The following is a 55294-nucleotide window of genomic DNA, read 5'->3' as shown; positions in this document are numbered from 1 at the left end:
GCTGGGCGACACGTATTCAGGGCACCGCTGGTACTACCTGCCGGCCGCGCTGCTGATCAAGACGCCACTGGGCATGCTGGCTCTGTGGCTGACCGGCATCGTGACGATGCTGACGGTGCGCCGATTGCGGCCGGCGGCGCTCTACGTTCTACTGCCGACGGTGGTGCTGCTGGTCGCGGCCATGCAGGGCAGCCGGGACTGGGGCGTGCGCTACGCGATCTTCGTACCGGTGCTGCTGGCCGTGGCGGCCGCTGCTGTCACCGCCGTCCGGTGGCGGTGGGTGCAGGCGGTCGCGGTCCTGCTGGTGGCCTTCGTCGCCGTCAGTTCGGTACGCGCCTTCCCCTACTACCTGCCGTACTCGAACGAGGCCTTCGGCGGTCCTGCCAAGACCTACCTGCGCCTGGGGTCGTCCAACGTGGACTGGTATCAGGACCTGTACCGGCTCGCCCGGCGCCTCCAGGAGCGGTATCCGGGCGAACGGGTGTGGCTGGTGCACCGCAACCGGGCGATGGCCGGCTACTACGGGATCGACGCCGGGGATCCGTTGAAGGTGCCGCCGTCCGAGGTCAGCGGCCTGCTCGCGATCTCGGTGACCCAGCTCAGCAATCCGAAGCCCGAGATCCGCGAGCTGATCGCCCGCGGCGTCCGGATCGACCAGGTCGGCCACTCGATCTTCATCTATCGGGTGTCCCCGGCCCGCTGAACGACCCGATCCGGCACTTCCACGGCTCGACACTCTGAAGGGCGGCACGACGATGAGGTTCAGTTTCTGTCCGGACGTGACTCCGGCGGGCTGGCTCGTCCGGTCCGGGGCGCCGGACCGGCAACTGATCACGTTCGGGCCGGCGGGCTTCGAGGCGTACGCCCGCCTTCGCTACATTCCCGACCCGGCGCGGCCCGGTCAGCAGGAGGCCGACGTCGATGTCCCTGACGATCATCCGTCGGACCTCACGCAGGCACGCCGGGCGTTGCGCCGGCTCGCGCCGTTCACGGCCACTCCCGACGAGTGCTACTTCTGCGTCTGGGAGGGCTACTCCGACATCCCGCTCCCATCGGAGGCGCGCGAAGGATCGCTGGTCGACCTGCCCCATCGGCGCTACGCCCTGTTCCGGGGGCGGCTGCGAAACATCGATCACTGGGAGACGGCCTTCGGCGGCGGACAGCCCATCGCGCCGCCCGCGTTTGTCTGGCCGGCTGATCGGGGCTGGTGCTTCACGAGTGACGTCGACCCGCACTGGGCCGGGATCGGTGCCGAGCGGGTGGCCGTCGACGCTCTCGTTGCCGACCCGCGGCTCGACGTCGTCGCGGCCGACCCGGCGAACAGTCAACCCCGGTACTGCTAGGAGCTGACGCTGCGGGCGATGACCAGCGGTGCATGGCGGCCGTACCGGACTATCAGCGTGGCATCGCCCGGGCGGATCGCTCAACCGGAGCAGCCGCTACCAGAAGTATCGGCTCACCAGTCGCGCCAGGCGTCGGTCAGCTCGGACCGGTGCGGGCTTCGCCCGGCCGTCAGCGCCGTGACGTCGACACCCGCCTCGGTCAGGACGGCGTCGAGGTACTCGCCCAGTTCCTCGCGTTCGCCGGTCTCGATCACCGCCTGCCGCTCGTCGATGGCGTTGAGCGCGAGCACCACACGTCAGCGTAGGACCTGGCGCAACGGTCCCCGCAGCCACCGTTCGGTCTCGTCCCGGCTGCGCAGGCGGACCACGTCGAGGCCCGGCCGTTCGCGCATCAGGGCCAGCACCTGGGCCTTCGACTTGCCGTGGGTCTGCCAGGCCCAGCGCACGATGTGGTCCTTCGTCGTCAGGATCGTCCACAGCGGCGCCTCGACGTTGCCGTTCCAGAGCTGTTCGCGGCTCAGGCGGCGGATCACCGTGCGGCGGATGATCTGGCGCATCACCACAGCCCGGGGCAGATCGAGCCACACCAGCAGGTCGGCGCGCTCCGCCAGATGGGCGCGCACCGAGCTGTACTGCCATTCGACGACCCAGGCCGGCTCGGCGATGACCCGGTGCACGTCCGCCTCGAACGTCGGCCGGGGCGTCCAGTCCGGGCCGTGGAACAGACTGTCGATCTCCGTGTGCGGGATCTTCAGCGTGGCGGCGATCCGGGCCGCCAGCGTGGTCTTGCCCGCGCCGGAGGTGCCCGCCACCAGGATCCGCTGCGGGCGGGCCGGCAGCGGATCCGATGCGGTGCGCAGGGTCAGCGGGGGCGCGGCTGGCGCATGCCCTTGCCGCCCGGGCGCATGTTCTTCGGGATCGCGCCCTTGGGCATCTGCGGGCGGGCCATCAGCGCGCCCAGCCGCTTGTCCAGGGCGTTGACGTCCTTGCCGGTCAGGTTGCGGGGCAGCTTCATCACCGTCGTGCGCAGCTTGCGGATCGACAGCTCGCCCTCGTTGGGGCCGATCATGTAGTCGTACATCGGGGCGCTGCCGATGACCTTGGACAGGCGGCGCTTCTCCTGGCCCATCAGGTTGCGGACGCGCTGCGGCTGGCCCTCGCCCAGCAGGATCACGCCGGGGCGGCCGATCACGATGTGCACCATGTCGAACTGGGTGGTGGAGCTGGCCGCCGGGCGGACCCGCCAGTCGCCGCGCATGTTCTCCATGATCGAGGCGGCCGCGCCGGGCTGGCCCTCGGCGGCGTTCATCATCGCCGTGTTCGACCGCAGGTTGAGGACGATCAGGGCGGCCAGCAGGGTGACCATGACGCCGATCGGGATCCAGATCCAGCCCAGGCCCAGGAGGACGAGCAGCACGGTCACGGCCAGCGGGATCAGCACCGCCGCGACGATCAGCGGGACGAACCACTTGTCCTGCCGCGCCGTGAACGCGAACACCTGGCCGATCTGCTTCAGGCGCTCGACGAACGACACCTTCTCCTGGGGTTTTGCCATAACCCGAAAGTGTAGTGGCCGACCTGGTGCCTTAGTCGCCCAGGACCCTCAGCTGAGGCACCCGGGCCACGAATATGAGGGACCTTCCCCATGCGGGGGCGGCACCTTCCCGCGAAGAGTCGAGGACAGCAAGGACGACCGATCGCGAGGAGTTGTGATGTTCCCGCTCAGTGACCCCGAATTCCAGCTCGACCTCCACCGTCAGCAGTCCCGGGAGTGGCGCCGCGCCGCCGCCGCCGACCACCTCGCCCACGAGGTCGCCGCGGGCCGGCACCGGCGCTCCCGGTGGCATTGGCCCACCCGCCGGCCGCCGCACGGGCGGGCGTCCGCGTAGCCATGACTGTGCTATTCGGGGCAGGCGCGCCGGGTCCGTGGCATGACATGCTCGACGGCGTGACGGCGCAAGCCAGCAGTGAGTTCCTGGTCGGCCGGGAGGCCGATCTCGCCGTGCTGCGCGACGCTCTGAAGCGCACCCGCAACGCCGAGCCGTCGACCGTGCTGGTCGGCGGCGAGGCGGGCGTCGGCAAGACCCGCCTGGTGGAGGAGTTCTGCCGGGTGGCCACCGCGGAGGGCGCCCGGGTGCTCACCGGTCAGTGCCTGGAGCTCGGCGAGGAGGGCCTGCCCTTCGCGCCGTTCGCGGCCGCGCTGCGCCGGCTGGTGCACACCGACGGCCCCGAGGTGCTCGACGGGCGCGAGCAGGACTTCGCGCGGCTGCTGCCCGAGCTGGGCCCGCCGCCACCGGACGCCGTCGGCGAGGCCCGCCGTGGCTACCTGTTCGAGCTGGTCGCAGCCCTGTTCGACCGGCTCGCCGAACGGCAGCCGCTGGTGCTGGTCATCGAGGACCTGCACTGGGCGGACCGCTCGACCCGGGACCTGATCGGCTTCCTGATCCGCTCGGCCCGGCTGCCGCACGTCCTGCTGCTGGCCACGTACCGTACTGATGAACTGCACCGCGGCCATCCGCTGCGGCCGTTCCTGGCCGAGCTGGACCGGGTCCGCGGCGTGCAACGCGCCGACCTGGACCGCCTCGACCGCGACGGCACCGCCGAGATGCTGGCCCACCTGCTCGGCGCCGAGCCGGAGCCGCGCACGGTCGACGCCGTCCACGAGCGCGCCCAGGGCAACCCGTTCTTCATCGAGCAGTTCGCCGCGTCCGCCGACCCGACCTGCTGCGACATCCCGCACAGCCTGCGCGACCTGCTGCTGGCCCGGGTCGACCAGCTCAGCGACGCCGCCCAGCGGGTGCTGCGGGTGGCCGCGGTCGGCGGCACCGAGTTCGGTCACGAGCTGCTCAGCCGGGTCGCCGGCATCGACGAGGCCGACCTGGAGTCGGCGCTGCGGGCCGTCGTGGCGGCCCAGCTGATCGTCTTCGACGCCGACGGCGGCTACGAGTTCCGGCACGCGCTGGTGCGCGAGGCCGTCCACGACGACCTGCTGCCGGGCGAGCACGCCCGGCTGCACGCCCGCTACGCCGAGGCGGTCGAGGCGGAGCCGCAGCTGGTCGCGATGGGCCGGGCCCCGGCGGAGATCGCCCACCACTGGTACGCGGCCCACGACCACCCCAAGGCCCTGACCGCGGCTCGGCGCGCGGCGCAGGCGGCCGGCCGGCGGTACGCGTACGCGGAGCAGGCCCGGCTGCTGGAGCGGGTTCTGGAGCTGTGGGAGCAGGTCCCCGAGGCGGCGCAGCTGCTCGGCGCCAGCCACCTCGACCTGCTCGAGGAGACGGGCCTGGTGGCCATCGACGCCGGCGACCACCAGCGCGCGCTCAAGCTGACCAAGGCGGCGCTGGCCGACCTGGACGTCGAGGCGGAGCCGCTGCGCGCGGCCCGGCTGCTCGTGCGCCGCAGCAAGCTGCTCTACAACGCGGGCACCAGCGACGGCGCGGCGGAGGCCCGGGAGGCGTACCGCCTGCTCCGCGCGGCGCCACCGTCGCAGGAACGGGTCACGTTGATCGCCGACGTCGCGTACGCGCTCGGCGGGGTCGACGACGAAGAGGCCGGCCGGGTCGCCGAAGAGGCCATGGCCGCCGCCCGCGAGGTCGGCGACGTGTCCGCGCAGGTGTCCGCGACCATCACGTACGGCCAGGTGTGCGGCGGCCGGTTGTCGGCCGTGGAGGCGCTGCCCGCGATGCAGGCCGCCGCGGTACGCGCCCGCGAGACCGGTGACCTGCCCAACCTGGCCCGCGCGCTGGTCAACGTCTCCGACACCCTGTTCGAGCTGGGCCGCTACGAGGAGTCCGCGGCCACGGCGGCCGAGGGCGTGCCGTACGCGGACCGGGTCGGGGTGCACCGCACCACCGGGGTGTTCCTGCTGGCCAACCACGCCGAGGCGCTGATGGCCCTGGGCCGCTGGGACGAGGCCGACGCCCGGTGCGCCGAGGCCGCGCGCCTCGATCCGCCCGGCACGCTGGCGCTGCCGTGGATGCGGCTGCGGACCGCGCTGCGGCTGGCCCGCGGGCACGAGGGCGCCGAGCCGCTGGCCCACCGGGCCATCGCGTTCCTCGGGCGCCAGTTCCTGCACCGGGAGAACAAGCTGTCCCTGCTGGAGCTGCGCATCTCGCTCGCCCGGCACACCGGCGACCCGGCGGCGGCGCTCACCGCGGCCCGGGCGGCGGTGGAGGAGCCGACGCTCGCCGACCGCCCCCGCTACGGCTGGCCCCTGCTCGCCGTCGCGGCCACGGCCGCCGGTGAGTCGGCCGACGACCAGCTGGCCGCCCGGATCAGGCAACTCGCCGGGGCGATGCCGCAGCGGTATCCGAGCGACCGCGCGTACGCGGCACAGCTCGCCGCCACGCTGACCGGCCGGCCGGAGCTGTGGCGCGAGGCGGTGGCCGCGTGGCGGGTCGACGGGCAGCGCTATCCGCTGGCGGTGGCGCTGCTGGGGCTGGCCACTGCCGCGGCCGGGGCCGGCGACCGTCCGGGCGCCGCGGAAGCGGTCGAGGAGGTGGCCGCGGTGGCGGGTGCGCTGGGCGCTGGGCCGTTGGCGGAGGCCGCGGACACCCTGGCCCGCCGGATCGGCCTGCGCTCGGCGGCCCATCCGGCCGTCACGGGTACGGAGACACTGACCGACCGGGAACGCGAGGTGCTGCGGCTGGTGGCCGAGGGGCTCAGCAACAGCGGCATCGCCAAGCAGCTCTACATCTCGCCGAAGACGGCCAGCGTGCACGTCTCCCGGATCATCGCGAAGCTGGCGGTGGCGAGCCGCGGCGAGGCCGCCGCGGTCGCGCACCGCCTGGGACTGCTCGACGACTGACGACTCAGCGCCGGGCCAGCCGAGCCGCGACGCCGGAGACCCACAGCAGCGCGGTGGTCGCACCGACCGCCAGGGTCAGGGAGCCCGCGACGCCGCTGTTCATCGCCCGCAGGTCGCCGGCGCCCCCGACACGTCGCGGGCGCCGGACCGGCTGTCGGCGCGCTGGCTGCTCGCCGTCGCGGCTGCCTTCGAGGCGGAGCCGGCGTCGGTCACGGGGGCTTGCCGCGGCGGAGTCGATGGGCCGCGCGGTCGGCGAAGCGGTGGCCGGGTTTCTGGCGCGCGATGATCGGGACGCGGCGACGGTGCGGTCCTACGGCCAGACGCTGAGCCGGCTCTGCCGAGCTGTGCGTGCCGGGTTGTCGCTGGCGTCGCTGACTGCGGAGCAGGTCAGCCAGGCGTGCACGGTCGCCTGGGGCGACGCGGCATCCCGGACCTGGAACCGGCACGTGGCGGCGATTCGCTCCTTCAGCAGGTGAGCACTCCGCGACAGCTCCCGTGTCGGTCCGGGCGCTGGGCAGGCGCCGGGCCATGCGGTCGGTGCCGTGGGTGGCCTTGCGCCGGCCGCGGAGGCCAGGCATTCCGCGGCCTTGGCCGATTCCGCAACCGACGATTCCGCGCTGTCCGCGTTGTCCGCGTTGTCCGCGTTGTCCGCGCTGTCCGCGCTGTCCGCGCTGTCCGCGCTGTCCGCGCTGTCCGCGCTGTCCGCGCTGTCCGCGCTGTCCGCGCTGTCCGCGCTGTCCGCGGATTTCGCGCGGTCCGAGGATTTCGCCCATTGTGCGCCCTTCGCGCGGTCCGTGGACTTGGCGGCTGGGCTCGAACGGCGGCCGGAGATCGGGGCCGGACGGAGGAGCTGAGTGGCCCGGGCCTGGACCGGCTGCGGGAGCGCGCCGACATAGCACTGCCGCTGTCCGATGAGCGCGCCGAATACCTCTTCAAGCAGGCGACCGGCGCCACCCTGCGCCGGCTCAGGAACCGCTGACCCGTCAGCGCGTCGCTTCTCGCCAGCTGTCCGCGGTGGCCGGGTCGTAGTAGCGGGTGAACTGGCAACCCCAGGCGATGGCGTCAGCCATGGTCTTGCCGCCCCAACGGTGTTCGCCGCTGACCAGCAGGCGGGTGCCGATCCCGTACGTCGGTGGCCCGTAGCCCATTGTGACCCGGCCACCGAAGGGTGGGGACATGTCGACGGTGACGGTCCGGCCGGAGCCGCCGGTGAACCATTCGTTCACGGTGAAGGTGACGCCCACGTGGGCGAGGACGCTGTCGGGGCGGTCGGAACGGCCCGGTCCGATGGCGGTCACGGTGCCGTCGAAGGTGAACGCGCGGCGGGCCACTTCGCGCGGTGAATAGGAGAAGGCGCAGGAGCCGTTCGCCTCGTCGGGGATTGCGCCGGTCCGCTGGGGAGCCGCCGAGGTGGCCGGCGGGAGTGCGGCGGTGCGTTCGGTCGGCGGCGGGTCGGTCAGGGCGCCCGCGCTGACGACGGCCGCCATGGAGGCGGCCACCAGTGCTCCGGCGCCCCAGGCGATCCGGGAGCGGCGGGCCTGCCGGACCCGTCGGCGTGCCCCGGTGGTGAGGGCGACGGGCTCGGGCGCCCGGTCGGCGTCCTCGGCGAACAGCAGCCGTAGCTCGCGTTCCAGCTGGTCGGTCATGACGTCTCCTTGAGGGCGGCTGCGACGTCACTGCCGCGCAGGGTCGCCAGGGCCCGGGAGGTGGTTGCCCGGACGGCGCTGACGGTCACCCCCATCGCCTCGGCGATGCCGGCGTCGTCCAGGTCGGCGTAGTAGCGCAGGACGAGTGCGGTCCGGGCGCGGGGAGCGAGGGTGGCGAGCACGTGGCGCAGCTGGTCGCGGGCCGCCACCTCGTCGGCGGGGTCGCCCGCGCTCGGTGGCTCCCAGCCGGCCAGGTCGGTCGGCCGCTCGGTCGAGGAACGCCGCCGGTGCCAGCTCAGGTGGGCGTTGACCAGCATCCGCCGCACGTACGCGTCGGGTTCGCGGGCGGCCGCCACCTTGCGCCAGTGCCGGTACGCGTCCGCGAGCGCGGTCTGGGTCAGGTCCTCGGCCCGGTGGGCGTCACCGGTCAGCACGTACGCCAGCCGGAGCAGGGACCGGCCCTGCTCGCTCACGTACTCCTCGAACCCCACCTGTGACCTCCTCGATGCGCCTCACCAGGAGAGACGCATCGAGGCTGCGCATCCGCTGCACGAGCGGCGGGGTGGCTCAGCCGCGGGCGGCGAGGGCCTGCTGGTAGAGCCGGCCGGCACGGTACGACGAGCGGACCAGGGGGCCGCTCATCACGCCCGCGAAGCCGATCTCCTCGGCCTCCGCGTTCAGCTCGACGAACTCCTCCGGCTTCACCCAGCGCTCCACCGGGTGGTGGCGGGGGGTGGGCCGCAGATACTGCGTGATGGTGATCAGCTCGCAGCCGGCCGCGTGCAGGTCGCGCAGGGCCTGGGAGACCTCGGCGCGCTCCTCGCCCATGCCCAGGATCAGGTTGCTCTTGGTGACCAGCCCGGCCGCGCGGGCCTGGGTGATCACGTCGAGGGAGCGCTCGTAGCGGAAGCCGGGGCGGATGCGCTTGAAGATGCGGGGGACCGTCTCGACGTTGTGCGCGAGGACCTCGGGAGCCGCGCCGAAGACCTCGGCGAGCTGGTCGGGCTCCGCGTTGAAGTCGGGGATCAGCAGCTCGACGCCGCAGCCGGGCTGGAGCTTGTGGATCTGGCGGACGGTCTCCGCGTAGAGCCAGGCGCCGCCGTCGGGGAGGTCGTCACGGGCCACACCGGTGACGGTCGCGTACTTCAGGCCCATGGTGGCGACGGACTCGCCCACCCGGCGCGGCTCGTCGGCGTCGAACTCGGCCGGCTTGCCGGTGTCGATCTGGCAGAAGTCGCAGCGGCGGGTGCACTGGTCACCGCCGATGAGGAAGGTCGCCTCGCGGTCCTCCCAACATTCGTAGATGTTGGGGCAGCCGGCCTCCTGGCAGACCGTGTGCAGGCCCTCTTTTTGCACCAGACCACGCATGTGCGTGTATTCCGGGCCCATCTTGGCTTTGACTTTGATCCACGGCGGCTTGCGCTCGATGGGAGTTTCGGCGTTGCGCGCCTCGATGCGCAGCATGCGGCGGCCCTCGGGAGCAATAGTCACAAGGCTGAGGTTACGCCGAAAGCAAGATCAACCGTTGCGGGGGCGGTGAGGCTCACACAGCAGTTTCTGTGAGTGCTCTCACGCCTGCCGGGGAAACCCGGTTTGCCGGTCGTCCGGGCGCTGTTAAGGTCCCGTCCACGGTGACGACGGAACCGAGTAGCGCCCCGATCCCACCGGCCGAGAGAGCCACCACCAGCTGTGAAGGTGGCCCGGTGCCGGGGCGTGAAGACACTCCCGAGCCGCGCACGACAAGAGGCGCCTGAGCAAGGCGTGAAGGTGTGGTGGCACCGCGAGGATCCCGCTCGCCCACACCTCCCTGGGGCCGCGTTGCAGTCACCGAGGAGGTAAAGCCGTGCAACGCATCCTCTCCACCGAACTGGCCCGGCACACCGGCGAGACCGTCACGGTCGCCGGCTGGGTCCACCGCCGCCGGCTGCTCAAGTCGGTGGCGTTCCTGATAATCCGGGACGCCGCCGGGCTCACCCAGGTCGTCGTCACCGAGCCCGGGGTCCGGGCCCTGATCGAGACGCTGGGCGAGGAGTCCGTGATCGAGCTGACCGGCACGGTCACCGCCAACCCGGCCGCGCCGGCGGGAGTCGAGCTCACCGCTCCCGCTCTGCCGCGGATCCTGAACGCTGTGTCCGTACCGTTGCCTTTTGATCTGCACCGGCCCGCACTGACCGCGACCCTGCCCACCCAGCTCGACCATGCCGCTCTGTCGCTGCGGCACCCGGGCCGGGCCGGCGCCCTGCGGATCGCGGCCGCGGCGACCGCGGGCTTCCGGGCCGCGCTGGAGCAGCGGCGCTTCGTCGAGGTCCACACACCCAAGATCGTCGCGTCGGCGACGGAATCCGGGGCGAACGTGTTCGCGCTCGACTATTTCGGCCGGCCCGCCTACCTGGCCCAGTCGCCGCAGTTCTACAAGCAGCTGATGGTCGGGGTGTTCGAGCGGGTCTACGAGGTCGGGCCGGTGTTCCGGGCCGAGCCGCACGACACGGCCCGGCACCTGGCGCAGTACACGTCGCTGGACGCCGAGCTGGGCTTCATCGCCGACCACCGCGACGTGATGGCCGTGCTCACCGAGGTGGTGGCGACGATGACCGCCACGGTGGCCGAGCGGACCGGGGCCGCCGTGCCGAAGGTGCCGGCGGAGATCCCGGCGCTGCACTTCGCGGAGGCATTGCGGATCGCGGGGGCGCCGGCCGACGAGCCGGACCTGGCCCCGGCGCACGAGCGGGCGCTGGGGGAGTGGGCGCTGCGTGAGCACGGGTCGGAGTTCGTCTTCGTGACCGGCTATCCGATGCGCAAGCGGCCGTTCTACACCCATCCGCAGCCGTCCGACCCGGTCTGGTCGAACAGCTTCGACCTGCTGTTCCGCGGGCTCGAGCTGGTCACCGGCGGCCAGCGGCTGCACCGCTGGGCCGACTACGAGGCCGCGCTGGCCGCGCGGGGGGAGCCGGTGGAGGCCTACCGGGGCTACCTCGACGCTTTCCGGTACGGGATGCCACCGCACGGCGGCTTCGCGATCGGCCTGGAACGTTTCGTGGCCCGGCTGACCGGCGCCGCGAACGTCCGCGAGGTCACGGCCTTTCCCCGCGACCTGCACCGGGTCACACCGTGACCAGGCCGGCCGAGCGATCCGGGCCCGGGAAGGGCCGGGGCGAGGTCAGACGAGGACGGCGATCGTCATGCCCGTCACGATGATCAGCGGGACGATCGTCATGCAGATCACGATCCACCAGGCGATCGGGTGGCTGAAGTTCAGCACCACCCCGCCGCCCGGTTTGGGCACGAAGACCCGCTTGTCACGCGGGTCGCGGTAGAGGCTCACAGCAGCGCCGGCAGGTGGCGTTCGACGACCGGCAGCAGGTCGTCGACCGTCACCGGCCGGCCCAGCTCCGCGCTCAGCGACGTCACGCCCGCGTCGCGGATGCCGCACGGCACGAAGCGGTCGAAGTTGCTCAGGTCGCAGTCGCCGTTGATGGCGAAGCCGTGCTGGGTGACCCCGCGGGCCACCCGGATGCCGATCGCGGCGATCTTGCGGTCGGGACCGCGGTCGTCGGCGCGGACCCAGGCGCCGCTGCGGCCCTCGACCCGGTCGGTGGTGACGCCGAACTCGGCGCACACGTCGATGAGCAGCTGCTCGACGCGGCGGACGTAGGCCACCACGTCGATCGGGTCGGCCAGCTTGACGATTGGGTAGCCGACGAGCTGGCCCGGGCCGTGCCAGGTGATCTTGCCGCCGCGGTCGACGTCGACCACCGGGGTGCCGTCCATCGGGCGGTCCATCGGCTCGGTGCGCTTGCCCGCGGTGAAGACGCTGGGGTGCTCGAGCAGCAGGATGGTGTCCGGCTGGGTGCCGGCCACCACGGCGTCGTGCAGCCGGCGCTGGGTCTCCCAGGCCTCGCGGTAGTCGACCAGCCCGGGACGCAGCACCCGCAACGTAGAAGTCGTCACGCGGTCAAGCCTAGTCCGTCAGTTTCCGCGGGCCACCGGGTCGATGCCCGGCCGGATGCGCCACAGCAGGACGCCGCCGACGCGTTCCGGCTCGCCGAACAGGTCGATGGCCGTCATCTCCAGCGCGGCCCGGAACACCGGGCCCTGTGAGCCGGTCACCTGCGGCGCCAGGAACACCGCCTCGACCTTCCAGTAGGCCAGGTCGTTACGGGTCTGCTCGCGGTCGTAGTCGCCGATCGGGACCATCTCGCCGTACAGGGCGGCGCGCAGGAACTTCCAGTCGGTCTGCCGGGGGCTGGCGCCGATCTGCCCGACGCCCTCCGGGCCGCCGGGGCCGAGGAAGTAACCGTCCGGCATCCGGAACTGCTTGCCGCCGCGGGCCATCGTGTACGCCTGCCAGCGCTGCCCGTCCGCGGTGTCGGTGGTCGCGAACGGCAGCGCGGTCAGCACCCCGCCGTCGCTCACGTACTGCTTCCAGAGGCCGTCGGCGATGAACGCGGGCTCGGGTGCGCGGTCGCCGGTCAGCACCGGCATCGGGAACAGCGGCACCAGCGCGATGGCGAAGGCGGCCGCCCACTGCGTGTGCTCGCGTACCGAGGGCATCGGCTCGGTCAGCAGGCGGTCGGCGGTCAGGGCCAGCAGGACGCCGATCACGCAGGCCACCACCAGGGCGAAGCGGCCGGGCAGGGCCGAGTCGAAGAGCGGCAGGTCGAGCAGGGCCGCGTACGGCAGCTTGATCTCGGTGGAGTCCCCGAAGAACTTGAGCTGTGGCCCCAGGGACAGCAGCAGGAAGACGGCACCCACCGCGTAGAGCCCGATGAGGGTCTCGAACCGGCCCGGGCGCGCGTGCCGGCGCAGCGTCACCAGGCACGCCACGGCCAGCACCATCAGCGGCAGGCCGAAGAACGACGTCTCCTCGGTCGGGTTCGGCGCCAGGTCACTGCCCAGCCCCAGCCAGCCGGCCAGCGACCGGGTCGGGTAGCCCAGGTACGCCCCGATGTCCTCGGCGTAGTGGGCCTGGTTGAAACCGGTGCCCTTGAAGGTCTGCGGCCCGGCGAAGTGCATGTACAGCGGGTACGCCAGCAGGATCCCGGCGACGACCGCCGTCACTCCCAGCCCGGCGAGCACGGTCGGCAGCGCGGCGCGGGCCGCGGCCCGGCAGTGCGGCATCAGCGACCGCGTCACCAGGAACACCCCGGTGGCGAGCGCGGTGAAGAACAAACCCTCGGCGGCGATGGAGAAGCCGATCGCCACCAGGACGCCGAGGATCAGGCCGTGGCGCAGCCAGCGGCGCGGCTCGGGCAGCTTGAGCACCCACCACAGCACCAGCGGCGGGATCCAGCCGGCGGTCCAGTTGAGGTGGCCGTTGGCGTGCGAGATGAAGCCGGGCGCGAAGCCGCAGAACAATCCGCCCAGAGCCGCGGCGGCCGCTCGCCGCACCAGATAGCGGCGCAGGAACAGGTACCAGGTGAACGCCGCGGCGGCGAGATTCAGGGTGAGGATCGTCGCGAAGCTGATCTCGGGACCGGCCAGAATGGTCAGCGGCGAGAACAGCACGATGTAGACGGTGATGGAGGTGTTGGCGGCCAGGTTCACGCCGACCGGGGTGTTCATCAGGTCGGTGAAGAACGGGTCCGCGCCGTGGCCCAGGAGGTAGACGCCGTAGCCCAGCAACCACTCGAAGAACGCCTGGTCACCGGCGTTCTTCGCGATGACGTGCCCGGCCGGGTCCCGCCACAGCCCGTTGGTCACCCAGACGGCGAGCGCCAGGGCGACCACGGCGACGATCAGATGCGGGCGCCAGGAACGGCCGCCTCGGCGGGTCGGGGACTCGACCGGCGGATCGGCGGGCTCGGACGGGGCTGCGGCGACGACGGACACCAGGCGCAGGTTAGCAAGATTCGGCGCTACGGCCGGCCCGCCGTACTCGATTCCTGATCCACTGCCGCCCGCAGCGCCGCCTCCAGGGTCGGCTGGGTGAAGGTGAAGCCGGCCTTCTTCAGCACCCCCGGCAGCACCCGCTGACTGCGCAGCGCCTCGTGGGCGAACTCGCCCAGGGCGACCTGGAGGGCGATCCCCGGCACCTGCAGCACCGCGGGCCGGTGCAGCACCTTGGCGAGGACCTGGGTAAATGTGGCGTTGGTGACCGGCTCGGGCCCGACCAGGTTGACCGGGCCGGCCAGCTCGTCGCGCTCGAGCAGGAAGTCGACGGCGCCGAGCCAGTCGGCCAGACCGATCCACGGGACCCACTGCTTGCCGCCGCCGAGCTTGGCGCCGGCGCCCATCCGGAACGGCAACATCTGAGGTTTCAGCAGTCCGCCGTTCTCATCCAGTGGGAGCCCGGTGCGCAGCAGGGCCACCCGGGTGCCGGCGTCCTCGGCGGGACGAGCCGCGGCCTCCCAGACCCGGCACACGTCGGCCAGGAAACCGGTGCCCGCCGGGGCCTCCTCGGTGACCGGGCGGTCGCCGGTGTCGCCGTACCAGCCGACGGCGGACGACTGGAGCAGCACGCGGGGACGGTCGGCGGCCGGCAGGTTCTTGATCGCGTGGGCGATCGTGCCGGCCGTGTCCACCCGGCTGCTGCGGATCAGGCTCTTGTACCGGGCGTTCCAGCGCTTGTCGCCGACGCCGGCGCCGGCCAGGTTGATCACCGCGTCGGCGCCCGCGACCACGGCCTGGTCGAGCTGGCCGGAGGACGGCTTCCAGGTGGCCTCGTCGGCGGCCTGGGCGGGGTGCCGGACGAGCCGGGTGATGTCGTGGCCGGCGGCGCGCAGCCGCTCGGCGAGCCGGGTGCCGAGGAAACCGGACGCGCCGGCCAGGAGAATCCGCATATCTCCATCATTCCCGAAGTTGAACCCGCTCAAAACAAAGAAGGGGCGCCGAAGCGCCCCTTCTTCACGTGCTGTCCCGCGTCAGGCGCTGAGGCCCAGGTCGCCCTCGAACTGACCGGCCTCGAGGCGCTCCTTCATCGTCACCAGGAAGCGGGCGGCGTCGGCGCCGTCCACGATCCGGTGGTCGTAGCTGAGCGCCAGGTAGATCATCGAGCGCGGCACGATCAGCTCACCGAGGTTCGGGTCGTCGACGACCACGGCGCGCTTGACGACCGCGCCGGTGCCGAGGATGCCGACCTGCGGCTGGTTGATGATCGGCGTGTCGAAGAGCGCACCGCGGCTGCCCGTGTTGGTCAGCGTGAAGGTGCCGCCGGAGATCTCATCCGGGCTGATCTTGTTGTTGCGGGTGCGCTCGGCCACGTCGGCGATCCGCTTGGCCAGGCCGGCCAGGTTGAGGTCGCCGGCGTCGCGGATCACCGGGACGATCAGGCCCTTCGGGGTGTCCACCGCGATGCCGAGGTGCTCGCCGTCGTGGTAGGTGACCGTGCCGGCCTCCTGGTCGATGGACGAGTTGACCACCGGGTGCTGGCGCAGCGCCTCGACCGCGGCCAGCGCCAGGAACGGCAGGAAGGTCAGCTTCGCGCCGTTCTTGGCCAGGAAGTCGGCCTTGGCCTTGTTCCGCAGGTTGGCGATCTTGGTGACGTCGACCTCGACGACCGTGGTCAGCTGGGCCGAGATCTGCAGCGACTCCACCATGCGGCGGGCGATCGTCGCGCGGGTGCGGGTCAGCTTCTCGGTGCGGCCCCGCAGCGGGCTCGGCGCGGGCTTCGCGGCGGCCGGAGCCGCGGCCGGTGCGGCCGCGGGCTTGGGCTTGGCGGCCTCGGCCTTCGCGGCAGCCGCCTTGTCGGCAGCCTCGATGACGTCCTGCTTGCGGATCCGGCCGCCGACGCCGGTGCCGGTGATCGACGACAGGTCGACCCCCTTCTCGGCGGCGAGCTTGCGGACCAGCGGGGTCACGTAACCGGCGTCGCCGGCGCCGTTGGCCTTGACCGTCTCGGCGGCCGGGGCGCTGGACTGCGCGGGCGCGGGCGGGGCGGGCTGTCCGGCCTCGACCTCGGGCGACGGGTCGGCGTAGGACTCGCCGGCCGGCTCCGGGGCGGGCTTCGACTCGACCAGCGGCGCGGACTGCTGCTGCGGCGCGGGCTTCGGGGTGTCGGCCTTGGGAGCCTCCGCCTTGGGAGCCTCCGCCTTGGGTGCTTCGGCCTGCTGCGGTGCCGGCGCGGACGGGGCCGGGGCCGCGGCGGGGGCATCGCCCGGGGTGCCGATGATGGCCAGCTCGGCGCCGACGTCGGCGGTCTCGTCCTCGGGGACCTTGATCTCCAGGACCGTGCCGGCCACCGGCGACGGGATCTCCGTGTCGACCTTGTCGGTGGAGACCTCGAGCAGCGGCTCGTCGACCTCGATGGTGTCGCCGACCTGCTTGAGCCAGCGGGTGACCGTGCCCTCGGTGACACTCTCGCCGAGGGCGGGCATCTTGACGGCCGTGCCCTCGGAGCCACCGGCGGGGGCGGCGGTCTGCGGCGCGGGGGCCTCCTCCTCGACCGGCTTCTCGGTCGAGGGGGTGTCGAGCGCGGCGGGCTCGGGCTCCGGCTCGGGCTCCGGCTCCGCCTCGGGCTCGGCCTGCTGGGCGTCCTCGGCCGGGGCCGGGGCGGACGAGCCCGCGTCCTCACCGTCGCCCGCGATGATCGCGAGCTCGCTGCCGACGTCGGCCGTCTCGTCCTCGCCGACGACGATGCGCGAGAGCACCCCGGCGGCCGGCGACGGGATCTCGGTGTCGACCTTGTCGGTGGAGACCTCGAGCAGCGGCTCGTCGGCCTCGACCCGCTCGCCCTCCTGCTTGAGCCAGCGCGTGACGGTGCCCTCGGTGACGCTCTCACCGAGCCGCGGCATGGTGACCGATACCGGCATCTCTCAGAACTCCTTAACCGCTTGGTACGGGAACGAATCAGGCGTGTGCGTGCAGGGGCTTGCCCGCGAGTGCGAGGAATGCCTCGCCGAGCGCCTCGTTCTGCGTCGGGTGGGCGTGCACGAGCTGGGCGACCTCTTCCGGGAAAGCTTCCCAGTTGTAGATCAGCTGCGCCTCCCCGACGAGCTCACCCATGCGCGCGCCGACCATGTGCACGCCGACGACCGGGCCGTCGTTGACCCGGACCAGCTTCACGAAGCCCTGCGTCTTGAGGATCTGGCTCTTGCCGTTGCCGCCGAGGTTGTAGTTGTACGTCGAGACCTGGTCAGCGCCGTACTGCTCCTTGGCGCGCGTCTCGGTCAGGCCGACCGAGGCGATCTCGGGGTCGGAGTAGGTGACCCGGGGGATGCCGTTCTCGTCGATGACCGCCGGGTTCTTGCCGGCGATCTCCTCGGCGACGAAGATGCCCTGCTGGAAGCCGCGGTGCGCGAGCTGCAGGCCGGGCACGATGTCGCCGACCGCGTAGATGTTGCCGACGCCGGTGTGCAGCCGCTCGTTGGTGATCACGAAACCCCGGTCGAGCGTGATGCCCTGCTGCTCGTACCCCAGGTCCTTGGTCGTCGGGCCGCGGCCGACCGCCACCAGCAGGATCTCGGCCTCGACCGTCTCGCCGCCGGCCAGGTACGCCTTGACGCCGTTCTCGGTGTGCTCGACCTTCTCGAACGGCTTGCCGACCTTGAAGTTGATCTTGCGCTTGCGGAACGCCCGCTCGACCGCCTTGGAGATCTCCTCGTCCTCGGCGGCGACCAGCCGGGGCAGTGCCTCCAGGATGGTCACGTCGGCGCCGAAGGACTTCCAGACGCTGGCGAACTCGACGCCGATGACGCCGCCGCCCAGCACGATCGCGGAACTCGGCACGCGGTCGAGCTTGAGGGCGTGCTCACTGGTCAGCACCCGCTTGCCGTCGACCTCGAGGCCGGGCAGCGAGCGCGAGTAGGAGCCGGTCGCCAGGATGACGTTGCGGCCGGTGTAGCGCTGCCCGTCCACCTCGACGGTGTCCTGCGAGACGAGCTTGCCGGCACCCTGGACGAGGGTGATGTTCGGCTGTTTCATCAGGCCCTGCAGGCCCTTGTAGAGCCGGCCGACGACCCCGTCCTTGTAGGCGTTCACGCCGGCCATGTCGATGCCGACCAGGTCGGCCTTGACGCCGAACTGCTCGCTCTCGCGGGTCTGGTCGGCCACCTCGGCCGCGTGCAGCAGCGCCTTGGTCGGGATGCAGCCGCGGTGCAGGCAGGTGCCGCCCAGCTCGGCCTTGTCGATCAGTGCCACCGACAGGTTCAGCTCGGCCGCGCGCAGAGCGGCGGCGTAACCGCCGCTGCCGGCACCGAGGATCACGATGTCGAAGGTTCCGCCAGGCTGGCTCACGTCTACTCCCAGATCGCGTTCGTCTCCCCATGGGTCACATGGTGGAAACGGTCACAGCTGTCCTGGCCATCTTGTCACTTCCCGCAACGATCGATGTAGTCAGGTGCCCAAGGACACCGGGTGAGGACGTACCCTGACCGCAGTCGAACGTGAGGAGCGTGGCGTGGCGTGGTTCCGGCGGCGGAAAGAGCCGTCCCGCGGGGTGGGCCGGACAGCCGATCGTGCCGATTTCGAGCACCTCGCGGAGTTCGTCCGGTCCCGGCGGGGTGTGGAGGGTTTCATCGAGCCGCGGACCACGGTGACCGAGACCACGCTGCTGCTGGTCGCGCACGACGGTGAGTGGACCCGCCGGCGCGTCGACTCCCCGGAGGGCGCCCGGCGCTTCGCCCACCAGCTGGCGATGCCGATCTACGACATCCGGCTGATGGGCTACCCGCAGCGGATGCGCGATTACAACGAGCGCCAGAAGCGCCGCCCGGCCTCTTAGGACCGGACGGCGCCCCGGACAGCTCAGCCGTTGGCCGCGACGTCGTCGACGAGCGCCAGCAGCGTGCGTACCGGCACGCCGGTGCCGCCCTTGGTCCAGTAACCGTTCGGCTCGCCCGTGTGGTACGACGGCCCGGCGATGTCGATGTGCGCCCACTCGACCCCGTCGGCGACGAACTCGCGCAGGAAGACGCCGCCCTGCAGCATGTGCCCGGCCCGGTCCATGCTCGCGTTGACCTGGCTGATGTCGGCGATCTCCGACTCCATGCCCTTGCGCACGTCGTCCGGCAACGGCATCGGCCAGGCCGGCTCGCCGACCGCGTCCCCGGCTGCCTTGACCCGCTCGCAGGTCTCCGGCGAGCCCATCACGCCGGCGATCCGCTTGCCCAGCGCGACCACCTGACCGCCGGTCAGCGTCGAGGTCTCGAAGACGTAGTCGGTGCCGTCGGCGCAGGCCCGGGCGATCGCGTCGGCCAGCACCATCCGGCCCTCGGCGTCGGTGTTGAGCACCTCGACCCGCTTGCCGCTGAACATGGTGATGACGTCGCCCGGCCGGTACGCCGTACCGGACGGCATGTTCTCGGCCATGGCCAGGTAGCCGGTGACCGCGACGGCCGGCTTGAGCGCGGCGACGGCCAGCAGGGCCGCGCCGACCGCGGCGGCGCCGGCCATGTCCGACTTCATCTCCCACATGCCGGCGGTCGGCTTGATGCTGATGCCGCCGGTGTCGAAGGTGATGCCCTTGCCGACCAGCGCGACCCGCTTCGGGTCGGTCACGCCCGCGGGCGTGTAGCTGAGCTTGACCAGGCGCGGCGGCGCCTCGGAACCCTGGCCGACGGCGACGATGCCGCCGTAGCCACCGGCCTTGAGGGCGTCGAAGTCGAGCACCTCCACCTCGAGGCCGGTGCCCTCGGCCGCGGCGACCACGGCGTCGGCGAACTGCGGCGGGCGCAGCTCGTTGGGCGCGGTGTTGACCCAGTCGCGGGTCAGCCGGACGACCTTGGCGACCACCTCGGCCCGGGTCACCTCGGCCGCGGCCGCCGCGTCGGCGGCGTCCGGCACGGTGACCTGCAGGGCCTTGACCGGGTCGCGGCGGGTCGGCTGCGGCTTGGTCTTGTAACCGGCGAACCGGTACGACCCGAGCAGCGCACCCTCGAGGATCGCCCGCAGCACCCCGGGCGCGTCGGTGTCGTCGGGCACCGGCAGCGCCAGCGCGACCGTCCCGCTGCCGGCGAGCGCGCGCACCGCGGCACCCGTGCCCCGGCGCAGCGTCTCGGTGGCGGGCGCGGAGCCGGACGGCTCGTCACCCAGGCCGACGGCGACCACCAGCGGCGCGGCGATGGTGCCCAGCGTGGCCAGCTTGGTCACCTCACCGGGGGCGCCGGTGGCCCCCAGCAGGGCCAGGGTCGAGGTCAGCTTGCCGTCGAACGCGGCGGCGATGCTCTCCGCGCCGGCCGCCGGCAGCAGCGCGCCACCCTCGTCGGGCTGACTGTGCAGCCCGATGACGATCGCATCGACGGCCAGTTCGGCGGGGTCGCTGTCGACCAGGGTGAGAGAGGGGGCGGGGTGGGTCACTCGGGCGCTCCGCGACGATGAGGGGCCGGAGCTCCCTCGTGGGCCGCCCCGGCGGTGTGGTCACCCCGGCGCGGGTCGCGCCGATCGGTGATGGTGTCCCGCCGATGCTAACCACATGCGAGGTCACCGGTAAGTTGCCACTCATGTCGACCGAGGCCGCAGCCCTGCTCCGTTCGCCTTTGCACGAGCGCCACGTCGCGCTCGGAGCCAAGTTCGCCGCCTTCGGCGGCTGGGAGATGCCGCTGGAGTACGCCGGTGGCGGCGTCCTGCGCGAGCACACGTCAGTCCGGGAAGCCGTCGGCGTGTTCGACGTGTCGCACCTGGGCAAGGCCCGGGTCACCGGCCCCGGTGCCGCGGACTTCGTCAACTCGTGCCTCAGCAACGACCTGGGCCGCATCGCGCCGGGCCAGGCGCAGTACACCCTGTGCTGCGACGATGCCACCGGTGGCGTGGTGGACGACCTGATCGCGTACCTGATCGGCCCGGACGAGGTCTTCCTGATCCCGAACGCCGCGAACACGGCCGAGGTGGTCCGCCGGCTCGCCGCCGCCGCACCGGAGGGCATCACGGTCACCGATGAGCACCGCGGCCACGCGGTCCTCGCTGTGCAGGGCCCGCACTCCGCCGAGACGGTCACCAAGCTGGGCCTGCCGACCGGCCACGACTACATGTCGTTCAACCCGGCCCGGATCGACGGCGTCGACCTGATCGTCTGCCGCACCGGCTACACCGGCGAGCACGGCTACGAGCTGGTGGTGCCGTGGGACGACGCGGTCACCGTCTGGGACGCGCTGGTCGAGGCCGGTGTGCGCCCGTGCGGGCTCGGCGCCCGCGACACGCTGCGCACCGAGATGGGCTACCCGCTGCACGGCCAGGAGCTGTCCCTGGAGATCACCCCGGTGCAGGCCCGCTCCGGCTGGGCGGTCGGCTGGTCCAAGCCCGCGTTCTGGGGCCGCGACGCGCTGCTCGCCGAGAAGACAGCAGGACCCCGCCGGCTGCTGCGCGGCCTGGAGCTGACCGGCCGCGGCATCCCGCGGGGTCACATGCAGGTGTACGCGGGGGACGCGCTCGTGGGCGAGGTCACCAGCGGCACGTTCTCGCCGACCAAGAAGATCGGCATCGCGCTGGCCCTGCTCGACACGGCGGCCGGGCTGGCCGAGGGCGACCTGGTCCAGATCGACATCCGGGGCCGCCGGACCGAGGCGAAGATCGTGAAGCCGCCGTTCGTGCAGCCCTCGGTGCGGTGAGCGTCACCTACGACCAGGTGCGCGAATGGGTCCTGGCCCTGCCCGGGTGCGCCGAGGTCTTCGTCGAGAACTGGGGCCACAACACCCTGCGGTACGGCGACAAGATGTTCGCCTCGGGCGGCGGCGAGAGCGGCACCATCTCGGTGAAGGCGTCCCGGGAGGACCAGGCCGAGCTGATCGCCGCGGCCCCGCATGTCTACGCCCCGGCGCCGTACGTGGGCCGCTTCGGCTGGGTCACGGTGGTGCTGGCGTCGGCTGATCCGGACGAGTTGCGGCAGGTCGTGACGGAGGCGTGGCGCCGGACCGCACCGAAGAGGGTCGTCCAGGCGTACGACTCAGCGCACGGCTAGGCCGATCAGCGTCAGCGTGGTGGTCAGCTCGACGGTCGCGCCGATGACGTCACCGGTGATGCCGCCGAACCGGCGTACCGCATGGCGCAGCAGCAGGACCGCCACCAGCAGCGCGCCGGCGACGGCGGCCGGACCCTGCCACGGACGGTCCGGCACCGCCCAGACGGCCCCGGCCGCGACGACGGCCGCGGCCAGGATCACGACCGGCACCGGTACGGTCGCAGCGACCAGCGCACCCAGACCGTCGGGCCGGGCGGAGGGCACGCCGCGACGGCAGGCCAGGGTGACACCGAGACGGCCGGCCGCCCAAGCCGCGACGATGGCCCACGGTGTCAGCTCGGTCAGGGCGGCGGCCTGGATGAGCAGGGTCAGCGCGATGGCCGCGACGCCGAACGGGCCGATGTCGGACTTCTTCATGATGGCGAGAGCGGCGTCGCCACGGCGGTAGGACCCGAGGGCGTCGGCGGTGTCGGCCAGGCCGTCCAGGTGCAGGCCCCGGGTGAGCAGCGCGCTCGCGGCCACGGTGACCGTGGCGGCCAGGAGGCTCTGGCCCAGGAGGACGAATACGGCGGCGAGGAATGCTCCGAGCAGGGCGCCGATCAGCGGGGCGGCGCTCATCGCCACGGCGGCGGTGCGGCGGTCGATGCGGCCGGTGCGGACGGGCAGGACCGTGAGGGTGGTCAGCGCCAGGCGTAGGCCGTCGACCATCGGCAGCCGGCCCACGGCCGGCTCGTCGCGTGGCGGCTCGGCGGGCTGGGGCTCGTCAGGCACTGGCCGGGCCGGGGCCGTGCGGCTCCGGCTCGGTGAAGTCCTGCTCGTCCGGCCCGTCCTCGTCCGCGGTCAGGCCGGCGTCGCCGTGTCCGGCCAGCAGGGCCGGGTGCACCGGCAGTGCGCCCGCCAGCGCGATCGTCGAGCGCAGCAGCGGCAGCACCGCCAGCGCGTTCGCGCCCTCGCCGAGGTCCAGGCCGAGCTGCACGACCGGGGTCAGCCCGAGCACGTCGGCGCCCTGCCGGACCAGCGCGTGGGTGCCCGCGTCGGGCAGCAGGCACCAGTGCCGGGCCTGGCTGGCCAGATCGCGGGCGACCAGCCCGGCCGCGATGCCCAGCGGCCCGTCCAGCAGCACCGGCATCCGCCGGGCGGCCGCGCCGAGCAGCGCGCCGGTCGCGATGGCCAGGTCGGCCCCGCCGAGCTGGGCCAGGATGTCCTTGGCGCCGCGCGGCTCCTGCCGGATGCGGTGCATCGCGTCGCGGACGGCCGCACAGCGGACCATCCAGGCAGCGTCGTCGTAGAAGCCGCCGGGCACCAGCACCCGCGGCAGGATCGCCACCGGTTCGGCGCCGGTGGTCGCGGCCAGCACGGCCGTCGCCGCGGCCTCCGTGCCGACCCCGCAGGAGGCCAGGATGACGGCTTCCCGGCCCGCTTCACCGGCGGCGTCGGCCAGCGCCCAGCCCTGCCGCAGCGCCGCGTCGACCGCCTCGGCGTCCATCACCGGGCCGACCTCCATGGCACCCGACGGGGGTGTGCGGACCACCACGATGTCGGCCTCCGCGGTTGCGGCCAGGCGGGCGAGCGCACCTTCACCGGCTTCGGCCTCGTCGGCCCGGCGGGTGGCGTCCTGCTCGTCGCCGCCGGCCGCCGCGCCGCCGCCGTGCCGGCCGTCGATCAGCAGGACCCGGACCGGGCCCCAGGCGCGCGGGGTCGCGGTGCTCTGGGTGGCCGCGGCGAACTCGACCGCTTCGAGCAGCGTGCCGATGCCCGCCCCGGGCAGGTCGACGCCGGCGAGCCGGTCGCGGGCGTCCGGGCCGGCGTCGCTGTCGGGCAGCGGCAGGTCCATGCCCGCCTCGATGACCGCGCCGCTGGCGACCAGCGGCAGCACCATGGTCGGGGCGTGCAGGGCGCCTTCACCGGCGTTCGCGGTGCGGGCCCGGTGCGCCGCCACGGCCTCCTCGGCTGACAGCGGCTCCGTGCCGGTGCCGAACGCGGCGGCGGTTCCCGGCGCGCCTGCGGCGACAGCCCCGGACGTGTCGGTGGAGGCGGTTCCCTGCGCGCCTGCGGCGACAGTTCCGGGCGTGTCGGTGGAGGCCGTTCCCGGCGCGGCAGCGTGGGCGGTGCCGGCTTCGGGAGCACCGGCGGAAGCCGTCCCGGGCGCGGCAGCGGCAGCTGAGGGGGTGCCGGGCGCGGCAGCGGCAGCTGAGGGGGTGCCGGGCGCGGCGGCGGTGCCAGTCGTGATCACGGGCGTGCCGGCGGCTGGTGTCGCCGCCGTCATCGCGTCGTGCATGGCGACCTCGTCGACCCCCAGCGCCGCCGCGTGGGTCTCCGCGTGCTCGGCCTGCAGGTCGGTGACGATCGCGGGCGCGTCCGGCCCGGTCTTGAGCCAGGTCGGACGGCCGGCCACCACGAACGCGACCCGGTCACAGGCCCCGGCCAGCGCCTGGTTCGCGGTGCCCAGCGCGTCCGCGAACGCCCGGCCGACCGGCGTGGCCGGCACCAGCGACAGCCCCACCTCGGGACTGACCAGCACCAGCCGGGCGGCGCACGTGCGCACCGCCTCGGCCAGGGCCGTCACGGTCGCCAGGTCGTCGTTGGGCTGCTGGGCCGGGTCGAGCAGTGCCGCCACCCAGCCGCCCAGGTCGTCCACGAGCAGCGTGTCGTCCGGCTTGGCCTCGGTGAGCAGGGCCGCCAGCCGGGACGGGTCGGCGCCGGTCTCCTCGGTGGTCCAGGACTGCGGGCGGCGGCGCTGGTGGGTCTCGATCCGGGCGCGCCACTCGGGGTCGTCCTCGCCGCCGACCGCCGTGGCGACATAGCGGACCGACGCGGCGCCGGCGACCAGCGCTTCGGCGAACGCGGACTTGCCGGACCGGATCCCGCCGAGCACCAGGACCGAACTCCACCCGTCAGCAGACATGCCCCGTACTTTAGGGCCGTCCGCCGCGATCATGCGGGGCGACCCGGCTTCGATGGGCCCGGGCGTACCGGGCGTACCGGCGCGCACACCGTAGGGTGGGAACAGGACCACAGATCGACACCTGAGGGAGGCGGCGGGATGCCGTGGAGTTGGCGGTACGAGGGCGTCGACGGACAGCCGGTGGCCGGCCCGACCGAGACGTTCAGCAGCCAGGCCGACGCCGAGTCGTGGATCGGCCAGGCGTGGCGTGAGCTGGCGGCCGCCGGGGTCACCCAGGTCACCCTGGTCGAGGACGACCGGGTGGACTACAAGATGAGTCTGTTGCCGGCCGAGTGAGTCACCAGGTCTCGCGCGGCGCCCCGAAGAGCGCCTTCGTTCCCAGCCCGGTCTTCGTCGGGATCCTGGCGGTCACGGTGGTGGCCGGCTGGATGGCGTGGACCGGCTACGGCAACGTCCGGGTCGACGTGTTCCTGCTGATCGTGTCCGGCTGGGTGCTCTCGCTCTGCCTGCACGAGTACGCACACGCGATCGTCGCGTACTTCGCCGGTGACCGGGGCGTCGCCGACCGGGGCTACCTGCGGCTCAACCCGTTGAAGTACACCCACCCGGTGCTGTCCATCGTGCTGCCGCTGGTCGCGGTGGTACTCGGCGGCATCGGCCTGCCCGGCGGGGCGGTGTGGGTGGACCACGCGCACATCCGCAGCAAGGCCAAGGAGTCGCTGATCAGCGCGGCCGGCCCGGCCACCAACGTGCTGTTCGCGCTGATCCTGGCCGTGCCGTTCCTGTTCGGCGCGGGCGACGACGTCGTGCTGCTCAGCGACGGTTCCGGCGGCTGGACCATCGGCGGCAGCCACGGTGACTTCTGGGTGGCCCTGGCCGCGCTGGCGTTCCTGCAGGTCACGGCGAGCCTGCTGAATCTGCTGCCGGTGCCCGGCCTGGACGGCGGCAACATCGTCCAGCCCTGGCTCAGCCCGCCGTACCAGCGCGCGTACAACCTCTTCGCGCCGTACGGCTTCATTCTGCTTTTTGTGCTGCTCTGGCAGTCGAAGATCAACGTCTGGTTCTTCACGCTGGTGAGCTGGCTCGCCGGGCTCATCGGGGTGCCGGACAGCATGGGCGAGATCGGCCTCGCCTACATGCGTTTCTGGCAGTCGCTCTGAGGCTCGCCCGGCGCCCCCCGCACGGGGACGCCGGGCGACGCGGATCAGGGACGCTTCGCGGGGCTGACCGTCTTGGCCGGGTCCCGCTCGGTGACCGGCGAGAGCACGTCGTCGATCGCCTTCATCAGGTCGCTGTCGAGCTTCACGCCCGACGCCTTGGCGTTGTCGTGGACCTGCTCGGGCCGGGACGCGCCGATGATGGCGGCGGAGACGTTGTCGTTCTGCAGCACCCAGGCCACCGCGAGCTGCGCCAGCGACAGGCCGGCCTGCTCGGCCAGCGGCTTGAGCTGCTGGACCGCGGTCAGCACCTCGTCGCTCATCCAGCGCGAGATGAACTCGGCGCCGGACTTGTCGTCGGTGGCCCGCGAGCCCGCCGGCGGCTGCTTGCCCGGCTCGTACTTGCCGGTCAGCACGCCCTGCGCGATCGGTGAGAAGACCACCTGGCCGATGCCGAGCTCGATCGAGGTGGGCACCACCTCGGCCTCGATGACCCGCCACAGCGCGGAATACTGCGGCTGGTTCGACACGAGCTGGATCTTCAGATCCTGGGCCAGCTCCCAGCCGGCGCGGATCTCCGTCGCGGTCCACTCCGACACCCCGATGTACAGGGCCTTGCCGGAGTGCACGATGTCGGCGAACGCCTGCATCGTCTCCTCGAGCGGCGTCGTGTAGTCGTAGCGGTGCGCCTGGTACAGGTCGACGTAGTCCACCTGGAGGCGGCGCAGCGAGCCGTTGATCGACTCCATGATGTGCTTGCGGGACAGGCTGCGGTCGTTCGGGCCGGGCCCGGTCGGCCAGTAGACCTTGGTGAAGATCTCCAGGCCCTCGCGGCGCTCACCCTTGAGCGCGCGGCCCAGCACCTCCTCCGCGCGGGTGCCGGCGTACACGTCGGCGGTGTCGAACGTGGTGATGCCCACGTCGAGGGCGGCCCGCACGCACGCGGCGGCGGCCTCCTCCTCGACCTGGGAGCCGTGGGTGATCCAGTTGCCGTACGCGATCTCGCTGATGAGTAGGCCGGAACGGCCGAGGTGACGGAACTCCATGCCTGGGACCCTACCGGCCCCTTACAGAACCGGCCGGGTACCGGAGAGCAGCCGCTCTATCTCGTCCACCACATCCGCGGGCCGGTCCCGGCTCACCTCGAGCACCGGCTCACCGTCGCGGTCCAGCGCACCCCACCGCCCGTCCCGGTCGCCGACGATGAACGCCATCGGGTGGATGAGCAGCCGGGCGTGCACCGGAGCCACCCGCAACTGCCCGCTCCGGTCGACCACCCCGAGCCGGTCCCCGGCGTCGATCACGGCCAGCCCGTCGCCGGTGAAACCCTCGACGGGCCCGCCGGCGGTCAGCTCGGTCGCGAACCGCTGATACTTGAGCTGGACAACGACCCGCCCGTGCTGGTCGACGGCCCCCCACCCGCCGCGGCGCACGATGGCCAGCCCGTGCCGGAACGGCCGCACGTCCTCGAACCCGCCGGGCACGATGACCCGGTTGTGCCAGTCGACGGCGAACCAGCCGCCGGCCGGCTCCCGCGAGACCCAGGCCAGCCCGTCGGCGAACCGGCTGACCTGCACGTAACCGCTGGACGGGTCGATGACCAGGGCACCGGTCTCGTCGATCAGCTCCCAGGCGGCGGTGCCGGGGCGGCGTACCCAGGCCACACCCTCGTGGAACGGCTGGGCCTCGGCGTAACGCTCGGGGATGACGACCTCGCCGTTGCTGTCGGCGTACCCCTGCCACCCGGAGTCGTAGTCCAGAGCCGGATGCGGCGGCTCACTGCGCTGCAGAATCTCCTCGCGCGAGCGAGGATACGGCCCCCACCCGGCCTCCCGGACCCGGTCCATGACCGCGTCGAGCGCGGCCTCGGTCCGCGCGACCAGCTCGGGATCCTCGACCCGCCGCAGCTCCAGTGCGGCCTCGAAATGGTTGCAGGCCTCGAGGAACCGGCCCTGCTCGTAACCGGACCTGCCCGCCTGCACGTGCAGCTCGGCCCGGAGCCGGTCGGGCAGCTCGACGGAATTGGCCTCCTCGAACAACCGGTCGGCCTCGGCGAAATCCCCCTGCCACTGCTGCACCTGGGCCAGCCGGGCCTGCGCGAGCGCGACCAGCCGCAGCTCACCGGTCGCCTCGGCATGCCGCAGCGCTTCCCGCGCATCGGCCAGCGCCCAGCCGAGATCACCGAGCACCCGGGACGTGACGGCCCGCAAACCGAGCAGGCCGGCGCGGACGGGGTCACGCTCGGCGTACTCCAGCCGGTCGGTGAGCCGATCCCGCACGGCCAGGAGCGGCTCCGGGTCATCGACGGTCTCCCGCAGGGTGACCGGGTCAACCTTCCAGGGGTACGCGGCCAGAATCTGCTCCGGGTCGGCGCGGCGACGCTCGGGCGCGGGGTCGGGCGGCGCGCTGGGCATTCCGGTACGCGGGGGAGCGGGCTGCCTCGGCCGGGGGCCGGCTTGTGCGTGCCCGGGTTCGGCTGTCCGCGGTTCGGCTGGTTCCGTGGTCGCCGGCTCGGGTTCGACCAGCTCGGCATTCACTGTCTCGGCGTCGGGCGGGCCCGCAGCGGCTGGCTCAGCCTGATCGGACGACGCTTCTTCGTCGACCGGCGGGGTATCCGCCTGGTCGGTCTGGATCGGGTCGGCGTCGCTCGGGGCGGTCTCGACCAGCTCGGCGTCGATCGGCTCGGCGTCGATCGGCTCGGCGTCGACTACCTCGGCGTCGATCGGCTCGGCGTCGATCGGCTCTTCCTGCGCCGGCTGGGCCTCGGCCAGTTCGGCAACGATCGGCTGGGCGCCGGGCGGTTCCGCCTCGACGACCTCTGTTTCGACCAGTTCCGCGTCGACGATGTCCGTGGCGATCGGTTCGGGGTCGGCTGGTTCTGCGTTGGTGACTTCTGGGTCTGTGGGTTCCTCGTCGATCAGTTCGGCGTCGATCGGTTCGGGGTCGGCTGGTTCCGCGGCGGTGACTTCTGGGCCTGCGGGTTCCTCGTCGACCAGCTCCGCGTCGATCGGCTCCGGATTGATTGGCTCTGCGCTGGCCAGTTCCGAGTCGGCCGGCTGGGAGTCGACCTGCTCCGCGGCTTCCGGCTGCGGGTCGGCCGGCTCGATGTCGGCCCACTCCGCGTCGACCGGGTCGGAGACCGCGGGTTCCACGACGACCGGCTGCGGGTCGGCCGGTTCGACGATCGTTGGCTCGGCGTCGGTCGGTTCGACGGCGGTCGGTTCCGCATCGGTCGGTTCGACGGCGGTCGGTTCCGCATCGGTCGGTTCGACGGCGGTCGGTTCCGCTTCGGCCGGTTCGACGGCGGCCGGGACTGCCGCGCTGGGTTCGTCGCCGGCCGAGGCTGGGCCTTCGGCGACGTCTCGCTGCTCCGGCTGCGGATCGTCGGCCTCGACCGCGGCCAACTCCGGCCGGTCGGAGCCGGTGGAATCACGATCGGTGTCGCCGGCCGCCGTGTCGCCGGCCGCCGTGTCGCCGGCCGCCGTGTCGCCGGCCGGCGTGTCGGCGGACGGGGGCTTCTCCGCTGGTGCCTCGTCCTCCGGGGTGACCTCCGCGGACTTCGGCCTGACCATGCGGGTCTCGGTGGTCGGCGAGAACCAGTCCTGCTTGACGGCGGCCCCACTGGTCGGCAGCGAACTGACCGGCGCGGCGCTGACGGGAGCACCGCTGACCGGACCGCTGCTCACCGGGACACCGCTGATCGGGGCGCTGGAGGCGAGGGCAGCGTCGGTCGGGTTGCTGTCGTTCGTCGCGTCGCTGATCTCGTCGTCGGTGGTGTCCGGAGCTTGGATGACGAGGTCGGTCGGATCCGGGACGGCAGGTTCCGGTTCCGGGGTGACCGCGCCGAGGCCGCTCATCGACAGCAGCCAGCCCAGACCGTGCGGCTCTTCCGCGCCGGCTTCCTCTTCGGTAACCGGGCTGGGCTCAGCCGCCACCGGCTCTTGGCTGGTCGCGGTCTCCGCAGCTGCGTCCCGCGCCGGTGCCGCCGCCACGAAGGGTGGGATCGGCCGGGTGACTTCCGGATCGACCGCGGCAGAACCGCCCACGGCAGGCTGAACCGTCGGCCGTGAACCGGTCGACTCAACAGGCGCCGACTGCTGCGGTGCCTCCTCAGGCCGACCGGGAACGCCATAAGGAGGTCGAAGCGCCTGCCGCTCGTCGACCGGTGGGGTGGACACCGGCGCCGGCGAAGGCGTCGGGCCGTGCCGTGGCTGAGGCTGGTAAGGCTGGGTCGGCGGAGCCGGACGATAGTGCGCGGGCTGGGCGGACGTGGGCCGGACAGCGGGCGGCGCCGGCTGCTGCCCAGCGGCCGGAGTCGCCTCCACGGGCGGCGCAGCGTAGGCGGCACCCGCCCAAGCTTCCGGCACCGACCGGCCTTGCTGCCCAGACCGCCCATCCTGAACCGGCCGCCCATCCTGAACCGGCGGCGCGGGCGGCGCGGGCGGCGTGGACTGAGCGGGCGGCGTGGACTGAGCGGGCGGCGCGAACTGCGCGGGCGGCGCAGGTGGCACCGAGTGCATGGGCGGCGCGGACTGCACGGGTGGTGCAGGTGGCGCCGAGTGCATGGGCGGCGCGGACTGCACGGGTGGTGCAGGTGGCGCCGAGTGCACGGGTGGCGCGGAATGCGCAGGTGGCGCCGAGCGCGCGGGCGGCACGGGCTGCGCAGGTGGCGCCGAGCGCACGGGTGGCGCCGAGTCCACGGGCGGCGCCGAGCGCACGGGCGGCGCGGAATGTATGGGAGGAGCCGGGGATGCGGGATGCACGGGCGGTGTAGCGAACCCTGCGGGCACTGAAGGCCCCGGCATCGCCGACGGCGCGGACTGCGCGGGCGGCGCCGACCGCACCGGCGGCACGGCATGCCCAGGCGGCGTCGCGTAGGCCGCGGGCGCGGACGGTCCCGGCATCGCCGATGGCGCGGACTGAGCGGGCGGCGCGGACTGAGCGGGCGGCGCGGAATGCACGGGCGGCCCCGCATAAGCGCCAGGCGCGGCAGAGGTCGGCGTGGCAGACGGCGGCGCATAGGCAGCCGGCCGAGCCACAGGCGGCGCCGACCGCTGAGCCTCCGGCGGCGGCACAGCCCGCATCGGTGCCGGGAAGCGCGGATCCGTAGGCGGCTCCGCACTGTGAGCAGCACGCCGACCCGCGGGCGGCGCCGACCGAGGCGTCACCGACCGCGATTCACCCTGCTCACCGCGAGGTCCCAGCGGCGTGGCCGGCCGCGGATCAACCGGCGAAGCCCAGGTCGGATCGGGCGCTACCGGCCGCGGAGCCGGATAGGGCGCCACCGGCGTAGTAGCACCCGGCCCCTGATAAGGCGGCGTGTCGTGACTCACGGGCCGCGCCGGTTGGCCGTAGATCTGGTCGTCTCCCGGGCGGGCGGCCGGTTCCTGGGCGGCGGGCCGCGACGGCGACTGCGAGGCCGGACCGATCCGGTACGGAACGTAAGCATCCCCGTTCGGCCGCGCCTCGGGCCCCGAACGTTGCGCCGGGCGGCCTTGCCGACCGTCCTGCGGGGCGGCGGGACGACGCGGTTCCACCGGCCGCTGTTCACGCTCGGCTCGCGCACCGGCCGACCGCGAGTCGTAAGACCGGCCGTCCGCCGCGAACCTGTTGTCCGCGGCCTGCTGGCCCCCCGGATACCGCGAGTCCTGGAACCGCGGATCCACCCGGCGGGAATCTGGGGAGGGCGGGGACTGGCGAGGGTCCGGTGAACCCGGCCGGGCCGGAGCCTGTCGCCCGTCCTGCGCAGCCGGCCGGCCCGCCGGGTACGCACCCCCCTGAGCCTGCCCCGCGGATCGCCGTTCCTGCTCCGGCAGCCGCTCCGGCAACGGCACCGGCCTGTTCCACGACGGTCCCTGCTGCGGCGGTGGCGCCGCTCCCGCCACGTACGGTGTCCGGCCCGCCGGTGCGGCGTACCCCTGCTGCTCCTCCGGCCCGGTCCACGACGGCGGCGGCTGCGGTGGACGGCCGACCGTCGCGCGGCCGGCCGCCGGTGACACCGGGCGGGCCGTCGACGGGCCGCCGGACGACGGCGCCGGTGGGCCGGAGGCCTGGGCGATCGCCCGGAAGTCGGCGTCCCAGGCCGAGGCCGCTTCCGCTGCTCGGGAGGCGTCGTAGACGGGGTGGTGCACGGCCCGGCGGCGGCCCGGGTCGCCCGGGTAGCGCTGGCCGGGCAGGGGTTCCCATTCCCAGGTGATCTCGTACACCCAGGCGGGTTCGTCGTCCCAGCGGTCCGCGCCGGAGTGGGAGCTCCAACCGTTCATCGGGCAGCCCTCTGGGCGGCCGATGGCTGGTTACGCTCCGTCACGACGATTATCCACCTTGTCGGAAATGGCTCGTGGCAGGGCGGTGCACCGGGTACAGTCGCCCGGCTCCGCTGCGGGGGGTTGTGGAAGGAGATTAACGGCGTGGACCGGCTCGACGCCAGGGTGCCTCAGATCTCTCCGCACCGGCCGTTCCGGGACACTCTCGTTACTTCCGGTGCTCTCGCATGGTCAGGTTTCCGGAGGTACGCCACCTACCGGCAGGCGACGATAGCCGGGGCGTTCACCAACACCGTCTTCGGGTTCCTCCGCTGTTACGTGCTGCTCGCCGTGGCCGCGGGTGCGGTCGGTGGCCGGCCCGCCGGCTATGACGCCGCGCAGCTGACCACTTTCGTGTGGGTGGGACAGGGGTTGCTCAGCGTAGTCGCGCTCTGGGGGTGGACGGAACTGGCCGACCGGATCCGCAGCGGTGACGTGACGGCCGATCTGCTGCGGCCGGTTCATCCGGTGCTCAGCTATCTGGCCCCGGACCTGGGCCGGGCCCTGCACTCGTTGCTCTTCCGGTTCGTGCCGCCGGTCGTTGTCGGCCTGGTCTTCTTCGATCTGTATCGGCCCGGCCGCCTGTTCACCGTGCCGCTGTTCGCGGTGTCCGTGCTGCTCGCCGTGGTCGGCAGCATGGGCCTGCGGTTCCTGGTCAACGCGACCGCGTACTGGCTGCACGATGCGCGCGGACCGCTCGTGCTGTGGACGCTGGCGGCCGGGGTGCTGGCCGGGCTCTACTTCCCGCTGCGCTTCCTGCCCGACTGGCTGGCCGTGACGCTGTGGGTGGCCACGCCGTTCCCCGGCTTCCTGCAGACGCCGCTGGACGTGCTGGTCGAGCGGGATCCCACCCCGGTGCAGGTCGCCCTGGTCGTGCTGCAGGCCTGCTGGGCGGCGGTGCTGCTGGCACTCTGCGCGCTGGTGCAGCGCCGCGCCGAGCGCCGGCTGGTGGCTCAGGGTGGCTGAGCTGCGGGCGTACGCCGCGCTGCTGGGTGGGCAGTGGCGGTCGATGATGGCTTACCGGGCGTCCTTCGTGGTGGAGATGATCACCAACATCGGGGGTACGGCGCTCGACGTCATCGCTGTCCTGGTGATCTTCCGCGCCACTCCGACCATCGCCGGTTTCCCGCTCACCGAGGCCATCCTCATGGTCAGCCTGTCCTCGTGCGCCTTCAACCTGGCCGATTTCGTGGTCGGCAACATCGACCGGCTCACCACGTACGTGCGGACCGGGATGATGGACACGGTCCTGCTCCGGCCGCTGAGCGCGCTGTCCCAGCTCGTCTTCATGGATCTGCCGCTGCGCAAGGCCCTGCGGGTGGCGCTGGCCCTCGTGGTGCTGGTGGTGGCCCTGCGGCTCAACGACATCGACTGGACGCCGGCCCGGGTGGCGCTGGCGTTGCTGGTGCCGGTCGCCGGGGCGGTGTTCTTCGGCGCGATCTTCGTGCTCAGCGCCAGCCTGGCGTTCTGGTGGGTGGACTCGGGGCAGCTCGGCAACGCGTTCACCTACGGCGGGCGGGACTTCACCTCGTACCCGGTGCCGGTCTATGCGGGCTGGTTCCGGGCCGTCTTCGCGTACGGCCTGGGTTTTGGATTTGTGGCCTACCAGCCGGCGCTGGCGCTGCTGGGCCGCACCGACCCGCTCGGTCTGCCGGGCTGGACGGGTTACGTGTCATCGCTGGTCGCGCTGCTCGCGGCCGGCATCGCCGCGCTGGTCTGGCGGTCCGGCATCCGGCACTACCGCAGCACCGGATCATGAGGGGGAGACCGTGACCGTCATCCGGATGGACGGCCTGCGCAAGGACTTCACGGTACGGGTCCGCGCCGGCCGCCTGCGCCGCACGAAACGCACGGTGGCCGCGGTCGACGGCATCGACCTGCGGATCGAGCGCGGCGAGATGGTCGGTTACATCGGCCCGAACGGCGCCGGCAAGTCCACGACGCTGAAGATGCTGACCGGCGTGCTGACCCCGTCGGCCGGAACCGTGTCGGTGTGCGGGCTGACGCCGGTGCCGCAGCGCACCCGGCTGGCGCTGCGCATCGGGGTGGTCTTCGGGCAACGTTCGCAGCTGTGGTGGGATCTGCCGCTGCGCGAGTCGTTCAGCCTGCTGCGCCACATCTACCGGGTGCCGGCGCCGGAGCACGCCGCCCGGCTGCGGCGCTGCGTCGGCCTGCTGGATCTCGACGGCTTCCTGGACACCCCGGTACGGCAGCTGTCGCTCGGTCAGCGCATGCGCGGCGAGCTCACCGCGGCGCTGCTGCACGGGCCCGCGGTGCTGTTCCTCGACGAGCCGACGATCGGCCTGGACGTGGTGAGCAAGCAGGCGGTGCGCTCGTTCCTGGCCGAACTGGGGGCCACCGGCGACGTCACCCTGGTGCTGACCACGCACGACCTGGCCGACATCGAGCGGCTCGGCCGGCGGCTGGTGGTGATCGACCACGGCCGGGTGGTGCACGACGGGACGATCGAGGCCCTGCACAACCGGTACGGGTCCCGCCGCCTGGTCGTGGACCTCGACGCACCGCTGCCGCCCGGCTTCACGGTCGACGGCGCCACGCTCATCTCCGTCGAGGCGGACCGCCACCGCGCCTCGTTCGACCTGCTCTCGGACGAGGCCGGGCCGGTGGTGGCCCGGCTGGCGGCGCTGTCGTCGCTGCGGGACATGTCCCTGGTCGAGCCGGACATCGAGGACGTGGTCGCCCGCCTGTACGCCACCCCCTAACGGTGTTCCATCACCAGCACCGCCCAGGTCCCGGGCTCGAGGGCCTGGTAGCTGTGCGGGATGTCGCCGGGAAAGGTCACGTAGTCGCCGGGGCCGAGGTCGAGCTCCTCCCGTTCCGGGCCGACCCGGAGCCGGCCCGCCGCGACGACCAGGTGCTCGATGCTGCCGGGCAGGTGCGCGTCGGCCTGCCGGGAGCCACCCGGCTCCAGCTCCATGACATAGATGTCACGCCGCGCGTGGGCGCTGCCGGCGGCGAGCAGGGTTGCGAAGAAGTCGGCATGGTCGGACTGCAGCCGCGGTCCCTCACCGGCCCGTACCACCCGGATCTGCGGGATGGGTGGCTCGACCAGCCGGCTGAACGGGACGCCGAGCGCCACCCCGAGCGACCAGAGCGTCTCGACGCTGGGGTTGCCGGTGCCCGACTCGAGCTGGGAGAGCGTCGACTTGGCCAGTCCGGCGCGCCGGGCCAGCTCGGCCAGCGAGATGCCGACCCGCTCGCGCTCGCGGCGCAGGGCCGCGGCGATGGTGGCGAGCGGGGGAGCGGGGTGCGACATGTTCACTCCGTCGATCGAGTCGTTCGGTTTGACGAACGCCGGACGCGTCGTTCATTATTTTGAACTATGCGTACGCCATGGCGAACACCGGACCGCGCGTTGCTGCGCGACGCGGCGGCCATCGCGGCGGCGATGATCGCGGTGGGTGCGTCGTTCGGGGCCATCGCGATCGCGTACGGGCTGCCGACCTGGGTCCCGTTCCTGATGTCGACAGCGGTGTTCGCGGGCGGCGCCCAGTTCCTCGCGGTCGGCCTGATCGCCGCCGGCAACCCGATCGCCGCGGTTTTCGCCGGCCTGCTGCTCAACGCCCGCCACCTGCCGTTCGGCCTGGCGGTCTCGGCGACCGTCGGCTCCCGCCGGCGCGACCGGCTCATCGGCAGCCACCTGATGACCGACGAGGTGGTCGCGTTCACGCTGGCCGAGCCGGACCCGGTCCGGCGTCGCCGCACGTACTGGCTGATCGGCATCACGCTGTTCACGTCGTGGAACACGGGCACGGCCCTGGGCGTGTGGCTGGGCGGGGCCACCGGCGACCCGGCGACGCTGGGCCTGGACGCGGCCTTCCCGGCCGGCCTCATCGCCCTGATCCTGCCGTCCCTGCGCGACCGGGACACCCGCCTGGTGGCCCTGCTGGGCGCGGCGGTGGCGGTGGCGCTGACCGCGGTCCTGCCGGCGGGCCTCCCGGTCCTGTGCGCCCTGCTGGGCCTGGCCGCGGTGTTCCGCCCCCGCCGCTGCCCCAGCCACCCGCCCGACACCACCGGCGCTCCGCCGCCCGGGGCGGTGCAGCAAGAGGCCGAGACCGGTGCCCAGCGGCGTGGGGCGGCTGGGCGCAGCGCACCGGCTGGGCGCAGCGCACCGGCTGAGCGCAGCGCAGCGGCTGAGCGCAGCGCAGCGGCTGAGCGCAGCGCAGCGGCTGAGCGCAGCGCACCGGCTGGGCGCAGCGCAGCGGCTGGGCGCAGCGCAGCGGCCGGACGCGAGGGTGAGCGGCGCGCGGAGTCCGAGGAGGCGTCATGCTGATCGCGGCGATTCTGACCCTGGCCGTGGGCACCTACACGATGCGGCTGGCCGGCGTGCTGCTGCGCGACCGCCTCGAGCTCTCCGACCAGCTCCAGCGCCTGCTCCCGATGGCCGCGGCCGCCCTGCTGGCCGCCTTGGCGGCCACGGCCACCCTCATGGAGGGCACGGCCTTCGCCGGCATCGCCCGCCCGGCCGGCGTGGCGGTCGGCGCCCTGCTGGCCTGGCGCCGGGCACCCTTCGTGGTGGTCGTCCTCGCCGCAGCGGCGACCGCCGCCCTGCTCCGGCTGGCCGGCGTCGAATAACCCGCTCGGGCTCTCGACAACCATGAATCCGGCGTCGGCCGGACTGACCCCGCCCCAGGGTTCCACCAACCACGAACCTGGGCGTCGGCCGAAGTATCCCGTCCGGGCTTCACCAAGCGCGAACCTGGGCGTCGGCCCGAGTATCCCGTTCGGGGTTCACCAAGCGCGAACCTGGGCGTCGACCGGAGTATCCCGTTCGGGGTTCACCAAGCGCGAACCTGGGCGTCGACCGGAGTATCCCGTTCGGGGTTCACCAAGCATGAACCTGGGCGTCGGCCCGAGTATCCCGGCCGCGTTTCACCAACCATGAACCTGGCGTTCGGCCGGAGGAACCCCGTCCGGGGTTCACCAAGCACGGACCTGGCATTCGGCGGGAGCGACGGTCAGCACCCTGCAATCAGGCACGACAGCCAGTCCTTGATCTTGATTCTGACCGCCAGGATCAGACTTTGTCGCCCAACTCCACCTGCGGCTTCGGGACGCGCATGCGGCGGAAGGTCAGGCCGCGCATGATCCCGTAGAGGTAGAGCGACCCGATCCGCTGCGTCGTGTTCGGGAAGCGCTCCGAGACCAGCTTCTTCACCTTGCGGGCGATCAGCACGCTGTCCACCAGCACCGCGATCGCCAGGATCGCCCAGAGCAGGTTCGCCCCGATCTGGACCACCGGCGGCATCGCGCCCGTCGAGCCGATGAAGACGATGATCGCGCCGGCGAAGAACCAGGTGCCGGCCGTGCGCTTGGCGTCGACGATGTTGCGGACCAGGGCGCGTTCCGGGCCGCGGTCGCGGGCCAGCAGGTAGCGCTCGTCGCCGGCGCGCATGCCCGCCGACGCCTCGGCCCGCTCGACCTTCTGGCGCTCGCGCATCTGCTTGTAGGCCTCGCGCCGGTTGGCCGGGGCCTGCGCCGTGTCGTGCCGGCGCTGCGCGTTGGTGCGCTTCGGCGTCGCGACGCCGAGCTCCTTCTTCGAGGGCGTGTAGGCCTTGGGCTTGGGCGCGGCCGACTGCCCGGCTTCGTCGGTCACCGTGGCGGTGGCGTCGGAGACGAGGTCGGAGGACTTTCGGCGAAACAGCGAGGACACCCCCGCAGCGTAGCCAAGAGCCCCCACAAACCTGAAACCGCGCCGGCACAGAGCCGGCGCGGTTTCCGGAAAAGCGAGCTCAGATGCGTTCGACCAGCGCGCCCAGGGCGGCCAGCTTGCCCTCGAAGTCCTCGTAGCCACGGTTGATCAGGTCGACGCCGTACACCCGGGAGGTGCCCTCGGCGGCCAGCGCGGCGATCAGGTGGCTGAAGCCCGCCCGCAGGTCGGGGATGACCAGGTCGGCCGCGTGCAGCTTGCTGGGGCCGGCGATGACCGCGGAGTGCTTGAAGTTGCGCCGGCCGAAGCGGCACGGGGTGCCGCCGAGGCAGTCGCGGTAGACCTGGATGGTCGCGCCCATCGTGTTCAGCGCTTCGGTGTAGCCCAGGCGCTGCTCATAGACCGTCTCGTGCATGATCGACAGGCCGCGGGCCTGGGTCAGGGCCACCACCAGGGGCTGCTGCCAGTCGGTCATGAAGCCGGGGTGCACGTCGGTCTCCAGCGCCACGGCGTTGAGCTCGCCGCCCGGGTGCCAGAACCGGATGCCGCCCTCGACGCCGGTCACGCCGGGGCGCCCGACCCGGGCGTCGGTGATCTCGAACTCGCCGCCGATCGAGCGGAAGACGTTGAGGAACGTCATCATGTCGGCCTGCTGCGCGCCCAGCACCTCGATCTCGCCGCGGGTCGCGAGCGCGGCGGCGGCCCAGCTCGCGGCCTCGATCCGGTCCGGGATCGGCTTGTGGTTGTAGCCGTGCAGGCGGGGCACGCCGAGGATCTCGATGACCCGGTCGGTGTGCACCGTGATGATCGCGCCCATCTTCTGCAGCACGCAGATCAGGTCCATGATCTCCGGCTCGATGGCCGCGTTGCGCAGCTCGGTCACGCCCTCGGCGCGCACCGCCGTGAGCAGCACCTGCTCGGTGGCCCCCACGCTCGGGTACGGCAGCTCCAGCTTCGTGCCGTGCAGTCCGTTGGGCGCCGTCAGGTGCATGCCCTCGGGCGTCTTGTCGACGACCGCGCCGAACTGCCGCAGCGCCTGGATGTGGAAGTCGATCGGCCGCGGCCCGATGTGGCAGCCACCCAGGTCCGGGATGAACGCGTGCCCGAGCCGGTGCAGCAGCGGCCCGCAGAACAGGATCGGGATCCGGCTCGACCCGGCGTGCACGTTGATCTCGTCGCTGCTGGCGCTCTCCACGTTGGTGGGGTCCATGACGAGCTCGCCGTCGTCGGCACCGTCACTGACCTTGACGCCGTGCAGCCCGAGCAGGCCGCGGACGACCTCCACGTCGCGGATGCGCGGCACGTCGAAGAGCCGGCTCGGCGACTCGCCCAGCAGGGCGGCCACCATGGCCTTGGAAACCAGGTTCTTGGCGCCACGGACCCGGATCTGTCCGTGCAGCGGCGTACCGCCGTGTACGGCCAGGACGTCGTCGGTCAACGCAACCTCCAGAGGCGGGCGCGTCAGCGCGCCCGGATGCGAACAGGGGTGCAGCCGACGGGGGACCGGGCGGCTGCCGCCCGGGCAGCATAGCCCTGCGTGACCAGAGCAGAAATCATCACAACGCCCAAGGCGGCACGAATTGCTGATGATTAAGGCAACAAAAAGGTGCAACCGTGCGTACGGCTCATCGACGGTTACCGAGGGTGAGGTTTTACGGCAGTGCCAGCATCTGATCGAGGGCTACCCGCGCGTACTTCGCGGTGTCCTCGTCGACGGTGATGCGGTTGGGCACGCGGCCGGCCACGAGCTCCTCGAGCGCCCACACGAGGTGCGGCAGATCGATGCGGTTCATGGTCGAGCAGTAGCAGACCGTCCGGTCCAGGAAGGTGATGTGCTTGTCCGGGTGGGCCAGCGCCATCCGGCGGACCAGGTTGAGCTCGGTGCCGACCGCCCAGGCCGACCCGGCGGGCGCGGCGTCCAGGGCCCGGATGATGTATTCGGTCGAGCCGACCTCGTCGGCCGCGCGGACCACCTCGTGCTTGCACTCGGGGTGGACCAGCACGCGCACGCCCGGGACCCGCTCGCGGACCTCGCGCACGCTGTCGATGGTGAACCGGCCGTGCACCGAGCAGTGCCCGCGCCAGAGGATCATCTTGGCGCCGCGCAGCTGCTCGGGGGTGAGGCCGCCGTTCGGCTTGTGCGGGTCGTAGAGCACGCAGTCGTCGAGGTCGAAGCCCATCTCCAGCACCGCCGTGTTGCGGCCCAGGTGCTGGTCAGGGAGGAAGAAGACCTGCCGACCCTGCTCGAAGGCCCAGTCCAGGGCGCGCTTGGCGTTGGACGAGGTGCAGACCACGCCGTTGTTGCGGCCGACGAAGCCCTTGATGTCGGCCGAGCTGTTCATGTAGGTCACCGGGACCACATCGCCGGCGATGCCCAGGTCGGTGAACTGCTCCCAGGCGGTCTCCACCTGGCCCAGCACGGCCATGTCGGCCATCGAGCAGCCGGCCGCCAGGTCGGGCAGGATCACCTGCTGGGTCGGGCCGGTCAGGATGTCCGCGCTCTCGGCCATGAAGTGCACGCCGCAGAAGACGATGAACTCCGCGCCGGGGCGGGCCGCCGCCTCGCGGGCGAGCTTGAACGAGTCGCCGGTGACGTCGGCGAACTGGATGACCTCGTCACGCTGGTAGTGGTGGCCCAGCACGAACACCCGGTCGCCGAGCGCGGCCTTGGCGGCCGTGGCCCGGGCGACGAGGTCGGGGTCGCTGGGTGCCGGCAGATCGCCGGGACAGTCCACGCCGCGCTCGCTGGCGGGATCGGTGCCACGGCCGAGCAACAGCAGCGCCGTGGCGGTGTTCGCAGGTTCGGTCCAGGTCGACGTCACGAGATCCATGTTTCCACAAGGTTGCCGCGCCGTCGGCCGGCAGATGAGTGTCCTAGGGCACTCAGCGGCGGCGGCCCTGGAGCTTGGTCGCGAGCTTGCGGAGCCGCGCCTGGTTCTCCGGCTTGGCCAGCTGACGCTGACCCTGCTGAACGATCTTCTGACCCTGCGGGCTGCGCAGGAACATCTGCAGTCGCTGCATGAGAGTGGCCATGCAACCGAGCGTGACACCCCAACCTGTGTGATGCCTGTACTTTCTCCCCGTGCGCGTATTGATCTGCCCCGACAAGTTCGCCGGCACGCTGACCGCCTCCGAGGTCGCCTCCGCGGTGGCCGACGGCTGGCACGAGACCGCCCCGGACGACGAGACCGTGCTGCGTCCGCTGTCCGACGGCGGTCCCGGCTTCGTCGAGGTGCTGGCCACCGCGCTCGGCGGCCGCCGGCTGCCGGTCGACACCGTCGACCCGCTGGGACGCCCGGCCCGCGGCGAGGTGCTGCTGGTCGGCGACACGGCCTACGTGGAGAGCGCCCAGGCCTGCGGCCTGCATCTGCTCGGCCAGCAGGAGCGGGACGTCAACGCCGCCACCTCGTACGGGCTGGGCCTGCTGCTCGCCGCCGCGGTGGAGGCCGGCGCGGCCGAGGTGGTCGTCGGGCTCGGCGGTTCGGCGGTCAACGACGCCGGCGCCGGGATGCTGGCCGCGCTGGGTGCCGGCCCGGTCGACGTGAGCGGCTACGCCCTGCCGTACGGCGGAGCGCCGCTGATCACCGCGACCGCCCTGGCCGGCGAGCCCCAGCTGCGCCAGGTACGGCTCGTGGTGGCCACCGACGTGGACAACCCGCTGGTCGGTCTGCACGGCGCCAGCAACGTCTACGGCCCGCAGAAGGGTGCCACCCGCGAGGACGTGCTGCGGCTGGACGCGGCGCTGGACCACTTCGCCGGCGTGCTGGAGCAGGCGTTCGGCGTGGAGAACCTCCGCCTGCTGCCCGGTGGCGGCGCGGCCGGGGGGATCGGTGCCGCCCTGCTCGCCCTCGGCGGCCGCGTCGTCTCCGGGATCGGGCTGGTCACCGGCCTGATCAAGCTGGAGGAACAGCTCGACGCGGCGGACCTGGTGATCACCGGTGAGGGCTCGTTCGACCACCAGTCGCTGCGTGGCAAGGTCGCCGCCGGCATCGCCAACGGCGCCCGCGACCGGGGCCTGCCCTGCGTGGTCATCGCCGGGCGCAACGAGACCGGTCACCGCGAGGCGGCCAGTGCCGGGGTCACCGAGACGTACGCCCTGATCGAGCATTTCGGCTCCGAGGAGCAGGCGCTCGCCGAGCCGGCCCGGGGCCTGCGCGAGGTCGCCGCCGGGCTCGCCCGGCAATGGAGCAGATGACCAGGTGTTCGACATCTCGGCCCCAGCGATTGGGAATACGACCGGACAGCGTTAGCGTTGGCCGGTACGGCACATCACCGGACCGGCAGGAGAACCGCAACGTGACCACTGAAGCGCACACCGAGTCGACCGAGGCCACCACGGCCGCGCCGACCGGCGTCATTTTGACCGACGTCGCGGCCGCCAACGTCAAGCGTCTCATCGCGCAGGAAGGCCGCGACGACCTGCGCCTGCGCATCGCCGTGCAGCCCGGTGGCTGCTCCGGCCTGCGCTACCAGCTGTTCTTCGACGAGCGCTCGCTGGACGGCGACATCGTGGCGGAGTTCGACGGTGTCGAGGTCGTCGTCGACCGGATGAGCTCGCCGTACCTGGCGGGTGCCACGATCGACTTCGCGGACCGCATCGACGCCCAGGGCTTCACCATCGACAACCCGAACGCGCAGAACTCCTGCGCCTGCGGTGACTCGTTCCACTGATCCGCCCACTGATCCGCTCGGCCGAGGGCCGTTCCCGAGCTGGGGAGCGGCCCTCGACCATGTCCACCAGATGACGCCCGGGTGTCGCCCGGGCCGACGGCCGGTAGGCTCACCCGGTAATCGCACCCGACCTCGAGGGCCGACATGAAGATCGCCGTTACCGGCTCGATCGCCACCGACCACCTGATGCACTTCCCCGGCAAGTTCGCCGAGCAGCTGATCGCCGACCAGCTGCACAAGGTCTCGCTCTCGTTCCTGGTCGACGACCTGGTCGTGCGGCGCGGCGGCGTGGCTTCGAACATCGCCTTCGGCATGGGCAAGCTGGGCCTGCGCCCGATCCTGGTGGGTGCGGTCGGCGCCGACTTCGCCGACTACCGGTCCTGGCTCGAGCGGCACGGGGTCGACTGCGACTCGGTGCACGTCAGCGAGGTTGCCCACACGGCCCGCTTCGTCTGCACCACCGACGACGACCTGAACCAGATCGCCTCGTTCTACGCCGGCGCGATGAGCGAGGCCCGCAACATCGAGCTGGCCCCGGTCGCCACCCGCGTCGGCGGCCTCGACCTGGTGCTGGTCAGCGCCAACGACCCGGCCGCGATGATCCGCCACTCGCAGGAGTGCCGGGCCCGGGGCTTCGCGTTCGCCGCCGACCCGTCGCAGCAGCTCGCCCGGATGGACGGCAGCGACGTGCTGACGCTGATCACCGGCGCCGAGTACCTGCTGACCAACGAGTACGAGCGCTCGCTGCTGGAGACCAAGGCCGGCCTCACCGGCGAGCAGGTCCTCGAGCAGGTCAAGATCCGGGTCACCACGCTGGGCAAGGACGGCGTGGAGATCACCGGCCGCGACCTGGAGCGGATCCACGTGCCGGTGGCCCGCGACGTCATCCCGGACGACCCGACCGGCGTCGGCGACGGCTTCCGGGCCGGCTTCTTCGCCGCCCTGGGCTGGGGCGTCAGCCTCGAGCGGGCCGCGCAGGTGGGCTCGCTGGTCGCCGCGCTCGTGCTCGAGACGGTCGGCCCCCAGGAGTACGACGTCAAGGCCGACTTCTTCCTCAAGCGCCTCGCCGACTCCTACGGTGACCAGGCCGCGGCCGACGTCCAGCCGCACCTGCCGGCCGCCGCCTGACAGCGATGGTGCTAGCCGTCTTCGCCGGCCTGCCGGGCGTGGGCAAGAGCACGCTCGCCGAGCGGGTGGGGGCGGCGCTGCCGGCTGCCGTGCTGGCGGTCGACACCGTCGACTTCACCATGCGGGCCTACGACGTCACCGAGCCCCGTCCCGGCTATGCCGCGTACGGGGTGGTGGCGGCGCTCGCGGAGGCCCAGCTGCGGATGGGCCACCACGTGATCATCGACGCGGTGAACCCGGTGAAGGCGGCCCGCCAGCTCTGGGTCGAGCTCGCCGAGCGCCTCGGCGTCCCGTTGCGGGTCGTCGAGGTGGTCTGCGGCGACGACGCCGAGCACCGCCGCCGGGTCGAGAGCCGTTTCGCAGCCCGAGCCCACGACGGCATCCCGGACTGGGTACGTGTCCTGGAACGCCAGGCCGAGTACGAGCCGTACCTGGGCCCGCGGCTGGTGGTCGACACGTTCCTGGCCGACGAGCCGGTCGGCCCGGTCGTCGACTACCTGACCCTGCGCACCTCGTAGACCTCCGGCGCCGGGCTGCCCAGATACTCCTGGGCCTTCATCCGGCACCAGGCCGGGATGTCGTTGGCCGCCGCCGGATCGTCCGCCAGCACCCGCACCACCTCGCCGACGGCCACCGTCGGCAGCCGCTTGGCCAGGTCGATGATCGGCAGGGGACAGCGCCGCCCCCGCGAGTCCACCTCGATCACATCCCCGCCTCCGCCCGGAGCCCGGCGACCACCCCGGGCAGGACCGCCAGGAAGCGGTCCACCTCGTCCTCGGTGGTCCCGCGGTGCAGCGACACCCGTACGTTGCCGTGGCTGAGCACGCCCATCGCCTCCAGCACGTGACTGGGCCGCAGCGTCGAGGCGGTGCACGACGAGCCGGAGGAGACGGCGAAGCCGTGCCGGTCCAGCGCGTGCAGCAGGGCCTCGCCGTCGACGTACAGGCAGGAGAAGGTGACCAGGTGCGGCAGCCGCTGTACCGGATCGCCGACCACCTCGACGTCCGGCACGGTCGCCGCGACGGTCGCCCGGATCCGGTCCACCAGAGCGGTGAGCCGCACGGCCTCGGTCTGCGCCTCGGCCAGCACGGCCCGCAGCGAGGCCGCGGCCGCGACGACGGCCGGCAGATCGAGCGCGCCGACCGGCCGCGGCCGGTGACGATCATCACCCGGGTACGGCGACAGCCACCGCACCCCCTTGCGCACCACCAGCACACCCACCCCCGGCGGACCGCCCCACTTGTGCGCGCTGGCCGTCAGCAATGACCACCCCGGCGGCACGGGCACCCGCCCGATCGACTGCGCGGCGTCCACCAACAACGGCACGTCGTGCTCCGCGCAGGCCTCGGCGGCGGCGGCCACCGGCTGCACGGTGCCGACCTCGTGACTGGCGCTGATCAGGCTCGCGAGGGCCACTCCGGGAGCGCCGACCGCCGTGCGCCAGGCGTCCAGGTCGAGCCGGCCGGCCAGGTCGACCCCGACCGGCTCCGCGTCGCCGGCCCGGGCCGCGGCGTGCAGCACCGCCGAGTGCTCGATCGCCGAGTGGACCAGCGTCCGGCCGGCCCGCGCGCGCCCGGCGAGTCCGCCCAGGACAGCCGCGTGCACCGCGGCCGTACCCGAGGGCTGGAAGGACACCTCGTCCTGCCGTACCCCCAGGGAGTCGGCGACGCTGCCCTGCGCCGCCTCACGCAGCTGCTGGGCCCGCCGGCCGGCGGCGTAGAGGCGGTCCGGATCGGCCCAGCCGTCCGCCAGGGCGGCGAGCAGCGCCTGCCGCGCGACGGGATGCGGGGGAGCGGCGCTGGCCGCGTCCAGGTAGGCGGGCGCACCGGCGGGATCGGCCATGAATTCCACCTTCCGAACGGTATCGTCCACATGATCAGTCGTTTCGCGGGTACGCCGAAGATCCGACCCCCGGTCAGCGGGTGGCAGGGCCAGGTCGAGTAGTGTGCGACCGTCGGTGACACCTTGCCGCCGGTGTCCGGATTTCGCACCGGGCGGTGCTCTAGGGAGGCAGGAGCAGGTGGTCTCAAGGAGTTCGGTCGCACGGCCGCGTGTCGTACGGCTCGCCGGGCTCGGTGTCGGTGGTGCCATGCTGCTGGCCCTGCTGTCGGGCTGTTCCGTGGACAGCGTCGGAAGCGCCTTCGGCGGGTTCGGCTGGCCCGAGCACGGCATCAGTCTGCAGGCCCACAAGATGTACGACCTGTGGATCGCGTCGACGATCGCGGCACTGGTCGTCGGGTTCTTCGTCTGGGGCCTGATCTTCTGGTGCATCATCCGGTACCGCAAGCGTGGCGACAATCTGCCCGTGCAGACCCGGTTCAACATGCCGCTCGAGGTTCTGTACACGGTGACCCCGGTGCTGATCGTCGCGGTGCTCTTCTACTACACGGCGATCGTGCAGACCGACGTGGACAAGCTCTCGGCCAAGCCGGACATGACCGTCGAGGTCGTGGCGTTCAAGTGGAACTGGCAGTTCAACTACCGCGACGCACCCGGCGCGGAGGCCAAGACGGTCGCGTCCAACCTCGGCTCGAGCGACGTCATCCCGCTGCTGGTCCTGCCCACGGGCAAGAAGATCCGCTTCGAGGAGACCAGCCGCGACGTCATCCACTCGTTCTGGGTGCCGGAGATGCTGTTCAAGCGGGACGTGTTCCCGGGCAACGTGCGCAACACCTTCGAGGTGACCCTCGACCGTGAGGGCCGCTACGTCGGTCGCTGCGCCGAGCTCTGCGGGACGTACCACGCCTTCATGCAGTTCGAGCTGGTGGTCGTCTCCCCGGAGAAGTTCGACCAGTTCCTCGCCGCCAAGGAGGCCGGCGGTTCCACCCAGGACGCGATGGGTGCGATCGGCTTCACCGGCGACGAGCGCTTCGCCGTCACCACGCAGCCATTCGACACCCGCCGGACCAACCAGTCCTGGAACCAGTCCGGCAACACCGCGGCGGGGAAGTAGGGGCCTGAGTTGAAGACCGAATACAAGATCTTCGCCGGCGTTGCCGTCTTCCTGTTCGGCGCGGCCGCCGTCTACGGTGCCTACACCTACGGCGAGGTGGGCCAGCTCGAGTGGATCGGCTTCGTCGCGCTGATCCTCTCCGGCCTGCTCTGCTCGATGTGCGGTGGCTTCTTCTGGTTCGTGGCCCGGCGCATCGACCTGCGGCCCGAGGACCGCGAGGACGGCGAGATCGCCGAGGGTGCCGGTGAGATCGGCTTCTTCAGCCCGGGCAGCTACTGGCCGTTCGGCCTGGCCCTGGCTGCCTCGGTCGCCGGCCTGGGCCTGGTGTTCTGGCAGTGGTGGCTGGTCGCCCTGGGCATGATCATGGTGATCTTCGCGGCGTGCGGCCTGCTGTTCGAGTACTACTCGGGCACCCGGCACCCCGCCGAGCACTGACCGGTAGGCAGCAACGTTCAGAAGGCCCGCATCCCCTCGGGGGTGCGGGCCTTCTGCTTGCCTGTGCGCCCCGCGCCGGGACGCGGGGTCAGGTGGGTGTGGGTCAGGCGGCCCGGCGCTGCTGGGGGGCCACTCGGGACCCGCCCGCGGACAACAGCACGCGGAAGGTGACCGGGGCGACGATCTCCGCCGCGCCACAGCGCGTGCAGAGCAGCTCGGGGCACTCCTCGGCATGGCCGTCGGCGCAGGGTGGCGTCTCGAACGGCATCTCGGTGTTGCAGATGACGCAGCGCAGTTCTCGGTCTCGCACGGGTGGCTCCTCTTCGCCGGAAGGTGGAATTACCCGAATGTCCTTCGAACGTTGTCACGGGCCGCGACGCGGGTCAGGAACCCGGCCCGGCGTGTCAGGAAAATATTGGCCGGCTCCCGGCTCGCTCCGCGACCGCAGGCGGCCCCGGCGGCCTTGGGCGCCTACGCGGCCGTGAGGTCGGGCGGTCCCGGCGGCCGCGTCGTCACGCGGTCTCGGCGGCCTTGGCCGCCTTCGCGGCCTCGACCCAGCGGCCGAGCAGCGCCGTGGCCGCCCCCGAATCCACCGTCTCCGCGGCCCGGGCGATCCCGGCGCGCATCGTGTCGGCGAACGTGCCGGGGAACCGCGCGTGGGCCGCGAACGCCGCCGCCGCGTTGAGCAGGACCGCGTCGCGGACCGGGCCCTTCTCGCCGGCGAACGTGCGCACCGCCGCGTCGGCGTTGAACGCCGCGTCGCCGCCGCGCAGATCACCCGGGTTGCTGCGGGGCAGTCCGAAGTCGACCGCGTCCACCACGGACTCGGTCACCGTGCCGTCCTTGACCGTCCAGATCCGGGTCGGCGCCGCCGTGGTGAACTCGTCCAGGCCGTCCTCGCCGCGCATGACCAGCGCGGAGTCGCCACGGCGGGCGAAGACCTCGGCCATCACCGGGGCCATCCGCTGGTCGAAGCAGCCGACCGCCGCCGCTCGCGGCCGGGCCGGGTTGGTCAGCGGGCCCAGCACGTTGAAGAACGTCGGGTGGCCCAGCTCGCGGCGGGTCACCGAGGCGTGCCGCATGCCGGGGTGGTAGCGGGCGGCGAAGCAGAAACCGATCCCGGCCTCGGCGACGGTGCGCTCGACCCCCTCCGGGCCCAGGTCCAGCGGGATGCCGAAGAACTCCAGCAGGTCGGCGGTGCCGCAGGCGGACGAGGCCGCCCGGTTGCCGTGCTTGACGACCTTGACCCCGGCCGCGGCCGTGATGATCGCGGCCATCGTGGAGATGTTGACCGTGTGGGCCCGGTCGCCGCCGGTGCCCACCACGTCGACGGCGTCCGCGCGGACGTCCTCGGGCAGCTCGACCACCGTGGCGTTGGCCAGCATGGCCTCGACCAGCCCGGCCAGCTCCGCGGGGGTCTCACCCTTGGCCCGCAGCGCCACCGCGAAGCCGGCGACCTGCACCGGGGTGGCGTTGCCGGCCATGATCTCGCCCATGGCCCAGGCGGTGTCCTGCGCCGAGAGCTCCTCGGAGCGCAGCAGGGCGCTCAGCAGGTTGGGCCAGGTCGGTGCTCCCATGCGGGGCACTCCTTCGGGGGGAGTCCGGGGTTGCCTTCGGTCCGGTCAGGGGTGGCGGGAGGGGGTCTCAGCCCAGCTTGCCCATGGTGCCCAGCGGGATCACGCCGTCGCGGCGGCCGCGGAGCATGCCGGCGATGGTCTGACCCGTGGTCACCGGGTCGAGCGGGTGCACCAGCGTCGCGTCGACCTGGGCGAACGCGGCCAGCCAGCGGTCGGCGGCACGGGCGATCACCACGCAGATGGGCGGCGGGTCGGCGTACTCGTCCTTGGTCTGGCGGGCGATGCCCAGACCGCCGGCCGGGGCCGCCTCGCCGTCGAGGACCATCAGGTCGATCTCGTACGTGTCCAGCAGGATCCGGCACTCCTCCCAGGTGGAGGCGTCGACGAACTCCACGGAGAGGTCGGCGGCGGGGCGGACGCCGATCGCCAGCCTGATCCGGTCCCGGACCGCTGGGTCGTCGCTGTACAGCAGGACGGTGTACTTGTCCGGCTGCGGCTTGTTGTCGTCGCTCATGTGTGCCCCGGTTCCCACGCTCGTAGGTGCCCGCTGATCGTACCGAACCGGCTAGCGGGCGTCCGGCTGTGGTCGTACCGTCGGGGCCGGCTCTGTGATCTTGATCGCCCCCGCCGGGTCCGCGCCGGCCGGCTCGTCCGGTCCGGCGCCGGCGCGGCGCTGGTCCTCGGCCTCCGCGCGGTCCAGGGCCCGGTCGATCCGCTTGGCCTCGCGCTCGGACTGCTTGATCCACTGCAGCACCAGGATGCCCAGCATGGTGACGCTGACGATCTCGCCGCCGGCCCACAGGATGCCGCCGGCCACTACCTGGTCGTTCCACGGGTTCGACCAGTCCAGACCCAGGCTCGGGTACCAGTCGCCGCCGAGCAGGGTCTTGCTCTGCATGATGGTCAGCCCGAGCACCGTGTGGAACGGCACGGACAGCACCATGAGCAACGCCCGGGCCGGGTACGGCCAGCGGTTGGGCAGCGGGTCCAGGCCGAGCAGCGGCCAGAAGAACAGGCAGCCCGTGACGATGAAGTGCACGTGGATGAACTCGTGCAGCCAGGCGTGCTCGAGGGTGGCCCGGTAGAGCCCGGTGAAGTAGAGGACGAACGGGTTGGCGACGAAGATCCCGAACGCGACCAGCGGGAACGTCAGCACCCGGGCGGCCCCGCTGTGCAGCACCGCCAGCAGCACCTTGCGGTTGGCCGCGGGCAGCGTGCGCAGCGCCAGCGTCACCGGCGCGCCGAGGGCCAGGAAGATCGGGCCCATCATGGACAGCACCATGTGTTGCACCATGTGCACGCTGAGCAGCGTTGTGTCATATGCCTCAAGGCCGGTGACGGTGACCGCGGCGATCGAGCCCAGCCCGCCGAGCAGGAAGGCGACCGTGCGGCCCCGCGGCCAGTGATCGCCGCGCTGCCGCAGGCGGTGCACGCCGTAGAGGTAGACGGCCCCGGCGATGACCAGGAAGAGCGCGAGCAGGCTGGTCAGCCGGATCTGGGTGAAGATCTCGGCGACGCTGAACGGCGGGGGCGCAGTATCCCCCGAGGCCGTCACGAGCGTGGGCATTTCGACTGGCTGCACCCTTCGAGGCTAGGCCCCGACCGACCGTCACCGGCGCACGGGGCGCGAACCAGGTACGGATTAGGCCCCCCGCGACATGTTCGAGTGATCGCGGGGCAATAATGAGCCCGTGACAGCGGCAGCCATCGACAAGAGCCGGATCCACTCGCTGACGAGACCCAACATGGTCAGCGTGGGGACCATCGTGTGGCTCTCCAGTGAACTCATGTTCTTCGCGGCGTTGTTCGCCATGTACTTCTCGATCCGTGCCGCCGCCCCGGAGATGTGGGAGGAGCACACCAAAGAGCTCAACATCCCGTACGCCACCACCTTCACGGTGATCCTGGTGCTCTCCTCGGTCACGTGCCAGCTCGGTGTCTTCGCGGCGGAGAAGGGTGACGTCTTCGCGCTGCGACGCTGGTTCACCATCACCTTCGTCATGGGCCTGATCTTCGTGCTCGGCCAGGCGAACGAGTACCGCACGCTGGTCAGCGAGGGCGTCAAGCTCAACAGCGACGGCTACGGCTCGATGTTCTACCTGACGACCGGGTTCCACGGTCTGCACGTCACGGGCGGTCTGATCGCCTTCATCGTCTACATGATCCGCACCACTATGGGCCGGTTCACGCCGGCGCAGGCCACCTCGGCGATCGTGGTGTCGTACTACTGGCACTTCGTCGACGTCGTGTGGATCGCGCTGTTCGCCATGATCTATTGGCTGCAGTAGCCGCCCGCCCGTGAGTTTCAAGGTCAAAACCCAGAGGACACAGCCCATGACTTCTGACACCCCCGCCGGCCGGCGTTTCCGGGTGTTCAACCGGCGGCGGTCGGCGCCGAGCCGGGTGCGGCGGCGCCTCGGCGCGGCGGCGCGCATGCTCGCCGCGCTCGCGCTGGCCGGAGGCGTCTACACCGCTTTCGCCCCGGGCGCGTTCGCCGAGGACACCCCGCAGCTCTCCGCGTCCGCGCAGGAGGGCAAGGCGCTCTTCGACAACAGCTGCATCTCGTGCCACGGCCGCAACGCCGAGGGTGTCGAGGGTCGCGGGCCGAGCCTCATCGGCGTCGGTTCGGCCTCGGTCGAGTTCCAGGTGGGCACCGGCCGCATGCCGATGACCCGCCAGGAGGCCCAGGCCGCGCAGAAGCCGCCGCAGTTCGACAAGGCGCAGACCAAGCAGCTGGGGCAGTACATCCAGGAGCTGGGTGGCGGCCCGCAGATCCCGACCGGCGACCTGACCATGAGCCTCGAGGAGAACCCGGAGGCGCTGGCGGCCGGTGGCGAGCTGTTCCGGCTGAACTGCACCTCCTGCCACGGCTTCGGTGGCGGCGGTGGTGCGCTGTCCTCGGGTAAGTACGCGCCGAGCCTGCACGACGCGACGACCGAGGAGATCTACGCGGCCATGCTCAGCGGCCCGCAGAACATGCCCGTGTTCGGCGACAACGAGCTGACCCCGGACCAGAAGCGCGAGATCATCACGTACGTCAAGATGCAGCTCCAGGAGGACAAGGACCCGGGCGGCCTGTTCAACCTGGGCCGGTACGGTCCGGTCACCGAGGGTCTGGCGATCTTCGTCGTCGGCATCACGATCCTGGTCTTCGCGGCGCTGTGGATTGCGGGGAAGTCATGACCGTTGTCAAGGAACCGCACGGCGCGCACGGCGCCGGCGAGGAGCCGCTGGACCTCAGCGACCCGCGGCTGTCGCGCTTCGAGATCGTCCGGGAGGGCGCTCGCCGCGACGACATCGAGATCGTCACGTACGAGTCGCAGTTCCCGGGGCCGAACACCCGGGCCGAGAAGCGCATCGAGCGCTCGATCGCCCTGCTGTTCCTGGTCGCCGGCCTGCTCGGCCTGGTCTTCCTGATCGCGTACATCTTCTGGCCGTGGGAGTACGAGCTGGGTCACACCACCAGCGACTACTACACGCCGGTGCTGGGTATCTCGCTCGGCCTGGCGCTGCTGGCGATCGGCTTCGCGATCCTGACCTGGGCCAAGAAGCTGCTGCCGCACGAGGTCTCGATCCAGGACCGCCACGAGGCGATGTCCACCGACGAGGACCGGCAGATCACCGGCCAGACGATGCTGTTCACGGCCGACGAGCTCGCCATCCAGCGCCGGCCGCTGCTCAAGGGTGCGGTCGCGCTGGGCCTGACCCCGATCGCCCTCGCCGCGGTGGCCCCGCTGATCGGTGGCCTGATCCGCAGCCCGCACAAGCCGGACCGCGGTCAGGACCCGCCGATGTTCCGCACCGGCTTCGACCCGGTGCCCAACCAGGGCAAGCTGGTCCGGCTCACCCGCGAGGACGGCACGCCGATCCGGCCCGAGGACGTCAGCGTCGGCGGCCAGATCACGGTCTTCCCGGGCATCCCGCACGGCGCGACCAACGAGTACGCCGACTCGCCCACCCTGCTCATCCACCTGCGCGCCGGTGACGCCGCGGTGGCTCGCGCCGCGACCGACGGCGATGCCAAGAACAAGGGTGCGATGTGGGGTAACTACGTCGCATACTCGAAGATCTGCACCCACGCCGGCTGCCCCGCCAGCCTGTACGAGCAGCAGACCAACCGGCTCCTCTGCCCGTGCCACCAGTCGCAGTTCCTGATCACGGAAAACGCCAGGCCGATCTTCGGTCCCGCGAGCCGCCGCCTGCCTCAGCTGCCCATCACGGTGGACGAGGAAGGCTTCTTCGTGGCAACGTCGGACTATCGAGAGGCCGTAGGGCCAGACTTCTGGGAGCGGCCATGAAGCGCCGGAAATTCGATCTAGCAGCCGTACCGGGCAAGACAGCCAAGGGTCTCGACGAGCGCCTGCAGGTTGCCACTCCACTTCGCGGCCTGCTCAACAAGGTTTTCCCCGACCACTGGTCCTTCCTGCTGGGCGAGATCGCGCTGTTCTCGTTCATCGTCCTGCTGCTCAGCGGTGTCTTCCTGACCCTCTTCTTCGACCCGTCGATGAAGGAGATCGCGTACGACGGCGCCTACCCGGCGCTGCGCGGCACCGAGATGTCGACCGCGTACGCGTCGTCGCTGGACCTGTCGTTCGAGGTCCGCGGTGGTCTGTTCATGCGCCAGATGCACCACTGGGCGGCCCTGCTCTTCATGGCCTCCATGATCGTGCACATGGCCCGCGTCTTCTTCACCGGCGCGTTCCGCAAGCCGCGTGAGGCCAACTGGATCATCGGTATCGCGCTGTTCCTGCTCGGCTTCCTCGCCGGCTTCACCGGCTACTCCCTGCCGGACGACGGCCTGTCCGGCACCGGCCTGCGCATCGCCTCGGCGATCATGCTGTCGATCCCGGTCGTCGGCTCCTGGGTGTCGGCGTCGGTCTTCGGCGGCGAGTTCCCGGGCGAGCTGATCATCGGCCGCTTCTACATCGCCCACGTGCTGCTCATCCCGGGCGGCCTGCTCGCGCTGATCAGCGTGCACCTGGGCCTGGTCTTCAAGCAGAAGCACACCCAGTGGCCCGGCCCCGGCCGGACCAACTCGAACGTCGTCGGCGAGCGCATGTTCCCGCGGTACGCGCTCAAGCAGGGCGGCTTCTTCATGGCCGTCTTCGGCGTCATCTCGCTGATGGCCGGCCTGTTCCAGATCAACCCGATCTGGCTGTTCGGGCCGTACCGGGCCTCCGAGGTCTCCTCGGCGAGCCAGCCCGACTGGTACGTCATGTTCATGGACGGCCTGGTCCGCCTCATGCCGGCCTGGCAGATCGACATCCCGATCGGCAACGGCTACGTGATCCCGCCGCTGTTCTGGCCGGCCGTCGTCGGTCTGGGCGCGCTGTTCACGGTCCCGATGATGTACCCGTTCATCGAGGCCCGGCGGAACAAGGACAACAAGTCCCATCACCTGCTCCAGCGCCCGCGGGACGCACCCGAGCGCACCGGCGTCGGCGCGATGGCGTTCACGTTCTTCATCGTGGCCACCATCTCCGGCGGCAACGACGTCATCGCCGACAAGTTCCACATCAGCCTGAACGCGATGACCTGGGCCGGCCGCATCGGCCTGGTGATCCTGCCGCCGCTGGCGTACTGGCTGGCCGTGCGGATCTGCCTGGGCCTGCAGCAGCACGACCGCGAGGTGCTGGCCCACGGCGTGGAGACCGGCATCATCAAGCGGGCCCCCGACGGCCGGTTCTACGAGGTCCACCAGCCGCTGGGCCCGGTCGACGACCACGGCCACCCGCTGCCGCTGGACTACGCGGGCTGGGTCGTCCCGAAGAAGATGAACCGTCTCGGCGCCCTGGCGCCCGCGGTGAAGGGCTTCTTCTTCCCGGTCGAGAAGCCGGCCGAGGCGCCGGTGTCACCGGGCATGCCGCCGGTGACCGCCCGCGAGGAGCGCGAGGAGATCACCTCCGGTCGCTGATCGACGAGCACGGAAAAGGGGACCCCACGGGGTCCCCTTTTTCATGCCCGCGGGCGGCCGACGGACTCGGCGTAGAAGAGCGACTCCGCCAGATGAAACGCGATCTGCCGCGGCGACCAGGCCGCACCGTCACGCCGATCGAGTTGGGCGTCGGACAGGGCCCGTAGCCGCACGTCGAAGACCTGTGCCAGCCGGGTGAGCCGGCTGCGGGCCTCGTCGAGGTCGGCCGGGGTGAAGGCGGCGAGATCGGCGGCGGTGGTGGTCGCGGAGGCGTGCCAGGCGTCCGGGATCGTGGGCACTCCGGCCACGCGGGCCTCGATCTCGGCCAGGTGGTCGATGAGGTGGTCGGTGACCCGCCGGATGGCCTTGTGCGGGGTGTAGAGGCGGTCGCCGGCCGGAACGGGGACGCCGTCCCAGGCGGGCCAGGTGGCCGCCAGGGTCAGGACCTGGTCGACCATGCCGGTCACGACCTCGGCGGGATGCCTGTCGTCGGTCAGCGGGGTGTCAGACATCGCGGCAGCGTATCCAGGGCCACCGACATTTCTACGGCGCTCGCCGGCGCTGGGTCGGTGGCGGCGCCGTTGGCCGGCGCTCGGCGGCCGGCGCCTGGCGATGCCCGGCGGTGCTCAGTCGGCGTCGGGGAGGCCGATCGCGAAGGCGTCCTCCAGGTCGTGCTTGGAGTACGCGCGGAAGGCGATGTGCGACTCCGTGTTCAGGACTCCCGGGGTCTTGGAGATCCGGCCCGCGATCACCTCGGCGATCTCGTCGAACCGGGCGACCCGGACGATCGCGATCAGGTCGACGTTGCCGGCCACCGAGTAGACCTCGCTCACGCCGGGCAGCGCGGCGAGCGCCTCGGCGACCTCCGGGATGGAGTCGGTGGCGCACTCGATGTGCACGATCGCGGTGTTCACGCTGGCGTCTCCTCGGCGATGAGGCGGATGAGTGGGACGGGTC

General features: G+C 72.1%; 57 protein-coding genes (1 of these 57 running past the window's edge). 27 read left to right on the top strand and 30 right to left on the bottom strand.

The window, feature by feature from the left end; translation table 11 throughout:
• Together AB0C12_RS15730 and AB0C12_RS15725 are read left to right on the top strand one after the other, a co-directional pair.
• Positions 1–703: the end of a phospholipid carrier-dependent glycosyltransferase gene (locus tag AB0C12_RS15730; protein ID WP_360548298.1), read on the top strand. The gene continues 1010 nt to the left of window position 1, outside the view; the window shows 703 of its 1713 coding nt (coding positions 1011–1713); its start codon lies beyond the left edge, outside the window; its stop codon occupies positions 701–703.
• A 52-nt stretch (positions 704–755) separates the two neighbouring features.
• Positions 756–1343, top strand: coding sequence for a hypothetical protein (locus AB0C12_RS15725; RefSeq protein ID WP_360548296.1), 588 nt, complete (start codon positions 756–758; stop codon positions 1341–1343).
• Positions 1344–1456: 113 nt separating this feature from the next.
• Here the strand turns inward: AB0C12_RS15725 and AB0C12_RS15720 are convergent, their stop codons facing one another.
• From AB0C12_RS15720 to AB0C12_RS15710, 3 genes are read right to left on the bottom strand one after another with little or no spacing between them, the layout of a single operon-like run.
• On the bottom strand, positions 1457–1633 hold the full coding sequence (locus tag AB0C12_RS15720) for a hypothetical protein (RefSeq protein ID WP_360548294.1): 177 nt from the start codon (positions 1631–1633) through the stop codon (positions 1457–1459).
• Between the two features lie 6 nt (positions 1634–1639).
• Positions 1640–2155: an AAA family ATPase gene (locus AB0C12_RS15715; RefSeq protein WP_360548292.1), complete on the bottom strand. Its 516-nt coding sequence runs from the start codon at positions 2153–2155 to the stop codon at positions 1640–1642.
• Positions 2156–2205: 50 nt separating this feature from the next.
• Positions 2206–2898: a DUF4191 domain-containing protein gene (locus tag AB0C12_RS15710; RefSeq protein ID WP_360548290.1), complete on the bottom strand. Its 693-nt coding sequence runs from the start codon at positions 2896–2898 to the stop codon at positions 2206–2208.
• Positions 2899–3055: 157 nt separating this feature from the next.
• On the opposite strand from AB0C12_RS15710, the gene AB0C12_RS15705 reads away from it, so the two are divergent.
• The 4 genes from AB0C12_RS15705 to AB0C12_RS15690 all read left to right on the top strand — a co-directional run bounded on the left by AB0C12_RS15705 (position 3056) and on the right by AB0C12_RS15690 (position 7004).
• Entirely contained in the window at positions 3056–3232 is a 177-nt protein-coding gene (locus AB0C12_RS15705) for a hypothetical protein (protein WP_360548288.1), read from the top strand.
• A gap of 59 nt (positions 3233–3291) precedes the next feature.
• Positions 3292–6150, top strand: coding sequence for an AAA family ATPase (locus AB0C12_RS15700; protein WP_360548286.1), 2859 nt, complete (start codon positions 3292–3294; stop codon positions 6148–6150).
• A gap of 236 nt (positions 6151–6386) precedes the next feature.
• A complete protein-coding gene (locus tag AB0C12_RS15695; protein WP_360548284.1) occupies positions 6387–6626 on the top strand; it encodes a site-specific integrase in 240 nt (79 codons plus the stop codon).
• 111 nt (positions 6627–6737) lie between these two features.
• Positions 6738–7004, top strand: coding sequence for a hypothetical protein (locus tag AB0C12_RS15690; protein WP_360548282.1), 267 nt, complete (start codon positions 6738–6740; stop codon positions 7002–7004).
• Positions 7005–7133: 129 nt separating this feature from the next.
• Here the strand turns inward: AB0C12_RS15690 and AB0C12_RS15685 are convergent, their stop codons facing one another.
• The 3 genes from AB0C12_RS15685 to lipA form a co-directional block, all read right to left on the bottom strand.
• Positions 7134–7796 (bottom strand): hypothetical protein, encoded by a 663-nt coding sequence (locus tag AB0C12_RS15685; RefSeq protein WP_360548280.1) that lies wholly within the window; start codon positions 7794–7796, stop codon positions 7134–7136.
• Positions 7793–8287 (bottom strand): SigE family RNA polymerase sigma factor, encoded by a 495-nt coding sequence (locus AB0C12_RS15680; RefSeq protein WP_360548278.1) that lies wholly within the window; start codon positions 8285–8287, stop codon positions 7793–7795. The genes AB0C12_RS15685 and AB0C12_RS15680 overlap by 4 nt, the downstream gene beginning before the upstream one ends.
• Positions 8288–8363: 76 nt before the next feature.
• Positions 8364–9260, bottom strand: coding sequence for a lipoyl synthase (gene lipA / locus AB0C12_RS15675; protein ID WP_212990404.1), 897 nt, complete (start codon positions 9258–9260; stop codon positions 8364–8366).
• 379 nt (positions 9261–9639) lie between these two features.
• Between lipA and aspS the strand changes: the two genes are divergently transcribed.
• The gene (gene aspS / locus AB0C12_RS15670) at positions 9640–10908 is read left to right on the top strand and encodes an aspartate--tRNA(Asn) ligase (protein WP_360548276.1); all 1269 of its coding nucleotides are present in this window, start codon (positions 9640–9642) and stop codon (positions 10906–10908) included.
• 45 nt (positions 10909–10953) lie between these two features.
• Here aspS and AB0C12_RS15665 read toward each other — a convergent pair whose 3' ends face one another.
• The 6 genes from AB0C12_RS15665 to lpdA form a co-directional block, all read right to left on the bottom strand.
• On the bottom strand, positions 10954–11118 hold the full coding sequence (locus tag AB0C12_RS15665) for a peptide ABC transporter substrate-binding protein (protein ID WP_360548274.1): 165 nt from the start codon (positions 11116–11118) through the stop codon (positions 10954–10956).
• Positions 11115–11744 carry a lipoyl(octanoyl) transferase LipB gene (gene lipB, locus AB0C12_RS15660; RefSeq protein WP_360548272.1) on the bottom strand — a complete coding sequence of 210 codons (630 nt, stop codon included), beginning with the start codon at positions 11742–11744 and terminating at the stop codon, positions 11115–11117. Before lipB ends, AB0C12_RS15665 begins: the two co-directional genes overlap by 4 nt.
• Positions 11745–11762: 18 nt before the next feature.
• On the bottom strand, positions 11763–13535 hold the full coding sequence (locus AB0C12_RS15655; protein ID WP_360549036.1) for a DUF2079 domain-containing protein: 1773 nt from the start codon (positions 13533–13535) through the stop codon (positions 11763–11765).
• 116 nt (positions 13536–13651) lie between these two features.
• Positions 13652–14575 carry a TIGR01777 family oxidoreductase gene (locus AB0C12_RS15650; protein WP_360548270.1) on the bottom strand — a complete coding sequence of 308 codons (924 nt, stop codon included), beginning with the start codon at positions 14573–14575 and terminating at the stop codon, positions 13652–13654.
• Positions 14576–14656: 81 nt separating this feature from the next.
• Positions 14657–16543 carry a 2-oxoglutarate dehydrogenase, E2 component, dihydrolipoamide succinyltransferase gene (sucB, locus tag AB0C12_RS15645; RefSeq protein ID WP_360548268.1) on the bottom strand — a complete coding sequence of 629 codons (1887 nt, stop codon included), beginning with the start codon at positions 16541–16543 and terminating at the stop codon, positions 14657–14659.
• Positions 16544–16580: 37 nt separating this feature from the next.
• Positions 16581–17966 (bottom strand): dihydrolipoyl dehydrogenase, encoded by a 1386-nt coding sequence (lpdA, locus tag AB0C12_RS15640; protein ID WP_360548266.1) that lies wholly within the window; start codon positions 17964–17966, stop codon positions 16581–16583.
• A gap of 202 nt (positions 17967–18168) precedes the next feature.
• Between lpdA and AB0C12_RS15635 the strand changes: the two genes are divergently transcribed.
• Positions 18169–18453 (top strand): hypothetical protein, encoded by a 285-nt coding sequence (locus AB0C12_RS15635; RefSeq protein WP_360549034.1) that lies wholly within the window; start codon positions 18169–18171, stop codon positions 18451–18453.
• 23 nt (positions 18454–18476) lie between these two features.
• On the opposite strand, the gene AB0C12_RS15630 is transcribed toward AB0C12_RS15635, so the two are convergent.
• On the bottom strand, positions 18477–20027 hold the full coding sequence (locus AB0C12_RS15630) for a leucyl aminopeptidase (protein WP_360548264.1): 1551 nt from the start codon (positions 20025–20027) through the stop codon (positions 18477–18479).
• A 143-nt stretch (positions 20028–20170) separates the two neighbouring features.
• Between AB0C12_RS15630 and gcvT the strand changes: the two genes are divergently transcribed.
• Both gcvT and AB0C12_RS15620 read left to right on the top strand, forming a co-directional pair.
• Complete coding sequence (gene gcvT, locus AB0C12_RS15625) at positions 20171–21274, top strand: glycine cleavage system aminomethyltransferase GcvT (RefSeq protein ID WP_360548262.1); 1104 nt, start codon at positions 20171–20173, stop codon at positions 21272–21274.
• Entirely contained in the window at positions 21271–21624 is a 354-nt protein-coding gene (locus tag AB0C12_RS15620; protein ID WP_360548260.1) for an MmcQ/YjbR family DNA-binding protein, read from the top strand. Before gcvT ends, AB0C12_RS15620 begins: the two co-directional genes overlap by 4 nt.
• On the opposite strand, the gene cobS is transcribed toward AB0C12_RS15620, so the two are convergent.
• The gene (gene cobS, locus AB0C12_RS15615) at positions 21610–22332 is read right to left on the bottom strand and encodes an adenosylcobinamide-GDP ribazoletransferase (protein WP_360549032.1); all 723 of its coding nucleotides are present in this window, start codon (positions 22330–22332) and stop codon (positions 21610–21612) included. The two genes, AB0C12_RS15620 and cobS, sit on opposite strands and share 15 nt — an antisense overlap.
• Positions 22333–22387: 55 nt before the next feature.
• Entirely contained in the window at positions 22388–24529 is a 2142-nt protein-coding gene (locus AB0C12_RS15610) for a bifunctional adenosylcobinamide kinase/adenosylcobinamide-phosphate guanylyltransferase (RefSeq protein WP_360548258.1), read from the bottom strand.
• Positions 24530–24667: 138 nt separating this feature from the next.
• On the opposite strand from AB0C12_RS15610, the gene AB0C12_RS15605 reads away from it, so the two are divergent.
• Positions 24668–24865 (top strand): hypothetical protein, encoded by a 198-nt coding sequence (locus AB0C12_RS15605; protein WP_023359740.1) that lies wholly within the window; start codon positions 24668–24670, stop codon positions 24863–24865.
• Complete coding sequence (locus AB0C12_RS15600) at positions 24862–25689, top strand: site-2 protease family protein (protein WP_360548256.1); 828 nt, start codon at positions 24862–24864, stop codon at positions 25687–25689. Before AB0C12_RS15605 ends, AB0C12_RS15600 begins: the two co-directional genes overlap by 4 nt.
• Positions 25690–25733: 44 nt before the next feature.
• Here AB0C12_RS15600 and AB0C12_RS15595 read toward each other — a convergent pair whose 3' ends face one another.
• Positions 25734–26732 (bottom strand): aldo/keto reductase family protein, encoded by a 999-nt coding sequence (locus AB0C12_RS15595; protein ID WP_360548254.1) that lies wholly within the window; start codon positions 26730–26732, stop codon positions 25734–25736.
• A 21-nt stretch (positions 26733–26753) separates the two neighbouring features.
• Positions 26754–29732, bottom strand: coding sequence for a WG repeat-containing protein (locus AB0C12_RS15590; RefSeq protein WP_360548252.1), 2979 nt, complete (start codon positions 29730–29732; stop codon positions 26754–26756).
• 2361 nt (positions 29733–32093) lie between these two features.
• Between AB0C12_RS15590 and AB0C12_RS15585 the strand changes: the two genes are divergently transcribed.
• Genes AB0C12_RS15585 through AB0C12_RS15575 form a run of 3 tightly spaced genes read left to right on the top strand, consistent with a single transcriptional unit; the run spans position 32094 to position 34711 of the window.
• A complete protein-coding gene (locus AB0C12_RS15585; protein ID WP_360548250.1) occupies positions 32094–32954 on the top strand; it encodes an ABC-2 family transporter protein in 861 nt (286 codons plus the stop codon).
• Positions 32947–33747, top strand: a complete 801-nt coding sequence (locus AB0C12_RS15580; protein ID WP_360548248.1) for an ABC-2 family transporter protein — start codon at positions 32947–32949, stop codon at positions 33745–33747. The genes AB0C12_RS15585 and AB0C12_RS15580 overlap by 8 nt, the downstream gene beginning before the upstream one ends.
• Before the next feature lie 10 nt (positions 33748–33757).
• A complete protein-coding gene (locus AB0C12_RS15575) occupies positions 33758–34711 on the top strand; it encodes an ATP-binding cassette domain-containing protein (protein WP_360548247.1) in 954 nt (317 codons plus the stop codon).
• Here the strand turns inward: AB0C12_RS15575 and AB0C12_RS15570 are convergent.
• The gene (locus tag AB0C12_RS15570) at positions 34708–35265 is read right to left on the bottom strand and encodes an XRE family transcriptional regulator (RefSeq protein ID WP_360548245.1); all 558 of its coding nucleotides are present in this window, start codon (positions 35263–35265) and stop codon (positions 34708–34710) included. The genes AB0C12_RS15575 and AB0C12_RS15570 overlap by 4 nt on opposite strands.
• Before the next feature lie 66 nt (positions 35266–35331).
• Here AB0C12_RS15570 and AB0C12_RS15565 point away from each other — a divergent pair, with 66 nt between their 5' ends.
• Together AB0C12_RS15565 and AB0C12_RS15560 are read left to right on the top strand one after the other, a co-directional pair.
• The gene (locus AB0C12_RS15565; protein WP_360548243.1) at positions 35332–36282 is read left to right on the top strand and encodes an AzlC family ABC transporter permease; all 951 of its coding nucleotides are present in this window, start codon (positions 35332–35334) and stop codon (positions 36280–36282) included.
• Positions 36276–36584, top strand: coding sequence for an AzlD domain-containing protein (locus AB0C12_RS15560; RefSeq protein WP_360548241.1), 309 nt, complete (start codon positions 36276–36278; stop codon positions 36582–36584). Before AB0C12_RS15565 ends, AB0C12_RS15560 begins: the two co-directional genes overlap by 7 nt.
• 442 nt (positions 36585–37026) lie before the next feature.
• Here the strand turns inward: AB0C12_RS15560 and AB0C12_RS15555 are convergent, their stop codons facing one another.
• The 4 genes from AB0C12_RS15555 to AB0C12_RS15540 all read right to left on the bottom strand — a co-directional run bounded on the left by AB0C12_RS15555 (position 37027) and on the right by AB0C12_RS15540 (position 40692).
• Complete coding sequence (locus tag AB0C12_RS15555; protein ID WP_360548239.1) at positions 37027–37662, bottom strand: DUF3043 domain-containing protein; 636 nt, start codon at positions 37660–37662, stop codon at positions 37027–37029.
• Between the two features lie 79 nt (positions 37663–37741).
• On the bottom strand, positions 37742–39097 hold the full coding sequence (murA, locus tag AB0C12_RS15550) for a UDP-N-acetylglucosamine 1-carboxyvinyltransferase (protein WP_360548237.1): 1356 nt from the start codon (positions 39095–39097) through the stop codon (positions 37742–37744).
• Positions 39098–39311: 214 nt separating this feature from the next.
• A complete protein-coding gene (gene nadA / locus AB0C12_RS15545) occupies positions 39312–40490 on the bottom strand; it encodes a quinolinate synthase NadA (RefSeq protein WP_360548235.1) in 1179 nt (392 codons plus the stop codon).
• Positions 40491–40542: 52 nt separating this feature from the next.
• Positions 40543–40692 carry a hypothetical protein gene (locus AB0C12_RS15540; RefSeq protein ID WP_360548233.1) on the bottom strand — a complete coding sequence of 50 codons (150 nt, stop codon included), beginning with the start codon at positions 40690–40692 and terminating at the stop codon, positions 40543–40545.
• Positions 40693–40741: 49 nt separating this feature from the next.
• On the opposite strand from AB0C12_RS15540, the gene AB0C12_RS15535 reads away from it, so the two are divergent.
• The 4 genes from AB0C12_RS15535 to AB0C12_RS15520 all read left to right on the top strand — a co-directional run bounded on the left by AB0C12_RS15535 (position 40742) and on the right by AB0C12_RS15520 (position 43976).
• Positions 40742–41854 carry a glycerate kinase gene (locus AB0C12_RS15535; protein ID WP_360548231.1) on the top strand — a complete coding sequence of 371 codons (1113 nt, stop codon included), beginning with the start codon at positions 40742–40744 and terminating at the stop codon, positions 41852–41854.
• 101 nt (positions 41855–41955) lie between these two features.
• Positions 41956–42330, top strand: coding sequence for an iron-sulfur cluster insertion protein ErpA (gene erpA / locus AB0C12_RS15530; RefSeq protein ID WP_360548229.1), 375 nt, complete (start codon positions 41956–41958; stop codon positions 42328–42330).
• Positions 42331–42474: 144 nt separating this feature from the next.
• Positions 42475–43458, top strand: coding sequence for a carbohydrate kinase family protein (locus AB0C12_RS15525; protein ID WP_360548227.1), 984 nt, complete (start codon positions 42475–42477; stop codon positions 43456–43458).
• 5 nt (positions 43459–43463) lie between these two features.
• Positions 43464–43976 carry an ATP-binding protein gene (locus tag AB0C12_RS15520; RefSeq protein WP_360548225.1) on the top strand — a complete coding sequence of 171 codons (513 nt, stop codon included), beginning with the start codon at positions 43464–43466 and terminating at the stop codon, positions 43974–43976.
• On the opposite strand, the gene AB0C12_RS15515 is transcribed toward AB0C12_RS15520, so the two are convergent.
• Both AB0C12_RS15515 and AB0C12_RS15510 read right to left on the bottom strand, forming a co-directional pair.
• Positions 43952–44164: a sulfurtransferase TusA family protein gene (locus AB0C12_RS15515; protein ID WP_360548223.1), complete on the bottom strand. Its 213-nt coding sequence runs from the start codon at positions 44162–44164 to the stop codon at positions 43952–43954. The two genes, AB0C12_RS15520 and AB0C12_RS15515, sit on opposite strands and share 25 nt — an antisense overlap.
• Entirely contained in the window at positions 44161–45300 is a 1140-nt protein-coding gene (locus AB0C12_RS15510) for an aminotransferase class V-fold PLP-dependent enzyme (protein WP_360548221.1), read from the bottom strand. The genes AB0C12_RS15515 and AB0C12_RS15510 overlap by 4 nt, the downstream gene beginning before the upstream one ends.
• A 247-nt stretch (positions 45301–45547) precedes the next feature.
• On the opposite strand from AB0C12_RS15510, the gene coxB reads away from it, so the two are divergent.
• Both coxB and AB0C12_RS15500 read left to right on the top strand, forming a co-directional pair.
• Positions 45548–46411 (top strand): cytochrome c oxidase subunit II, encoded by an 864-nt coding sequence (gene coxB, locus AB0C12_RS15505; RefSeq protein ID WP_360548219.1) that lies wholly within the window; start codon positions 45548–45550, stop codon positions 46409–46411.
• A 9-nt stretch (positions 46412–46420) separates the two neighbouring features.
• The gene (locus AB0C12_RS15500) at positions 46421–46846 is read left to right on the top strand and encodes a cytochrome c oxidase subunit 4 (protein WP_360548217.1); all 426 of its coding nucleotides are present in this window, start codon (positions 46421–46423) and stop codon (positions 46844–46846) included.
• Between the two features lie 103 nt (positions 46847–46949).
• Here AB0C12_RS15500 and AB0C12_RS15495 read toward each other — a convergent pair whose 3' ends face one another.
• The 4 genes from AB0C12_RS15495 to AB0C12_RS15480 form a co-directional block, all read right to left on the bottom strand.
• Positions 46950–47156: a hypothetical protein gene (locus tag AB0C12_RS15495; protein ID WP_212990342.1), complete on the bottom strand. Its 207-nt coding sequence runs from the start codon at positions 47154–47156 to the stop codon at positions 46950–46952.
• 202 nt (positions 47157–47358) lie between these two features.
• Positions 47359–48423 (bottom strand): anthranilate phosphoribosyltransferase, encoded by a 1065-nt coding sequence (gene trpD, locus AB0C12_RS15490; RefSeq protein WP_360548215.1) that lies wholly within the window; start codon positions 48421–48423, stop codon positions 47359–47361.
• A gap of 67 nt (positions 48424–48490) precedes the next feature.
• A complete protein-coding gene (locus AB0C12_RS15485; protein ID WP_360548213.1) occupies positions 48491–48937 on the bottom strand; it encodes a hypothetical protein in 447 nt (148 codons plus the stop codon).
• A gap of 51 nt (positions 48938–48988) precedes the next feature.
• Complete coding sequence (locus AB0C12_RS15480; RefSeq protein WP_360549030.1) at positions 48989–49990, bottom strand: cytochrome c oxidase assembly protein; 1002 nt, start codon at positions 49988–49990, stop codon at positions 48989–48991.
• 124 nt (positions 49991–50114) lie between these two features.
• Between AB0C12_RS15480 and AB0C12_RS15475 the strand changes: the two genes are divergently transcribed.
• The 4 genes from AB0C12_RS15475 to AB0C12_RS15460 are packed head-to-tail and all read left to right on the top strand — an operon-like array spanning position 50115 to position 54337.
• Positions 50115–50711 carry a heme-copper oxidase subunit III gene (locus tag AB0C12_RS15475; protein ID WP_360548211.1) on the top strand — a complete coding sequence of 199 codons (597 nt, stop codon included), beginning with the start codon at positions 50115–50117 and terminating at the stop codon, positions 50709–50711.
• 46 nt (positions 50712–50757) lie between these two features.
• Complete coding sequence (locus AB0C12_RS15470; RefSeq protein ID WP_360548209.1) at positions 50758–51606, top strand: c-type cytochrome; 849 nt, start codon at positions 50758–50760, stop codon at positions 51604–51606.
• Complete coding sequence (locus AB0C12_RS15465) at positions 51603–52721, top strand: Rieske 2Fe-2S domain-containing protein (protein ID WP_360548207.1); 1119 nt, start codon at positions 51603–51605, stop codon at positions 52719–52721. The genes AB0C12_RS15470 and AB0C12_RS15465 overlap by 4 nt, the downstream gene beginning before the upstream one ends.
• Positions 52718–54337, top strand: coding sequence for a ubiquinol-cytochrome c reductase cytochrome b subunit (locus AB0C12_RS15460; protein ID WP_360548205.1), 1620 nt, complete (start codon positions 52718–52720; stop codon positions 54335–54337). Before AB0C12_RS15465 ends, AB0C12_RS15460 begins: the two co-directional genes overlap by 4 nt.
• Positions 54338–54378: 41 nt before the next feature.
• Here the strand turns inward: AB0C12_RS15460 and AB0C12_RS15455 are convergent, their stop codons facing one another.
• Entirely contained in the window at positions 54379–54849 is a 471-nt protein-coding gene (locus AB0C12_RS15455) for a hypothetical protein (RefSeq protein WP_360548203.1), read from the bottom strand.
• A gap of 114 nt (positions 54850–54963) precedes the next feature.
• Positions 54964–55251 (bottom strand): Lrp/AsnC ligand binding domain-containing protein, encoded by a 288-nt coding sequence (locus AB0C12_RS15450; protein WP_212990335.1) that lies wholly within the window; start codon positions 55249–55251, stop codon positions 54964–54966.
• Positions 55252–55294: the final 43 nt, after the last annotated feature.

This window comes from Actinoplanes sp. NPDC048967, from assembly GCF_040649415.1.
Lineage (GTDB): Bacteria > Actinomycetota > Actinomycetes > Mycobacteriales > Micromonosporaceae > Actinoplanes.
The sequence above is the reverse complement of the archived record's forward strand: the minus strand, read 5'-3'. Positions and strand labels throughout refer to the sequence as shown.

Bases quoted from the DNA above. Each gene is read 5' to 3' on its own strand.
- AB0C12_RS15725 (WP_360548296.1), top strand. From the start codon at position 756: ATGAGGTTCAGTTTCTGTCCGGACGTGACTCCGGCGGGCTGGCTCGTC.
- AB0C12_RS15710 (WP_360548290.1), bottom strand. From the start codon at position 2,898: ATGGCAAAACCCCAGGAGAAGGTGTCGTTCGTCGAGCGCCTGAAGCAG.
- AB0C12_RS15705 (WP_360548288.1), top strand. From the start codon at position 3,056: ATGTTCCCGCTCAGTGACCCCGAATTCCAGCTCGACCTCCACCGTCAG.
- AB0C12_RS15695 (WP_360548284.1), top strand. From the start codon at position 6,387: ATGGGCCGCGCGGTCGGCGAAGCGGTGGCCGGGTTTCTGGCGCGCGAT.
- AB0C12_RS15685 (WP_360548280.1), bottom strand. From the start codon at position 7,796: ATGACCGACCAGCTGGAACGCGAGCTACGGCTGCTGTTCGCCGAGGAC.
- lipA (WP_212990404.1), bottom strand. From the start codon at position 9,260: ATGCTGCGCATCGAGGCGCGCAACGCCGAAACTCCCATCGAGCGCAAG.
- AB0C12_RS15650 (WP_360548270.1), bottom strand. From the start codon at position 14,575: ATGCGGATTCTCCTGGCCGGCGCGTCCGGTTTCCTCGGCACCCGGCTC.
- sucB (WP_360548268.1), bottom strand. From the start codon at position 16,543: ATGCCGGTATCGGTCACCATGCCGCGGCTCGGTGAGAGCGTCACCGAG.
- gcvT (WP_360548262.1), top strand. From the start codon at position 20,171: ATGTCGACCGAGGCCGCAGCCCTGCTCCGTTCGCCTTTGCACGAGCGC.
- cobS (WP_360549032.1), bottom strand. From the start codon at position 22,332: ATGGTCGACGGCCTACGCCTGGCGCTGACCACCCTCACGGTCCTGCCC.
- AB0C12_RS15610 (WP_360548258.1), bottom strand. From the start codon at position 24,529: ATGTCTGCTGACGGGTGGAGTTCGGTCCTGGTGCTCGGCGGGATCCGG.
- AB0C12_RS15605 (WP_023359740.1), top strand. From the start codon at position 24,668: ATGCCGTGGAGTTGGCGGTACGAGGGCGTCGACGGACAGCCGGTGGCC.
- AB0C12_RS15595 (WP_360548254.1), bottom strand. From the start codon at position 26,732: ATGGAGTTCCGTCACCTCGGCCGTTCCGGCCTACTCATCAGCGAGATC.
- AB0C12_RS15570 (WP_360548245.1), bottom strand. From the start codon at position 35,265: ATGTCGCACCCCGCTCCCCCGCTCGCCACCATCGCCGCGGCCCTGCGC.
- AB0C12_RS15565 (WP_360548243.1), top strand. From the start codon at position 35,332: ATGCGTACGCCATGGCGAACACCGGACCGCGCGTTGCTGCGCGACGCG.
- AB0C12_RS15560 (WP_360548241.1), top strand. From the start codon at position 36,276: ATGCTGATCGCGGCGATTCTGACCCTGGCCGTGGGCACCTACACGATG.
- nadA (WP_360548235.1), bottom strand. From the start codon at position 40,490: ATGGATCTCGTGACGTCGACCTGGACCGAACCTGCGAACACCGCCACG.
- AB0C12_RS15540 (WP_360548233.1), bottom strand. From the start codon at position 40,692: ATGGCCACTCTCATGCAGCGACTGCAGATGTTCCTGCGCAGCCCGCAG.
- AB0C12_RS15525 (WP_360548227.1), top strand. From the start codon at position 42,475: ATGAAGATCGCCGTTACCGGCTCGATCGCCACCGACCACCTGATGCAC.
- AB0C12_RS15520 (WP_360548225.1), top strand. From the start codon at position 43,464: ATGGTGCTAGCCGTCTTCGCCGGCCTGCCGGGCGTGGGCAAGAGCACG.
- AB0C12_RS15510 (WP_360548221.1), bottom strand. From the start codon at position 45,300: ATGGCCGATCCCGCCGGTGCGCCCGCCTACCTGGACGCGGCCAGCGCC.
- coxB (WP_360548219.1), top strand. From the start codon at position 45,548: ATGCTGCTGGCCCTGCTGTCGGGCTGTTCCGTGGACAGCGTCGGAAGC.
- trpD (WP_360548215.1), bottom strand. From the start codon at position 48,423: ATGGGAGCACCGACCTGGCCCAACCTGCTGAGCGCCCTGCTGCGCTCC.
- AB0C12_RS15485 (WP_360548213.1), bottom strand. From the start codon at position 48,937: ATGAGCGACGACAACAAGCCGCAGCCGGACAAGTACACCGTCCTGCTG.
- AB0C12_RS15480 (WP_360549030.1), bottom strand. From the start codon at position 49,990: ATGCCCACGCTCGTGACGGCCTCGGGGGATACTGCGCCCCCGCCGTTC.
- AB0C12_RS15470 (WP_360548209.1), top strand. From the start codon at position 50,758: ATGACTTCTGACACCCCCGCCGGCCGGCGTTTCCGGGTGTTCAACCGG.
- AB0C12_RS15465 (WP_360548207.1), top strand. From the start codon at position 51,603: ATGACCGTTGTCAAGGAACCGCACGGCGCGCACGGCGCCGGCGAGGAG.
- AB0C12_RS15460 (WP_360548205.1), top strand. From the start codon at position 52,718: ATGAAGCGCCGGAAATTCGATCTAGCAGCCGTACCGGGCAAGACAGCC.
- AB0C12_RS15455 (WP_360548203.1), bottom strand. From the start codon at position 54,849: ATGTCTGACACCCCGCTGACCGACGACAGGCATCCCGCCGAGGTCGTG.